Origin of the sequence: Cryobacterium sp. Y62 (genome assembly GCF_002929785.1) — a bacterium.
Classification (GTDB): domain Bacteria; phylum Actinomycetota; class Actinomycetes; order Actinomycetales; family Microbacteriaceae; genus Cryobacterium.
This window is the reverse complement of record NZ_PJJK01000114.1, coordinates 56,465-112,283: the sequence shown is the minus strand read 5'-3', so window position 1 is coordinate 112,283 and position 55,819 is coordinate 56,465. Positions and strand designations below refer to the sequence as shown.

The following is a 55,819-nucleotide window of genomic DNA, read 5'->3' as shown; positions in this document are numbered from 1 at the left end:
CACTGCTCGTGGGCGCGGTCCTGACAGGCCAGGGCGGGGTCGCGAGGTGAACGCACTACCGGGCAGCGTCCAGGCGGGCAGCGGCGAGCATCTCGGCGGCCGCGAGTGTCGTGATCTCGCTCGCGCGGGCATCCGTGAAGATCTGCGTCAGCACGTTGCCGATAGCGGCGACGCGGGCCGTGATCTGGCCGAGGTCGGCGTTCGGCTCGCTCGCCATGGCGAGGTAGACGACGCCCCCGGCGTTGACGACGAAATCCGGTGCCCAGAGGATGCCCCGCGCGTCCAACTGGGCCGCTCCGGCGGGCATGGCGAGTTGGTTGTTGGCGGCACCGCACACGCCCAGCACGTTCAACTCCGCGATAACGCCGGCTGTCAGCACGCCGCCAAGGCCGCACGGCACGAACAGGTCGGCGTGCACGCGGTGCGCGTCAGCGACCGACACCCAGCTGGCGCCGAGCTCTTCGGCCAGGGCACGCTTTTCGGGGTTGATGTCCGTGACGGTGAGCGTTGCGCCGGCCGCGGCGAGGGCTACAGCGAGGCGTCCGCCGACCTGTCCGAGTCCGGAGATGACGAGGTGGCGGCCACGTACTTCTCGGCTTCCGAACAGCGCCTCCAAGGTGGACTCGATGCTCGCGTAGACGCCGGCCGCCGTGGCATCAGCCGGTTCGCCGACGCCGCCGCTCGCAGCGGGCAGCCCGCAGACATGGTTCGTGCGTTCTGCGACGATCGCCATGAGTTCGGCGCTCGTGCCGACGTCTTCGGCGGTCATGTAGGCGCCATGCAGGCTCTCGATCGCGTCTCCGAGGTCGAGCATTGCAAGGCGCTTCTCGGCATCGGTAAGCACCGTGCCGAGCGGTAGGTAGATGACCGATTTGCCGCCGCCGAGGCCCAGACCGGCGGCCGCGTTCTTGAGGGTCATGGCGGCAGAGAGGCGCAAGGCGTCGGCCACGGCGTCGGTCCAGGTGGCGTACTGCCACAGGCGCGCACCGCCGAGGGCTTGGCCGAGCCGAGTGGAATGAACAGCCACCGTAATCAGTAGCCCGGAGCGCTCTCCCTTGGTGATCAGCACTTTCTCATGGGAAAGCGGAATCTGCGCGAGAGAATCGAGGGCGGCGGCTGGGTGCGTGAGGGTCATGGAAACTCCGTTGTGTCGGGCCTTGTGAGCCGAGTGCGGTGGCGCCGTTGTGTGGCGTCGCCTCAAATAGGATAACTGGCACGCGCTTCGGGGGGAACAGCTGCAGGGCCCGGGTACGCAAAAAGCACCCTGACTGCGAGATTCAGGGTGCTCTTCGCACGATCTAATGGAAGAAGTGGCGCTCTCCGGTGAAATACATAGAGACTCCGGCCGCGGTGGCTGCGGCGATAACTTCGGGGTCGCGCACCGATCCGCCGGGCTGCACGACAGCCTTGATTCCGGCTTCGAGCAGAACTTCGAGCCCGTCAGCGAACGGGAAGAACGCGTCAGAGGCGGCGACCGATCCCTCGGCCCGCTCGCCGGCGCGGCTCACGGCGAGGTGACAGGAGTCGACCCTGTTGACCTGGCCCATTCCCACCCCGACGGATGCCCCGGCATGCGCGAGCAGAATGGCGTTCGACTTCACGGAGCGGCAGGACTTCCACGCGAATTCCAGGTCGGTGCGAGTGGCGGCATCCACTTCGGGGCCGGCGACGAGGGTCCAGCCGGCCGAGCTGAAGTCTTCGAAGCTGTCGGTCTCCTGCACGAGCAGGCCGCCCGAGATCTGGTGCAGTTCGAGCGAGGAACGCTCGTAGTCGGCCGGCAACTCGAGAAGGCGAATGTTCTTCTTCTGGGTGAGCAGGTCGACCGCAGCCGGTTCGAATCCGGGGGCGACGAGCACCTCGGTGAAGATTCCGTTGACCGTTTCGGCCATGGCGAGCGTGACGACTCGGTTCGCAGCGATGACGCCGCCGAACGCGGAGATCGGGTCGCAGGCGTGCGCGCGCAGGTGGGCTGAGGCGATACCGTCCGGCGCGTTGGGCTTGGCGATGGCGATTCCGCACGGGTTGGCGTGCTTGACGATGGCGACGGCCGGTTCGCTGAAGTCGAAGGCGGCGCGCACAGCGGCATCCGCATCGACGTAGTTGTTGTACGACATTTCCTTGCCGTGCAGCTGTCGTGCCTGGGCAATACCACGGCCACCCTCGCCGACGTACAGAGCGGCGGCCTGGTGCGAGTTCTCGCCGTAGCGCAGAATGGCTTCGCGGGTGACCTCGATGCCAAGTCCCCCGGGGAACGGCGCCTCGTCCTCGTCCTCGTCCGCTGCAAACTCGACGTCCTGGTCGAGCGCCTCGACGTCGTCCTGCCACTGGTCGTAGACGTTTTCGGTGAACCAGGCCGACACGCTCAGGTCGTAATCGGCGGTGTGCTCAAAGGCGAGCGAGGCGAGCTTCTGGCGCAGTTTGAGCGTCGAACCGCCAGCACCGACAGCACCGACAGCACCGACAGCCTCGATGATCTCACCATAGCTGGCCGGGTCGACGACGATGGCCACGTTGGCGTGATTTTTAGCGGATGCCCGCACGAGCGCCGGTCCGCCGATGTCGATCTGCTCGATCACGTCGGCCGGTTCGGCACCGCTCAGTGCGGTTTCAACGAAGGGATACAGGTTGACGATGACGAGCTGGAAGGCCTTGATGCCGAGCTCTTCGAGCTGTGCTTCGTGTGTTTCGAGGCGCAGGTCGGCGAGGATGCCGGCGTGCACGCCGGGGTGCAGGGTCTTGACCCGGCCGTCGAGCGATTCCGGAAACCCGGTGACGGCCGACACGTCGGTCACGTCGTAGCCGGCGGCGCGAATCGTGGCCGCAGTGGATCCGGTGGAAACGATTTCGACGCCATCCGCTTTGAGGGCGGCGGCCAGTTCGAGTAGGCCGGTCTTGTCGCTCACAGAGATGAGTGCGCGCTCGATGCGGATCTTGTCCCGGTTACGGTACGTGTTGGGCGCGTTGGTGTGTCCACTCATGCTTTGGAGCTCTCCTTGAGGTTCATGTGTCCGTTTGCGATGTCGAGCACGGCCTGGATGAGCAGGCGTCGTTCGACGATCTTGATGCGATTCTGCAGAGAAGTTTCAGTGTCCCCTGGCTCGATGTCGACGCGTTCCTGCACGAGAATGGGGCCCTCGTCGACGCCGTTATCGACGACTATGATGCTCGCGCCAGTCTGTACGGCACCGGCGGCGAGGGCGTCACGCACGGCGTGTGCGCCCGGAAATTCGGGCAGGTAGGCCGGATGCGTGTTGATCAGGTTCGGCGATAGCGCGGCAACGACGCGCGGCGGCAAGAGCCGCATCATGCCGCTGAGCACGACCAGGTCGGGCTGCCACTGCTGAATCTGCGCGAGCAGTTCGTCGCCCCAGGCCGCCCGGTCTTTGAACGACGAGAAGGGAACGGAGAAGGCCGGGATTCCGAATTCGATACCGAGCTCAAGCCCGTCGGCGTCGCGGTCGGCGCCGATCGCGATTACTCGCGCCGGAAATTCGGCATCTTCGGACACCTCCAGCAAGGCTCGCAGATTGGATCCTCCGCCGGAGATCAGCACGACAATAGACAGCACGGTTCTGAGCTTACCGTTTGGCAGGGAGCCCCGACGGGACTCGCACCCGGCCGGCCAGCATGCCAAAGGCCGCAGCGACACTGATTTCGGCTGCGGCGAGCGCGCCGACCAGCAGTGGATTCGGGCCGACCTCAACGAGGCGGCCCGGGCCCATCGCGCCAGCCGACCACCAGGCGAGCAGCCCGAGCAGCACTCCGGCGATCACGCCCATGCCGAGCCCGGTGAGAATGTGTTCGAGTGTGGTGCGTTCGGGCACGCCGGGGCGATCCAACCGTTGCCGGGTCACGACTGCGAAGGCGAAGCCGATCAGCACCGGAACAAGCAGCCCGAGAAATCCGTAGGCCGGCGTGCCCTGCGGCAGCGCGCCGAAGATGGGTAGTCCGGGCAGAGTGCCCACCACTGTGCCGATCGGCGAGACACTGGTACCGACTCCCATCGCAATTCCCGGGCCGATGAACCAGGCTGCGGCCCAGACCACGAGGTTGGGAATGAGCGCGAGTTGCGCGAGCGTGATCGTGGCACCGCCGAGTACCCCGGCCTGCACCGCCTCGTACAGCCCGATGATGGTCGCGTAGTTGATGGCCACGAGCACGGTCACGGTTACGGCCGACACGATCAGCACCCCGGCAGCGGCAGCGGTTCCACCGCGCAAGGCCCCGGCAATCACGATGCGGGTGGTTTGCGGCAACCTTCGATACCACGAGCGGATGCGCCGGCTCACCGGATCCAGGCGCTCCGCCGCTTCCACGGTCTGGCGCCGCCCCAGTTCCGTCCCGATTACGACGCCGGCCGCATAGATGAGCGTCGGCAGCAGAAGCCCCTGCAGCTGGTTGGGCGTGACCGTCTTCGAGACGGCGGACAGGGTCACCAGCGCGGCGAGGATGGCGTAGGTGCCTACGGCGACGCCGACGCCGGTCCAGCGGTGCGGGGTTTCGGCGGCGCGACGGCCGGTGTGTATGCCCATGAGCACCGAGAGCATGGCGAAGCCGAGCGGCACGACGGTGATCAGAAAAGGAGTGTCGGCACCGGCCAGGCCGAGCGCGGCGGCAACGTCGGGGCCGAGCTGCACCGTGAGGTCGACACCGTTGCCGAGCAGCCAGATATCGGCCGCGGCCCGCCAGAAGACGAACCACTCGACCGACAGGCCGAAGTGGGCGGCCCAGAGTACGGTGAGCGGCACCATGGCGATGCCGATGCCGATGGCGACAACAAGTAATGCCTCAAGAGCGGCGAGCAGGGCGGTCGTTATGCGGTTCATCCGTTGCGAGCCTATATCGCCCCGGTGACAACGCGGGCCACCCACGCGCGAACTCCTGCGTCGTCTCGTGGCGTGAGCCGGGCATCCGCTCAAAATCGCCGCGGTTGTGCACGCCGACTTTGCGCCCACCGATGGCAAAAGGGGCCCGCCGGTCACCCGGCGAGCCCCCTCAAATGTCCTACTTACAGTGCGGCGAGTGCCTCGCGCAGCAGGTTCGCAGCCTCGCTCGGCGTCTTGCCGACCTTGACTCCGGCGGCCTCGAGGGCCTCCTTCTTGCCCTGGGCGGTTCCGGCTCCGTCGGAGACGATGGCACCGGCGTGGCCCATGGTCTTGCCCTCTGGAGCGGTGAAACCGGCCACGTAGCCGATGACCGGCTTCGTGACGTGCGCCTTGATGTACTCGGCGGCCTTCTCTTCAGCGTCGCCGCCGATTTCGCCGATCATGACGATGGCGAGCGTCTCCGGGTCGTTCTCGAAGGCTTCAAGCGCATCGATGTGCGTGGTGCCGATGATTGGGTCGCCACCGATACCGATCGCTGTGGAGAAGCCCAGGTCGCGCAGTTCGTACATCATCTGGTAAGTCAGGGTGCCCGACTTGGAGACGAGACCGACCGGGCCCTTGACGGTGATGTTGGCCGGCGTGATGCCGACAAGCGCCTCACCGGGCGTGATGATGCCGGGGCAGTTCGGTCCGATGATGCGGGTCTTGTTGCCCTTGGCGATGGCGTAGGCCCAGAACTCGGCCGAGTCTTGCACCGGAACGCCCTCGGTGATGATGACGAGCAGTGGAATCTCGGCGTCGATCGCTTCGATGACCGCGTCCTTGGTGAACATCGGCGGTACGAAGATGATCGACACGTCGGCGCCGGTCTTCTCGACAGCCTCTTTGACCGTGCCGAAGACGGGCAGCTCGACGCTGCCGTGCACGACGGTGGTGCCGGCCTTGCGGGCGTTGACGCCACCGACGACCTGGGTACCGGCCTTGAGCATGAGGGCAGTGTGCTTGGTGCCCTCACCCCCGGTGATGCCCTGAACGATGACCTTGGAGTCCGTGTTGAGGAAGATTGACATTGTTGTCCCTTACTTCGCTGCGTGGGCGAGTTCGGCGGCCTTGGCGGCGCCCTCGTCCATGGTGGCGGCCAGTGTTACGAGCGGGTGGTTCGCCTCGGCAAGGATGCGACGACCCTCCTCGACGTTGTTGCCGTCGAGGCGCACCACGAGCGGCTTGTTGGCGGCAGAGCCGAGCTCGGCGAGCGCGCCCACGATGCCCTTGGCGACAGCGTCACAGGCGGTGATGCCGCCGAAGACGTTGACGAATACGCTCTTGACCTGCGGGTCACCGAGAATTACGTCGAGGCCGGCAGCCATGACCTCAGCGGATGCTCCGCCCCCAATGTCGAGAAAGTTGGCCGGCTTGACGCTGCCGAAGTTCTCGCCGGCGTAGGCGACAACGTCGAGGGTTGACATGACGAGTCCAGCGCCGTTGCCGATGATGCCGACTTCACCGTCGAGCTTGACGTAGTTGAGGCCGGCGGCCTTTGCCTTGGCTTCGAGCGGGTCAGCCGCGGCAACGTCCTCGAGCAGGGCGTGCTTGGGGTGACGGAAGTCGGCGTTCTCGTCGATCGTGACCTTGCCGTCGAGGGCGATGATGTCGCCCTCTTCGGTGAGGACGAGCGGGTTGACCTCGACCAGGGTCGCGTCTTCACCCTTGAATACGTTGTAGAGCTTGACGAAGACCGGAGCGACCTTGTCGACGAGCTCTGCCGGGAACTTCGCGTCGATCGCGATCTGCTTCGCGACGGCGAGGTTGATGCCGACTGCGGGGTCGACGGCTGTGTAGGCGAGCGCTTCGGGCTTCTCGACGGCGAGAATTTCGATCTCGACGCCACCCTCGTAGCTGGCGAGCGACAGGTAGGAGCGGTTCGACCGGTCCAGCAGCACGGAGAAGTAGAACTCCGCCTTGATGCGGGCTCCGCCGGCCACCATGACGCGGTGCACAGTGTGGCCCTTGATGTCCAGGCCCAGGATGCCCCGGCCTGCGGCTTCGGCGTCATCCGGAGTCTTGGCTACCTTGACGCCGCCGGCCTTGCCGCGGCCGCCGACCTTGACCTGCGCCTTGACGACGACAACGCCGCCGAGCTTCTCAGCTGCTGCACGCACTTCGGCGGGGGTGTCCGCGATAATGCCCGGCAGAACCGGTACACCATATTCCTCAAAGAGGTCTCTCGCTTGGTATTCGTAAAGGTCCACGCTGCTCTTCCAATCCGCGTCGTGGCGATCACCTGCCGGTGCCGATAGATCGCTACATGATGGGTAAATGAGATTGTTGGTAACAGCAGTCGTTGCCGCAAAATAGCTCGACATCAAGACATACCGACCATCTAAAACTCTATCGCGTGAATCAGGCGTCGAGTCGCACCCCAAATCCGCGTCCCCCGCGCCGAGTACCCGCGCCGAGTACCCGCGCAAGGCTAGCCACACCTTGCTGGACCAAGCCGCTACACCCTGCCTATTCTTATCCATGACCAATTTGTCTCAAGCGGTGGAACCACACGCCGCCGGCCTCGCCTCACGGTTGAACTGGCTGCGCGCCGGAGTTCTCGGCGCGAATGACGGCATCGTCTCCGTTGCCGCCCTCGTCGTCGGTGTCGCCGCCGCGACCACAGACTCCCACGTCATCCTCATCGCCGGTGTCGCCAGCCTGCTCGCCGGCGCCATCTCGATGGCGCTCGGCGAGTACGTCTCAGTGAGCAGCCAGCGCGACTCCGAACGCGCCCTGATCGCCAAAGAAACCTGGGAACTTGAGAACGAACCCGACGAGGAACTCGCTGAACTCGCCGGCTTCTACCAGGCCAAGGGACTGTCGTCCCAGACTGCCCAGCAGGTGGCAATCGAACTCACCGAGCACGATGCCCTCGCTGCGCACCTCGAGGTCGAGCTGCACATCACCGAGCAGGACGTATCCAATCCGTGGCACGCAGCGTACGCATCCGCTATCGCCTTCACCGTCGGCGCCGCGCTCCCCCTGCTCGCAGTGCTGCTTCCTCCGGCCGAATGGCGCATCGGCGCCACGTTTGTCGCGGTGCTGATCGCCCTCGTCATCACCGGTTGGCTCAGCGCGCACCTCGGCAACAGCCCCAAGCCGCGCGCGATCGCCCGCATCGTCATCGGCGGAATCCTCGCCCTCGCGGTGACCTATGTGATCGGCGCACTCATCGGCGGCAGCGTCTGATCAAGCTGGGCTCACAGCCAACTCCGGGTTCCGAACCGACCGGGTGGATAGGCTAAAAATATGGCATCACTGCGTATCGGAGCTGGCCCCATATCGCGATCATCGATCATCACGGCGGGCGCTCTCGACGCGATCCTCGTGCTGGCTTTCGCTGCGATCGGCCGATTGAGCCACGGCGAGAGTCTAGCCGGACTCGGCGTGACCTATTGGCCGTTCCTCGGCGGCCTGATTATCGGCTGGCTCCTGCTGCGTGCCTGGCGACACCCGCGCCGTATCATCTGGACCGGCGTCGGCATCTGGATCGCCACCGCAGCGGGTGGCCTCCTGCTGCGCCTCGCCAGTGGCCAGGGCGTTCAACTCAGTTTTGCGATCGTCACGACCATCGTGCTCGGCCTGTTTCTCCTCGGCTGGCGTGCCCTCGCCGCGCTCCTGCGCCGCCCCGACCGCCAGCGGATGCCCACCGCGTCCTGATTTCAGGATCAGCCCGCCCTGCACGCGAGCGCGGTTGATTCGGACCCGCGGTGCCGTCGCGTCACGAGACGACCAAACGCCACGGACCAACTCACTTCTACGCAAAATCGCCTATACAGTCCGCCTCAGTCCCGGAGTCGCGAGCAACTGGCCGTCAAGCCGCACCGCGAGTACGTCGATGGCGAAACGCTCGGTCATCTCGTTCAGGGTCGTCTCTCCGCCTGCCACGATCGCCGTGGCGAGTACGTCGGCAGTGACGATATCGGCCGCGAACACACTCACCTGTCGAAACGGTGACGGGTCACCGTTCAGGGCGGTCCAAATGTGTTCGCCCCGTTCCGCGCTGCCCGAGGTTGCCACAGCCCGAAGCGGATGCCGCAACGGCACGCTCGCAATCAGCTCACCACGATCGGATGGATCGACGATCCCCACACTCCATTCGGGGTGCCCGGCATCCCCACTGACCAGGACATCACCGCCAGCGTTGATCGACCAATTAGTCGAGCCGCGCGCCGTCAGGGCTGCTCCGGCTTCGGCGATGGCGAGCGCCTTGACCACGCCCGAGAGGTCGATGACGTCGTCGGCACGATGTGGTGTGAACACACCCTGGGTGCGTTCACACCAGTGCAACGCGAGGGCGTAGCAGGCGCGTAGACTCTGACTCGCCTCAGTCAAACGGATGTCCCCGCGCGCGATGCGACTCAGTTCCGAGTCCTCCCGGTACAGGCTGAACTGCTCATCCCAGCGATGAAACACCGTCTCGACCAGGTCAACGGCATCAGCATCTTCCAAGCGCAGACTCACGACCGTCCCCATCGTTGCAAAGGTGAGCGCCGGCATCCACTCATAGTCCCCGCCCACAGTCGGCACCCTAGAATCCGGCCGTATCGAGCGCTGATTGCAGCGACCGCAGGTAGCCCTCGCTCGTGTACGTGGCACCGCTGATGTTTTGCACCTTCGCGGACTGCGCGGCGAGCACCTCGGAGCGCAGAATCGGCGCGGCCTGGTTACTGATATCGACCGATCGGCCGCCACGATTGGTCAGCTGCAGCGGGGTGACCTCGATGATCGCGCCGTTGGCGACGGTTACCGACACCTGCATGTTGCCGAATTGGGTCTGCACCACCGCGCCGGTGAAGGTGCCTGACTGCGCTGCGGCCTGGGCCGCTGATGCGGCAGCGGCCGTCGCGGCCGTTGCGGCGGCCTGGGCTGCGGCGGCGGCATTGGCCGCCGCGGTGGCGGCAGCCGCGGCATCCGTTGTGGCGGTCACGGTTGCGGCTATCGCGGTGCCGCCGCTGGACGCCGTCAGGCTCTGCGAGGCGTCAATCGCCTGGGTTCCCAACTGCCACCCGATGCCGACGATCGAAACGGAGGCCAGGGTGGCCAGGGCTACCGCGCGTGCTCTCACCAGTCAAACCTTTCGTAGTGGATCTGCTTCTTGGGTATCCCGCCGGAGCGGGCGTCGCGCACGACGGCGTCGGTCCAGGGTCGGGGGCCGCAGATATAGATGTCGGAGCTTTCGAGTTCGGGCACGATCGTGCGCAGGGAGATCCCGTCCCGGACGGCATCCGCTGGAAGCCAGGTGCTCACTCCACTTGGACGTTTACCGGCGATGATGCGCAGCTCAACGCCGCGTACCCGGCACAGGTCGGTGAGTTCGTCGACCAGGTAGGTATCGCCCAGGGAGTGCGAGCGAATCAGTACGGTGGCGTTGCCCGGCGCGAACGACACCGTTTCGAGTAGGGAGCGAATGGGCGCGACGCCGATGCCGGCGGCGATCAGCACCACCCGGGGCGAGGTTCGCGCGTTCTCGGTGAACAGTCCATAGGGGCCTTCGAAGCTGACCCGGGTGCCGCGTTTCAATTGAGGAAGCTGCTGCGAGGCATCGCCCAGGCCGCGAACGGTGATGCGCAGTCCGCGTTCACTCGGCGCTGACGACAGGGAGAAGGGATGCGCCTGCCACCAAAGTCCATCGGCCCAGAACCGCCAGACGAAGAACTGTCCGGAGGTCGCCCGGAGTTTGTCCAGTTTTCGGCCGGTCAAGGTAATTGAGACGACGCCCGGAGCGACGGCGTCCACTCGGTCCACGACCAGGCGGTGGCGCAACGACCGGGTGACCGGCAACAGGAATCGGAACACGATGATGGAGCTGGCGACCATCGCATACAGGGCTAGCCAGTAATACCGGGCGATGGCGCCCTCACTGAGCAGACCACCGACGCTCAGCTGGTGCGGGATGGCGACGAGTACCGAGAGGTAAGCGAGCAGATGCACGGCGTGCCAGGCTTCGTAGCGAAACTTGCGGCGCACCACCACGAGCGAGGTGATGACGATACCAATCATGAGCGCGAGGCCGAGAAAGGCGAGCGGCATGTCGGGCAGGGTTGTGAACATGTTCCAGGTCTCGGCCACCACATTGACGTTTTCGGCGAGCGCGTAGCCGGTGATGAGCAGTGCAGCATGGCCGAGGATGAGGTACAGGGCCGGCTTGCCGAGCGACTGGTGCACGGCCATAGCTTGATCGTGCCCGAAGGCGCGGTCGATCGGGGGGAGCCGAGCGGCCAGCACGAGCATGACGAGCAGCAGGTCGGTTCCGATCAGACCCGCGACGATTCCAAGGGACGTGAACGCGTCGGCGGTGGTGCCGAACTTGGCTGCTCCCCCATCGGCGAGAAAGATGGCAACCACGATGGCGACCGAGGCGACACAGAGAATCTGCAGACTGTCGGCGAGACGCATCCGCTTCTTATAAGCGGGGTGCGGCGAGGTCACCCGCGGGGTGTTCACGGGCGCGGTGCCGATTTGAGTGGTGCGCGTGTCGAGGCTCATGAGTAGAGCATCGGGCGGGCGTCCCTCGAACAGCTATCGAGAGCCTGTGAACAGCCTGTGTGTCACCAATGCCTCGAGCACTGCTTCGAGCGCTACCGCAACAAGCACGCTAGATCTTTTCGATCGGGGCGATCTTGATCAACAACTTTTTGGCACCCGCGGTGTCGAACTGCACGTGCGCGATGCGCTTGGTACCCTCGCCGGTGACCTGGTTGACCCGGCCTTCGCCGAAGTCGTGGTGGCGAATGCGGTCGCCCGCCGCGAGCTCGAGGGTGCCGTTGTCGCGCATCGTGCCGGTGATCTTGTTCGCCCACTCGGTCTTCGGCTTGCCCGGCGGCAGACCGGTCTGCTTCACGCTGTTGCCGTACCCGCTCCGTCCGCCGTAACCGTCGCTCGAGCCAGTGTTGGAACCGCTGTTGAGGGAGTTGCCAAAGCCACCGAAGCCGCCATCGCGGCGCGCATTGAGCGCTCGCGGCTGGGTGCCGCCGCGCGAGTTGGCCATGCCCGGCGACTGCTTCCAGTCGATCAGCTCGGCTGGGATCTCCTGCAGGTAGCGGCTCGGCATCGCCACGTTAATGTCGCCGAACTGGGCGCGGGTCATGGCGAGCGAGAGGTAAAGTCGCTTGCGCGCGCGGGTGATGCCTACGTAGAACAGGCGGCGCTCTTCGGCCGGGCCGCCAGGCTCGTTCGCCGACATCTGGTGCGGCAGTAGCCCTTCCTCGACGCCGGTGAGGAACACAGCCTCATATTCGAGGCCTTTCGCGGTGTGCAGGGTCATCAACGAGACCGTGCCCGAGGCGTCGTCGAGATCGTCGGCCGCGGCCACGAGCGACACCTGGGTGAGAAAGTCGACGAGTCCGCCGTCGGGGTTCTCCTTGTTGAAGTCTTTGGTCTGGGCGACGAGCTCCTCGATGTTCTCGGCCCGCACCTCGTCCTGCGGGTCGCGGCTGCCCCGCAGCACGGCTAGCAGCCCGCTGCCGTTCAGCAGAAACTCGAGCACCTCAGAAACGTTGGCAGCACCGACCGGCACACCGTCATCGGTGACCGACGTCGGCACGAGCATGAGCGCGGCGGCGTCGAGTAGTTCGGCGAGCTTGAGGATGGCGCCCGTCACCTTGGGTCCAAGGCCGAGCGCGGCAGAGTTGCGCATGGCCTGGCGAAAGGTGAGCTCGTTGTCGTCGGCGAAGCTCGACAGCCCGGTCTCGGTGGCCGGGCCGATGCCGCGCTTGGGGGTGTTCAGAATGCGGCGTAGCGCGAGTTCATCGACCGGGTTGGCGACGGCGATGAGGTAGGCCAGGGCATCCTTGATCTCGGCGCGCTCGTAGAACTTGGTTCCGCCGACCACCCGGTACGGCGTGGCCGAGCGCACCAAGATCTCTTCCAGCGCTCGCGTCTGCGCGTTGGTGCGATAGAACACCGCCATGTCGCGGTAGGCCATGCCAGCCCGGTGCAGAATGTCGATCTCATCGGAGACGAACTGGGCCTCATCGTGACCGGAGTACGCGGTGTAGCCGACGATCTTCTCGCCGTCACCGCCCGCGCTCCACAGCTTCTTGTCTGTACGGTCGAAGTTGTGGCCGATCACCGCGTTCGCCGCCGAGAGAATATTCTGGGTCGACCGGTAGTTCTGCTCGAGCAGGATCACCTTGGCGCCCGGGTAGTCCCGCTCGAATCCGCTGATATTGCGGGTGTCCGCACCGCGGAAGGCGTAGATCGACTGGTCGGAGTCACCGACCACGGTGAGCGAGGCGCCGGGAATGGCACCACTGCCGTCGCGCAAATTGCGCACGTGCACGCCGTCGTCTTCCATCTCCTGCGCGAGCTCGGCCGTGACCGGACGGGTGAGCTCGTGCACGAGGGCGTACTGGGCGTGGTTGGTGTCTTGGTATTCGTCGACCAGCAGGTGCCGAAACCGCCGGCGGTAGAGCGCGGCGACCTTGGGGAACGCGCGGAACAGGTAGACCGTCTCGCCGATGAGGTCGTCGAAGTCGAGGGCGCTCGCGGCGCGCAGCCGGGCGGAGTACTGCCGAAATATCTCGACGAACATGACTTCCTGCGGGTCGCTCATGTTCGCGTTGCGCGCGTAAGAATCGGCGTCGGCGAGCTCGTTCTTGAGTTTGGAAATCTTTGCCCCAGCCGACCCAGGCGTGAAGCCGTAAGTGTCGGCGTCGAGGCCCTTGATGATGCGCTTGAGCGTGACCTTGCTGTCGGCCGAGTCATAGATGCTGAACGTGCGGGAAAGGCCGATCTTCTCGGCTTCGCGGCGCAGAATGCGCACGCAAGAGGAGTGGAACGTACTGATCCACATGCCGTCCGACGCCTGGCCGAGGATGGCGTGCACCCGCTCGCGCATTTCGGCGGCGGCCTTATTGGTGAAGGTGATCGCGAGGATCTGGCTCGGCCAGGCATCGCGGGTTTCGAGCAGGCTCGCTACGCGCCGGGTGAGCACACTGGTCTTGCCCGAACCGGCGCCGGCGATGATGAGCAGCGCCTGGCCGCGGTATTCGACGGCTTCTTTCTGCTGCGGGTTGAGCCCGTCGAGTAGCGGGCTCTGCGCGCTGCTGCCGGTGCCTGCGTAGCTATTAGCCGCTTTTTCAGACGCGTCGAGAATGATCGGCGTGGCCGAGCGGCCGGCGGTTGCGGGCGCGGATTCCGCGTTAAGAGGTGTGATCATGTCAGTTTCCAGTGTAGGCGAGGCCCCTGACACACGGTCCGGTCAGCGCAGGTCGTCGCGCACGTGCACGGCCAGATCCGGGTGGTCGGCAAACACCCCGTCGATGCCGGAGGCGAGAATGACGCGGAACTCCGACTGCCAGTGTCCGAAGTCCCCCTTGCGGGTGCCGCTGCGAAAGGTTTTCGCCAGAAACTTGTTCTCCGGCCGCAGGGTCCAGCAGTAGATCTTGAGCCCGGCAGCGTGGGCATCGTCCACCAGAGCGGATGCCCCGGTCACTTCACCCGCGGCATCCGTTTCGAGGATGAGCGATTTGGGCACGCTGATGCCGTCGACGCCGATATCACTCGTAGCAGTACTGGAGCCCATGCTGCTGCGGGACCCGCCAGACGAGCGGCCGGCGGCGAGGCTCGCGAGTCCGTCGGCCGTGAGGTGGTCGGCGTAACTAAGCGCGCCGGCACCGTACTCCGCGACCTGGTCGACCGGGTGCCCTTCGTCTTCGAGCAGGAAGATGCGTTTGCTGCGCACGCCCTGAGCCCGAACCTGAGCGAGCACGCTCGGTTCGAAGCTCTCGACGGTGAGCCGATCGGTGTTCCAGCCGGCCGCAGAGACCTCGGCCGCGAAGAGTTCCGGCAACGGCAGGCCGAGCCCGGCAAAATAATTGGCGTGCTTGATCTCGGCGACGATCCCGAGCACCCGCTCGGTCTGCTCAGCAGCGGCGTCGACAAGGTCGAACAGGTCGCGCAGGCGCAGTATCGGCTGTTGGTCGTCGAAGGTCGTGTTGCGCTGCCGCAGAGCGGGCAACCGTTCCCGGGCGCGCAGGGTGCTCAGTTCGGCCCAGGTGAAATCCTCGGTGAACCAGCCGGTGACCAGCTTGCCGTCAACGAGCTTCTCGGTGCGGCGAGCGGCGAATTCGGCGCGAGTGCCCACATCTGTTGTGCCGGAGATTTCGTTTTCGTGGCGAATGACGAGCACACCGTCGCGGGTGGCGACCAGGTCGGGTTCGACGGCGTCGGCGCCGAGGGCGAAGGACAAATTAAAAGCTGAGCGCGTATGTTCGGGACGGTAACCGCTCGCTCCTCGGTGGCCAATGATGATCGGTTGCATGGTTTCAGGCTAACGGCAGCGGAAGAACGGATACTGGGGCCGGCATTCGCTTGCAGCGAAACGCTGCCTAATACCGCCCGGAATGCTGCAAATCGGCTGATCCACAGCACATTCGAAAGCGCTCTCCGATAGGTTTAATACAGTGCCGCACCAGGCGCTGCGTGTCGGTTCGCCCGCACACCCGAATACACCACCAGCTGATTGTGAGTACAGCAACCCATGGCATCCTCCAACCCCGCTTTCTCCCGCAACGAAGCGTTCGGCGCTCGTGGCGCAGTGGCGTCGTCGCAGGCCCTCTCTGACAACGATCTGCAGTCGATGTACAACCGGCCATCCGCCGGTTCACAAGACACCGAACGCATGACTTACGAAGACACCATCACCAAGACCGGCCTCGGCTTCGCGCTGCTGCTCGTGGCGGCGATGATCTCCTGGGTCGCCACCCCGGTGCTGCCGTTCCTGTTCATTCTGGGTGCCATCGCCGGGTTCGTGCTCGGCTTGGTCAACACCTTCAAGAAGGAGCCGTCGGCTCCGCTGATCCTCACCTTCGCCGGGGCCCAGGGCCTGTTCGTCGGTGGCATCTCCCGCGTCTTTGAAGACATCTACGGGGGCGTCGTACTGCAGGCGGTTCTCGCCACTCTCGTCGTCGTCGCCGTCACGCTGGCACTGTTCAAGAGCGGCAAGATTCGCGCCTCGAAGAAGGCCACCAAGATCTTCTTGATCGCCATGATCGGCTACGCCGCATTCTCGCTCATCAACGTGGGAATGATGATTTTCGGCGGCACCGACCAGGCCTTCGGTATGCGTAGTACGAGCATCAGCATTCTCGGCTTTGACATCAAGCTCGGCATCCTCATCGGACTGCTCGCGGTGCTGCTGGCCGCGTACTCGCTCGTGCTCGACTTCGATTTCATCCAGAAGGGCGTCAACAACCACCTGCCCCGCAAGTACGGCTGGACCGGAGCCTTTGGCATCATAATGACCGTTGTCTGGCTCTACGTCGAAATGCTGCGCATCTTCGTCCTCACCCGGGAGTAGCCGCAGCCGCATTCGATTAGGCGCCCTCGTTCTCTGAACGCGGGCGCTTTTTCGTACTCCGCGCACGCCGCACTGTGGTTGGCTTAAGTCATGAGTTTCACTGAACTGCACGCGTTGCTCCCGCTCGAAGCAAACGGCCTGACCGTCACGTTCGGCTACATCGGCAGCGCCATCGTGCTCCTCGGACTGGCCTACGTCGTCGTCCACGCTATCCGGCGTTATATCAAAGCCCCCAAAGACTGAGCCAGCGGATGCCCGCGCTGCGGATGTTGCTGCGACGGTGCAGAGAACCGGCCGGTTTTGGGGCCGTGGCCACGATGACGCTCCCCGCGATCTGAATCGGGACCAGGTGCTCGCCGGCGATCGTTCAGCCAAGCAGGATGGCCACGACCGGGCTCAACAGTCCCAGGAACGCAATGGTGCTGGCCGGCAGGCGTGCGATGTCGTGGAACCAGGCGACGTAGAGCACGATGCCGGACGCCATGCAGACGGTACCGCGGACCGCGGCCAGGATTCCGACAGCGTCCAGCTTCGCCTGCGATTGAAGCACGATGAGGCTCACACCGAGCGCTCAAGCCGCGCCGCTCACCAGCACGCGCCCGGTCATCCGCTCGTGGAGAACCTTGCTGGCGAGGAATACCACAACGAGCAGCTGCAGGCCACCAACGATGGCGGCCACTCCGCCGGGCAACCGGTACGCCGCGATGAAGAGCAGGGCGAAGAACGCCCCAATGTTGAGCACGCCGAGCACCCAGGACTTCCGCCACACTCGCCGCCCGGGTACTCGCTTCTAAAGGAAATCTGTTATTATCTTGGATAAGAACAAGTATTTGTTAGAACCGAGTGACCGGGGAGTTCTCATCAAGAATCCATATCGTCCCGGAGCGGCGAACACTCCTCTCTTTCTTGCTGGGCGGGAGAGTCAGGAAAGAATCTTGCGGGCGATACTCCGGGGAGCGCCCGAAATCCCGGCCAACTATCGCATCACGGGACTCCGTGGCGTGGGGAAGACCGTGTTGCTCAAGCGCTTCGAAGAAGTCACCAAGGGAGAGCTCAACTGGGCTGTCGGCCGGTTGCAGTTGGAGCCGCGGCACAATCGCGAAGAAGCCATCGTGGCAATTCTCCACGATCTGCTACTGGAGGTTCAGGCCCAGGTTTCACGGACCGAGAGCCTTCGTCAGAAGACGGAGGCCGTCATCAGTGGTGCACGAGCGTTGGCGACAATGACGTTCGAGGACGTCACCGTGTCTCTGGGCGGTTCAGCCAATTCCAAGGAATCCGATCTTGCCTCCGACCTTCTGGATACGGTTCGGATCGCCGTGAAATCCGGAAAGGGAGGACTTGTCCTGATGCTCGACGAGGCGCAAGTACTCGTCGACGACAAGGACCGTGATGGGCAGCATCCACTCTCACTGCTCATTGCCGCAATCAACTCGCTACAGGAACAACAGGTGCCAATTGCACTCGTGCTGTGCGGCCTGCCTACGCTGATTGCGAACCTGCTCCAGGCTCGCACATACAGCGAGCGCATGTTCCGCGGTGAAGAGGTAGGCCGCCTAACGCGCGCCCAGACCCGTGAAGCGTTCCTCCGTCCCCTGGATGGCACAGGCAAAGAAGCCACCGACGATCTCGTGAGCGCCGTCATGGACGACGTAGAAGGATATCCGTATTTCGTGCAGTTGTGGGGTGCCGAGCTCTGGGAGGATGCCATCGACACCTCATCGGACGTCTTGACTGTGGACCTACTGAAAGGCCTTCGCGAGGCGATTTTCAAGCGCTTGGACCACGATTTCTACGCGCCCCGGCTTGACTCGCTCACGCCTGCCGAGCAAGACCTTCTCCTGCTGACCGGAGCCTGCGAGTATCCGCCGTTGCGGACGGCCGACATACACCAGGTCACATCTCGAAAACAGGGAAACGTCAACGTCTTGATGGGCAGGCTGGCCGACCAGGGAGTGGTGTACCGGTTGCAAAAAGGCATCTACGAATACACTGCACCGAAGTTTCACGAGTTTCTGATTCGGCGACGACGAAGCACAACCTGGACGTAATCGCGACGCCGTCCGATCTGCGGAGCGACCGCAGGTAGCGCCGACGCGCAACTAGTTAAGCGACGCTAAGCAGCGGGTAGAGAGTACGCCACGGTTGCTGGAGTGCCGCCCGCGTGAGCGAGCGCAGGGTGAGACGCACCTCGTTGCCGCGACGATGCACGATGACCGCCTCACCGCGCCCGACAACGGCTGACCACTTCCGAGCATGGAAGCGTCGGTCGCTCGCCGCCCAGTCACGAAGTTCAGGTCTGGTCATGATCTCCCAACACGCCAGGTACTCGCCGTTGTGCCACGAGTCGCTCGCCGATCTCGCGGCCAGGAATGAGTGCGGGCGTCATCTGTCGAGTCAAACGCACCGCCTGACGCCGGGAGACCGAGGTTTGCCCTGAGCGCAGCGGGGCGCCTGCCCTAGACTCGGGGTCATGTCGCTCGGTCGCCCATTTCGAGCGCTCTGGGCGGCAAGTGCTTCCTCGAATCTGGCCGACGGAATCGCGTTCATCTCGATGCCGCTCCTGGCGGCATCGCTCACCGACGATCCGCGGCTCGTCGCCGGACTGGCGACCACCTACGCCCTGGTTCGGCTGCTGGTTGCGCTGCCCATCGGGGTCTGGGTCGACCGGATCGACCGGCGCACAATGCTGATCACCACCAACCTCATCCGCGGGCTCGTCGTGATCGCCCTGGCCGTCTCCGTGCACCTGGAAGTTGCAAACCTGTCGCTGCTCTCTGCCGTGTTTGCTGTGATCGGAACGCTGGAGAGCGCGGCGGACAACGCATCCGTTTCGTTGCTGCCTTCGATCGTGCCCGAAGAACAGCTCGATCGCGCTAACGGTCGCATCTCAGCCGCGCAACTGATTGCCGACGAGTTCGCAGGACCGCCGCTCGGCGGACTCCTGTTTGCCGTCGCGGCCGCGGCTCCCATGTACCTCATGGGCGGACTCTGGGCTGCCGCCGGACTTCTCGCACTGGCACTACCGATGCGCCGGATCGGTGATTCACGTTTTGAACTGACGCCGCGCCGGCCCATTTTTCGCGAGGCCATGCAGGGTGCCCGCTGGCTGGCCGGCAACCGCACCGTTGGTGGACTCGGCCTGATCGGCGCCCTCGCGAGCGTGGGCTACATGCTCCCGTTCTCGATCCTCGTTCTGTTCGCTGAGGAGCGGCTACAGCTCGACAGCCTGGGCTACGGGTTGATCCTCGCCATTTCAGCGCTCGGCGGCCTGGTCGGATCATTCACGACCGCGAGGATCCGAGCGTGGGTCGGTTTCCGACGCACAATTATCGCAAGCCTCGTCACGGGCGCTATGTCACTCTTCACGCTCTCAATCACCACGAATGGGATCATCGCCGCAGCGCTGCTCACGGTCTACATCCTCCACGCCGTGGTGTGGGGAATCTGCGCCACCTCGCTGCGACAGCGACTCGTGCCCGACGCGCTCCGCGGCCGCATCAACGCGGCATCTCATATGCTGAGCTTTCTCGGGCTGGCACTCGGCTCTGCCCTCGGCGGCCTGTTGGCCGTCGTCAGCCTGCCGCTTCCGATCGCCGTCGGCGGCGCTGTCTTCGCATGCTGTGCTCTGCTCGCAGCCGTCGTCATCCCCCACAATCCCGCCCAACAAATTGATGGCCGCCGCACCCGATATGGGTAGCCGCTACGCCGATTACCGTAGCAGGGCGCTGGCCAGGCGACGGCGCCCACGAACGGATGCCCACGCCGGGCACACAGGAAGGGCCGACTCTCCGCGAGCCGACCCTTCCTGTCACGCTACTGCCTTTGACGGTGCGGTGAGATCACTCCCACTCGATGGTTCCCGGCGGCTTCGACGTGACGTCGAGCACGACACGGTTTACCCCATCTACCTCGTTAGTGATGCGGTTCGAAATCTTGGCCAGCAGATCGTAGGGCAGGCGAGTCCAGTCAGCGGTCATGGCGTCTTCCGACGACACGGGTCGCAGCACGATGGGGTGACCATAGGTGCGGCCGTCACCCTGCACGCCCACTGACCGCACGTCGGCGAGCAGCACGACCGGGCACTGCCAGATCTCCCGGTCGAGGCCGGCGGCGGTCAGTTCGAAGCGCACGATCGCGTCCGCTTTGCGCAGCAGGTCCAGGCGTTCCTGGGTGATTGAACCGACGATGCGTATGCCCAGGCCGGGGCCGGGAAAAGGCTGGCGCTGCACGATTTCGGCTGGCAGGCCGAGCTCGGCGCCGATCGCGCGCACCTCATCTTTGAACAGGGTGCGCAGCGGTTCGACCAGTTCGAACTTGAGGTCGTCGGGCAGGCCGCCGACGTTGTGATGGCTCTTGATGTTGGCGGTACCGCTGCCGCCGCCGGATTCGACGACATCGGGGTAGAGCGTGCCCTGCACGAGGAAACGGATCGGGTCGCCGTCGATTTCCTTGGCCTCTTCGATCAGTTCGGCCTGGGCCTGCTCAAAGGTACGGATGAACTCGCGGCCGATGATTTTGCGCTTGGTCTCCGGGTCGCTCACGCCTTTCAGAGCATCGAGGAACTGCTCACGCACGTCGACAGTGACCAGGCGGATGCCGGTGGCCTTGACGTAATCCTCTTCAACCTGCCGACGCTCGTCTTCGCGCAGCAGGCCGTGGTCGACGAAAACGCAGACCAGCTGGTCACCGATGGCCTTGTGTACCAAGGCCGCGGCCACGGCGGAGTCGACTCCGCCGGACAGGCCGCAGATGACCTTGCCGGTGCCGACCTGGGCACGAATCTTGGCGACCTGCTCAGCGATGACGTTACCGCTGTTCCAGTCGGGGTTGATGCCCGCGGCGCGGTGCAGAAAGTTCTCCAACACGTGCTGGCCGTTTTCGGAGTGCTTGACCTCCGGGTGCCACTGCACGCCGTAGAGCCGCTTCTTGTCATTGGCGAACGCTGCGACCGGGGTGGAGGTCGACGAGGCCAGCACAGTGAAGCCCGCCGGCGCGGTAGCGACCGAGTCGCCGTGGCTCATCCAGACCGTTTGGCTGTTGGGCTGGTCGGCCAGCAGCACGTTGTCGGCGTTACTGACGACGACCGGGGTCGAGCCGTATTCGCGGGCTCCCGTATGGGCGACGGTACCGCCGAGGGCGGTCGCCATCACCTGAAAGCCATAGCAAATGCCAAGCACGGGCACGCCGAGCTCGAAGATCTCCGCATCGAAGGCGGGCGCGCCGTCGGCGTAGACGCTCGACGGGCCACCACTCAGCACGATTCCACGCGGATTTTTGGCGAGAACTTCGGCAGCGGTGATGGTGTGCGGCACGATCTCCGAATAGACGGATGCCTCACGCACGCGCCGTGCGATCAGCTGCGCGTACTGCGCACCGAAGTCGACCACGAGAACGGGGTGATCCAGCCCTGAGTCGGCGATTGGGACATCCGCTGAAATGGTCATGCCTGGGCCTTCGCCGCCTCGGCAACTGCCGCGGTCTTTTCGGTATTCTCGGCGAGGAAGCGCTTCACCGTGCGAGCAACGGGGACTTCCACGATGAAGGACAGGGTGGGGACGACGCCGCCGAAAGCAATGAGCACGAAGCGCCAAAACGGCCAGCGCATGAGACTCCAGAGGCGGAAGTCGGCGAACAGGTAGAGCACGTAGAACCAGCCGTGCGCGATCAGAATGCCGGTGCTGAGGTTGATCGCGGCCACCGTGTCGGTCGGAACGATCGCGAGGAACCCCTGCGAACCACCCATCTCGATCTCGTGGCCGAAGCCGTACTTGATGACCATTTCGATGCAGAGCAGCAGCAGGAAGACACCGGTGATGGTCGATGACACCTGGTACAGCCGCAGTGCACCGGGAATTCTGGAGATATCGGCGGGCTTGGGTAGACGAGGCATGTGCCTAATTCTACGCGCCAGCAGTGAGGGCTTCGGCGTCTTCAATTTCGCGCTCCAGGGCGTCGCGTACCAGACGGTACCAAAGGAACACGGCGAAGCCGGCGAAGACGACCCACTCGATGGCATAGAAGATGTTCAGCCAGTTCAGCGACTGGTCGACTTCGGGCACCGGGGAATCAATCAGGTCGAGGCCGGCGGCGGCCTCACTGTCGACGATGTAGCCAGAATAGACCGACTCGTCGCTGAAATCGGCCCACAAATTGATCAGAGCGGATGGCGCAACCTTGGTCATTTCCATCGAGTCGCCCTCCGGGTCGGGCAGCTCCGGGGCCTCGCCGGTGAGAAAGCGTCCGGTCAGCGCGACGGGAGCGTTAGCCGGTTCCTTTTCGAGTACCTCGATGACCGATTGGGCGGTGGCCTGGTCTGGAGCCCAGCCGCGCGCGACGGCGATGCTGGCGGCGGCATCCGTTTGAAAATGGCTAACCACCCAGAAGCCATCGATGCCGCCGTTGAGCCGCGTGGTGATGAGCTGCTCGTCACCGGGCACCCAGGAGCCCTTCGTCGTGACCATCTGGCCGGTCGCGATCTGGGTCACCGTGCCGTCGGGCTGCGCCACTTCGGCGAGGGGCTTCACCTGCTCGGTCGCTCGCTCCACCACGACGCCGGACTCGATGGCACGCTCGAGCTGCCAGTGTCCGAGCAGGGCGAACGCCGCGGCGATGCCGAGGGCCAGCAGCAGCGCGAGCACCCAGCGGGGGCGCAGCATCATTCTGATCACGAATAGTCACCTGTGTGGGTTTCTCGCCCGGGTTTGCGTGCCGGTCTGTCGGCGTCATCATCGGGATCTGGGGTGTGCTGGCCGAGCGCGAAATCGGCCATTGAGTCTAAGCGTTTCGCTTCTGTAACCGTATCTTCCGTCGCTTGAGAATTGACCGAGCCACGTTTGGTTGCCCGCCGGGCGTACTCGTCGGCGTCCGCGGCCTGCGCCGCCGTCGCCGCCTCGACGAGCGCGATTTCCTCGCCCCGCATCGGATTGCGCGCTGCCCCCGTAGAAACGGATACCGGCACCCGGCGGCGCAACGCCGACCCGATCTTCTCCGAATTCGCCGCGAACAGCGGGCCAAGGATGGCCATGGAAAGCACGTACAGGCCGGCGAACGGTTGCAGGCGCGGATCGAGCCCGGCCGATACCGACAGGGTCGCCAGAATCAGGGTGAATTCGCCGCGGTTGACGAAGATCGCGGCGGTGTTGAGGGCTTCGCGTGGCCCCATTTTGTGCAGCCACGCCAGCAGTGCGCCCGACAGCAGACTGAGCACAAAGGTCATCCCGATGGCGATGAGCACCACGCCGATCACCGAACCGAACTGGGCGATATCGAGGGCGAGACCAAAGTTGAGAAAGAAGAACGCGGCAAAGATATCGCGCAGGGGCACGGCGACACGTTCGATCTTGGCGCGGTAGCTGCTCGCGCCGAGCACGACGCCGATCAGGAACGCGCCGATGGCATCCGTCACGCCGATGATCTCGCCGATGCCGGCGAACAGCACGACCAGACCGAAGAACAAAATGGTGAACAGTTCGTCATCCTTGGTGCGCATGAGACGCGACACCACCCGGCCACCCCAGCGGGCAAGAGAGAACATGGCGACCAGAAAGAGGAACGCGATGGACAGCTGCAGCACGATCGGCCAGATCTCGGTCTTACCGCTGAGCACGACGGAGACGATGGAGAGGTAGATCGCGATGAAGATGTCACCCACGACGGTCACGCCGAGAATCATCGGTGTCTCTTTATTGGCTAAGCGTCGCAGCTCGATCAGGAGTTTGGTGATGATGGCGCTCGACGAGGTGCCGGTCATGCCAGCGATGACGAGGGCCTCGCGTGGTCCCCAGCCGACCAACAGGCCGAACACGAAGCCCGCTCCCATGTTGATGAGAATCCAGGATCCACCGGAGATGATCAGCGTTTTGGCGTTACCGAAGAACTCTTCCTGGTCGAACTCGAGGCCAAGGCTGAACAAAAGCAGGATCAGGCCGAACACGGCGATGAGCTCGATATCGCCGGACTGAAAGTCGAGGGGGAAGAAGTCGGTGTTGGGGCTCGCGAGCACGCCCACGATCATGTAGATGGGGATGGTGGGGAGCCCGATCACCTTGCCCAAGCGGCCAAGAACGTAGGCGACGACGAGGAGGATGCCGAGAACGAGGAGGTCTTCGCCCAAGTGCATCGCTTACCCCGCTGGTGGAGCGTCGACGGTCTTGGCCTTCACTTCACCGGTACGAAAGAAAGCGAAGGCCTTGACGACTTTTTCCGGCGAGCCGGCGACGACGAGGGTATCACCGGGGAAGACCTTGAAGTCGGCGGCGGGGGCCGGATTAGCGGATTCACCGCGCACGACGGCGACAACAGTGAGACCCGCAATGCCACGGTCGGCCGGATTGCCGAGGGCCTGGCCGGCGATGTGGTCTTCGTAGTCGACGGTGAACCAATCGATGCTGAGGCCAGGGATCTGGTCGAGGGCGCTGAGCGACTCGGTGATCTGGGTGCCGCCGAGCAACTCGGCGAGGGTGTGCGCCTCGTCTTCGTTGAGCCTCAGCGAGACCTTGCTCGCGTCGGGGCCGCCTTCATCATCGGCAAAGGTGATGAGATCGCTGTGGCCGGATCGGTGGGCGATGACGCCGACCTTGCCACCGTCATCTGTGATAAAGGTGTGCAATACACCCACGCCGGGAAGTTTGACCCGCCGAACATCAACCATTGTCATGACTCCTGAGCTATAAGGGCAGTCCCCCTATTCTACCGGAGCCGCTTTTGCTCCAGCGCGGCAGCTGCGCGCGCTAGGTAGTCACCACGATGTCGGGGGCTTCCAGGCGTACCCGGTCGGCGGACTCGTCGTCCGGTTGCTCCTGCGAAGCGCGCTCGGCGGCGACCCGGGTGAGGTAGAACCCGACCTCACGGTCGATACGCTCCTGGTCCCAGCCCAACACGCCGGCCATGAGCACTGCCGCGACCGGTGCGGCCGACACCCCGCGATCCCACGCCTCGATCGAGATGCGGGTACGCCGAGCGAGCACGTCTTCGAGGTGCAGTGCGCCTTCATGCGAGGCCGCGTAGACCACTTCGGCGCCGATGTAGTCGTCGGCGCCGGGCAACGGTTCGGCGAGCGCCGGGGTAGCGCGAATCAGGTCGAGCAGCTCGTCGGTGAGGGTGCCGTACCGGTTGAGCAGGTGTTCGACGCGCACCGTGTGCAGGCCGAACGCCTTGGCGATCTTGCCGCGCTTGTTCCAGGCGGCTTGGTACCCTTCAGCCCCCAGCAGGGGGATGTCCTGGGTCGCCGAAGCAGGAATGCGGCCATCGAGGGCCGAGACCGCAGCGTCCACTGCGTCCTTGGCCATGATGCGGTAGGTGGTCCACTTGCCACCGGCGATCACGACGAGGCCGGGAACGGAGTGTCCGACGAGATGTTCGCGGGAGAGCTTGGAGGTCTGGTCGCTCTCGCCGGCCAGCAGCGGACGGAGACCCGCGTAGACACCCTCGACGTCTTCCCGGGTGAGAGGTACCGTCAAAACCTCATTGATGTGTTCGAGGATGTAATCGATGTCGGCCGCCGTCGCGGCCGGGTGCGCCTTGTCGAGGTACCAGTCGGTGTCGGTCGTGCCGATGAGCCAGTGCCGGCCCCACGGGATAACGAACAGAACGCTCTTCTCTGTGCGCAGCAGCAGTCCCATCGCGCTCTGGAACCGGTCGCGCGGCACCACGAGGTGCACGCCCTTCGACGCCCGCACTTTGAAGGTTCCACGCTCGCCGACCATGCGCTGGGTGTCGTCAGTCCAGACCCCGGTCGCGTTCACGACCTGTTTGGCCCGCACCTCGAAGTGTTCGTCGGTCTGCAGGTCGTGGGCGCGCACGCCGACGACGCGCTCCCCCACCTTGATGAAGCCTTCGACGCGCACCCGGCTGGCCGCGTGGGCACCATAGAACGAGGCGGTGCGCACCAGAGACGAGACGTAGCGGGCGTCGTCGACCTGGGCGTCGTAGTAGGTGATGCCGCCGACCAGGGCGTCGTTAGCGAGACTCGGAATAAGCTTCTGCACCTGACTTTTCGACAGGTGGCGGTGGTGCGGCACGCCCGGCGGGCGCCCGCCGGTGTAGGAGAAGATGTCGTAGAGCAGCATGCCGGCACCGATGTAGAACCGTTCGGTGAAGCGCTTCTTGAGCGGGTACAGAAACCGCACCGGCTTTACCAAGTGCGGCGCGATGCGCTGCAGCAGCAGACCCCGCTCGGTGAGCGCCTCGCGCACCAGACGAAAGTCCAGCTGCTCCAGATAGCGGATGCCGCCATGCACGAGCTTGGACGACCGGCTCGATGTGCCAGACGCCCAGTCCCGCGCCTCCAAAATACCCACGCTCAGACCGCGCGTGACGGCATCGAGGGCGGCCCCGGCACCGACGATACCGCCGCCGACGACAAGAATGTCGAGCTCTTTGTCTTTGAGCTTGGCCAGAGCGGCGCCCCGCTCCTCAGGCCCCAATTTTGTGGAACGGGTGACCGATTTTTGGGAGGCCATTACTACTCCTGTTCAGACTCAGTGTTTAAGACGAGAGGTCAGGGAGGTGCGACGAACACCTGCGATAACAGTGTTGCGGGTAATGCTGAAAGTACGTCTGTCTTCGAAGTTAGTTCACACCGACGCTAGTTCACACCGACGCTAGTTCACACCGACGCTAGTTCACCCGGTACGGCGCGACAACCACTTCAACCCGCTGAAATTCTTTGAGATCGGAGTAACCGGTGGTCGCCATCGACCGACGCAGCGCGCCGATCAGGTTGGCGGTGCCGTCGGCGACTGGAGCCGGACCGTACAGGATCTCTTCGAGCGGGGCCACGGTGCCGACCTCGACGCGCTTGCCGCGCGGCAGCTGCGGGTGGTGCGCCTCGGCGCCCCAGTGGAATCCGCCGCCGGGGGCATCCGTTGCCCGAGCGAGCGCAGTGCCGAGCATGACGGCGTCGGCGCCGCAGGCGATCGCCTTGACAATGTCGCCCGACGTGCCGAGGCCACCGTCGGCGATGACGTGCACATAGCGCCCGCCGGACTCGTCCATGTAGTCGCGGCGCGCTCCGGCGACATCCGCTACGGCGGTGGCCATTGGGGCGTGGATGCCCAGGGTCGCGCGGGTGGTCGACGCGGCTCCCCCGCCGAAACCGACCAGAACGCCCGCGGCGCCGGTGCGCATGAGGTGCAGGGCCGCCGTGTAGGTGGCTGCGCCGCCGACAATGACGGGAACGTCGAGCTCGTAGATGAACTTCTTGAGGTTGAGCGGTTCCTGGTTCTGCGAGACGTGCTCGGCTGAAACCGTCGTACCGCGAATGACGAACAGGTCGACGCCGGCGGCGACGACGGTTTCGTATAGTTCCTGGGTGCGCTGGGGCGAAAGGGCTCCGGCCACGGTGACTCCGCCGGCGCGAACTTCGGCCAGGCGGGCGGTGACGAGCTCGGGCTGAATCGGGGCGGAGTACATCTCCTGCATGCGCGCGGTCGCCTTATCGGCGGGCAGGCTGCGAATTTCGGCGAGCAGCGGCTCGGGGTTCTCGTGCCGGGTCCACAAGCCCTCAAGGTCGAGCACGCCGACGCCGCCGAGCTGGCCCATCATGATGGCCGTGGTCGGCGAGACGACGGAGTCCATCGGGGCGGCCAACACCGGAATGGCGAACTGGTAGGCGTCGATGGTCCAGCCGACCGACACGTCTTCCGGGTCGCGGGTGCGCCGACTGGGCACCACCGCGATGTCGTCGAAGGCGTACACGCGGCGGGCGCGCTTGGAGCGGCCGATCTCGATTTCCATGGTTCCAGTTTAGAGGGAGCCACCGACATCCCCTTTTCAAGCGGATGCTCGGCCCCGGCGCAGGCAGACCGCGCTGGGGCCTTGAGGCAGGCTTACCGACGGTAGTTCGGGGCCTCGACCACGATCTGCACGTCGTGCGGGTGCGATTCCTTGAGCCCGGCGGGCGTGATGCGCACGAACTTGCCCTTTTGCTTGAGCTCGGCGATAGTGCGGGCGCCCACATAGAACATGGACTGGCGCAGGCCGCCGACCAGCTGGTAAGCCACAGCGGCGAGCGGGCCGCGGAACGGCACCTGACCCTCGATGCCCTCGGGAATGAGTTTTTCGTCGCTGGGAACGTCGTTCTGAAAGTAACGGTCTTTGGAATAGGACGTCTTTGTGCCGCGGGTCTGCAGCGCGCCGAGCGAACCCATACCGCGGTAGGTCTTGAACTGCTTGCCATTGACGAACACGAGTTCGCCGGGGCTTTCGGTGCAGCCCGCCAGGAGCGAACCGAGCATAACGGTGTCCGCGCCGGCCACGAGGGCCTTGGCGATGTCACCAGAATACTGCAGCCCACCGTCCGCGATGACCGGAACACCGGTCTCCCGTGCAGCCAACGAGGCCTGATACACGGCGGTGATCTGGGGAACGCCGACACCGGCCACGATGCGGGTAGTGCAAATCGAGCCGGGGCCCACGCCGACCTTGATTGCGTCGGCACCCGCGTCGATGAGCGCCTGGGCGCCCGAGCGGGTGGCGACGTTTCCACCGATCACGTCGACCTCGGCGAAGGCTTTGTCCGATTTCAGACGACGAATGATGTCGAGCACGCCGGCACTGTCGCCGTTGGCGGTGTCGACCACGAGCACGTCCACCCCGGATTCGAGCAGGGCGGTCGCGCGCTGCCAGGCATCACCGAAGAACCCGATGGCCGCGCCGACGCGCAGGCGCCCGCCGTCGTCCTTGGTGGCGAGGGGGTATTCCTCGCTCTTGTCGAAGTCTTTCACGGTAATCAGGCCGGTGAGCTTGCCGTTGGCGTCGATCAGGGGCAGCTTTTCGATCTTGTGCTTGGCGAAGATCGCGAGGGCGTCTTCGGGAGCCATCCCGACCTTGCCGGTGATCAGCGGGGAGGTTGTCATGACCTCGCGCACCCGGGTGAGCGCCTTCTTGGCGTGCGGAACGAAGCGCATGTCGCGGTTGGTGATGATTCCTACCAGGATGCCGTCACTGTCAACGACCGGCAGCCCGCTCACGCGGAACTGGCCGCACAGGGCGTCAACCTCGGCCACTGTGGCGTTGGGCGAAGTGGTGACCGGGTTGGTGATCATGCCGGATTCGCTGCGCTTGACCAGATCCACCTGTTCGGCCTGATCATTGATCGACAGGTTGCGGTGCAGAATTCCGAGCCCCCCCTCACGGGCCATGGCGATCGCCATGCGGGTCTCGGTCACGGTGTCCATAGCGCTGGAGAGCAGCGGCAGCGACACATCAATGCGCCGGGTCAACCGGGATTTGGTGACCGCCTCGCTCGGAATGACGTCGGTGTGCCCCGGCAGGAGCAGCACGTCGTCGTAGGTGAGCCCGGTGAATCCGAACGGATCTGGCTGATCCATGAAACCCCTTTACCTGTAGCTGAAAAACTCAAAATTGTCCGGAAAATCGCGTAATTTAACCGGTTCTTCAATGTTAAGCGTGTTTGGGCTCATCACATTCCGCACACCAATGTCGGCTCGGTGCGGAAATTCGAAACATATAGGACATAATCGGCAAATACTCTCAACAGAGAAGTTGGCAGTAGTCACCCGGCGCCCGCCCGGTTACCCATCGGTCGGCACCAACATGGAGGTCCCGTGCAGCCCACACCTACGGCTCAGAGATACGTTCCCAGGATGCTCGTGATCCTGTTTGTGACCCTTCTCGCAGCTCTCACCATGGCCACCTTCTCGGGGGGCAGCGCGCACGCCGACGAGGTCGGCACCGAGTTCGATTTCACGATCTCCGGCAACGTGCAGTTCAACGGGGAAGCCCAGGACGGCGTCGCGATCTCCGTGTCCGGCAATGGTTACGAGGCCGACACAGTGACGGATGCCGATGGCCGGTGGGCCATCGGAGTTCCCGAAAAAAGTACCTACGAGGTAACCCTCGACGAAGACACCCTTCCGAAGGGTGTCGTCGTCACTAAGGGCGGCAATGTGCTCGAAGCTGACTTCGGGTTGACCGACCGTCGCTCGGTCAACTTCTTCCTGGGTGAAGGCGTCCGCAACACGGTAAGTTTCTTCGACCAGTTCGTCAACCGGTTCGTCAACGGCCTGAACTTTGGCCTGTTACTCGCCCTCGCGGCAATTGGCGTGTCGCTGATTTTCGGCACCACGGGTTTGAGCAACTTCGCCCACGCCGAGATGATCACGTTCGGCGCACTGATGACCCTGGTGTTCTCGGTCTCCTTCGGCCTGCCGATCTGGCTCGCCATTCTGATCACCATCGTGTTGAGCGGATGCCTCGGCTACGGCCTCGATGCGGTCATCTGGAAACCACTGCGCCGCAAGGGCGTCGCAGTGATCCCCCTCATGATCGTGAGCATCGGCCTGTCGCTCGCGCTGCGCTACCTCTACCAGTACTTCTTCGGCGGCAGCACGAGCCAGCTTCCCGGAGCGGGAATGACCGACCTCAAGTTCGGTCCGATCTCGTTGTCACCGATCGACATGGCCAGCATGGGCATCAGCATCGTGGTTCTGCTCGGCGTGGCCTATTTCCTGCTGCGCACTCGTATTGGCAAGGCCACCCGCGCCGTTTCGGACAATCCCAGCCTCGCCTCGGCGAGCGGGATTGACGTCGATGGAGTGATCCGCATCGTCTGGGTGGTCGGAGCGGCCCTCGCCGGACTCAGCGGGGTGCTCTGGGCGTACTTCCGCCCGGGGGTCAGCTGGGATATGGGATTCCAGATGCTGCTGCTGGTTTTTGCCGCCGTCACACTGGGTGGCCTCGGAACCGCCTTCGGAGCCCTCATCGGATCAATTGTTGTCGGCCTCTTCGTCGAGCTGTCGACGTTGTGGATTCCGTCCGACATGAAGTATGTCGGCGCACTTGTCGTTCTGATCCTGGTCTTGCTGTTTCGCCCGCAAGGCATTCTGGGTCGTAAAGAGAGAATTGGTTAGGGGTTCACATGGACTGGGGAGCAATCTTTGGCAACGCAGCCGTCGAGCTGATTAGCCCGACCACTGCCGCTTACGCACTCGCCGCCCTCGGGCTCGCTGTGCACTTCGGCTACACCGGCCTGCTGAACTTCGGCCAAGCCGGCTTCATGGCCCTCGGCGCCTATGGCTACGCCATTTCCATCCTGACCTTCGGTTTTCCAGTCTGGGGTGCCTTTTTGGTGGGGGTGGGAGCATCCGTTATTTTCGCCTTGATTTTGGGTATTCCCACGCTGCGATTACGCGCTGACTACCTCGCGATTGTCACGATTGCCGCTGCCGAGATTGTGCGGCTGCTGTTCACGACGAACACCTTCGCCTCTGTGACCGGTTCGGCCAACGGCCTGAGCGGTTACAAGAACGAGTTCGCGGCGCTGAACCCGCTCGCCGAGGGAAGCTACGGGTTCGGTCCGTTTGAGAACAACGCCTACGACACCTGGCTGCGCATCGTCGCCTGGTCGATCGTGATTCTCGCGGCGCTGTTCGTCTGGCAGATCATGCGCAGCCCGTGGGGCCGAGTGATCAAGGGCATCCGCGAAGACGAAGACGCCGTGCGTGCGCTCGGCAAGAATGTCTACGCCTACAAAATGCAGTCGCTCATTTTCGGTGGCGTGCTCGGCACCATCGCCGGCATGATCTTCGCCCTGCCGCGAGCGGTCGTGCCGTCGAACTATCAGACAACGCTGACCTTTTTCATCTACGCCATTCTGCTGCTCGGCGGTGCTGCAACGGTGCTCGGCCCGATCATCGGTTCAATGATCTTCTGGGTGCTGCTATCGTTCTTCTCCGGCTTCATCGCCCGGGCCGTTGAGGCTGGCTGGCTGCCGTTCATGACATCGATTCAGGGCGGGCAGCTGCGCTTCATCCTGGTGGGAGTGGCGATTATGTTGATCGTGATCTTTAGACCGCAAGGCATCTTCGGCAATAAGAAGGAGTTGGCTTTTGTCCGATAACGCTGTGTCGGCTGCTCCGCTCGAGCCGCCCGTTCCGACCCAGAAGCCGATCAAGACGACCGGCCTGCACATCGGCGAGGCCGAACCGGGTTGCCGCAAGGTCGACCCGATTCTCATCGCCGACGGCGTGCGTCGCACCTTCGGCGGCTTGACCGCGGTCGATGTCGACCACGTCGAAGTTCCGCGCGGCGCCATTACCGCTCTGATCGGCCCCAACGGTGCCGGCAAGACCACCCTGTTCAACCTGCTGACCGGTTTCGACAAGCCCGACGCCGGCAAGTGGACCTTTGACGGCCGTTCCCTCGCCGGAGTTCCCGCCTACCGGGTCGCCCGCATGGGCCAGATTCGCACATTCCAGCTCACCAAGGCCCTAGGGCTGCTGACCGTCATGGACAACATGCTGCTCGGTGCCAAGGGCCAGACCGGCGAGAACATGTTCCGCGCCCTGATGCCGTTTCTCTGGCGAAACCAGGAAGAAGAGAACCGGGCCAAAGCACTCGACCTGCTCACCCGGTTCAAGCTCGATACCAAGAAGGACGACTACGCGGCGAGTCTCTCCGGCGGGCAGCGCAAGCTGCTCGAAATGGCGCGGGCACTGATGAGCGACCCGACCCTGGTGATGCTCGATGAGCCGATGGCCGGGGTCAACCCGGCGCTGACGCAATCGCTGCTAGACCATATTTTGAACCTCAAGTCCGAGGGCATGACCGTTCTGTTCGTGGAACACGATATGCACATGGTGCGGCACATAGCCGACTGGGTCATCGTGATGGCCGAGGGCCACGTGGTCGCCGAGGGCGACCCGCACGAGGTCATGAGAAACCCAGCCGTGATTGACGCCTATCTCGGACAGCACCACGACGAGGACCTCGGCGAAGACCAGAGCGCCGAAGCCGAGAACGTGTCAGCCATAAAGGAGTTGCTCGATGACGAACGCTAATCCGCTGGCCCCGCCGGCACTGGCCGAGACCCGGGAAGCGGTCGTCGAAGTCAAGAATGTCACGGCCGGGTATGTGACCGGAGTGAACATTCTCAACTCCTGCTCGCTCACCGCCTACGACGGCGAACTGATCGGCATCATCGGCCCGAACGGTGCCGGCAAGTCCACGCTACTCAAGTCGATCTTTGGCCTGGTCAAGGTGCGCGAGGGCGAAATTATGCTCCGCGGCAACAACATCACCAACCTCAAGGCCAACAAGCTGGTCGCGCAAGGTGTCGGTTTTGTACCGCAAAACAACAATGTTTTTCCTACGCTGACCATTCGTGAAAACCTCGAGATGGGTATTTTTCTGAAGCCCAAGGGACTGGTCGAGCGGCTCGAATTCGTCACCGAGATCTTTCCCGAGCTCGGTAAGCGGATGTCTCAACGCGCTGGGTCGCTCTCGGGCGGCGAACGGCAAATGGTCGCTATGAGCCGCGCTCTTATGATGGGACCGCACGTGCTGCTCCTGGACGAGCCGAGCGCCGGGCTTTCCCCTGTACGCCAGGACGAAGCCTTTCTGCGAGTGAAGGAGATCAATAAGGCCGGAGTGACCACGATCATGGTCGAGCAGAACGCCCGCCGCTGCCTACAGATCTGCGACCGCGGCTATGTGCTCGACCAGGGCCGCGATGCCTACACCGGCACCGGACGTGAGCTTTTGAACGACCCCAAGGTGATCGGTTTGTACCTCGGCACCCTCGGGCAGGATTAGCAGCGAAACTCCCCACACCAGCCAGCAGCGGCGTTCGAGACAGTCTCGGGCGCCGCTTCGGTGTGCGGGCTACGGATGTTCGTAGCCCGCACACCGAGAACCCCCGCCGGTCGAGGAGTGGGCACGCTTTTTGCCCGCGGCTCGAGACCCGCGCGCCAGGGCTCGAGCCGCTCACCCAGCTCGCTCCCGCCGAATTGAGCCTGTCGAAATTTCGACCAGCGCACTAAACGGACACGCAAAAGGGCTCCGGCCGTAGCCGGAACCCTTTTGAAAGAACTGGTGTGACTAGTTGATACGGGAGTAGGTGTTGTCGGAGTTGTATTCGTACAGTCCGATGGTTGCCTCGGTCGGATCGCCATTCTCGTCGAACGTGATGGGACCGGAGAAACCGTCGAAGTCGATCTGCTCCCCCGCGGCCAACGCCTCGGCCGCCGCGGCGAAGTCGGTGACGGTGGTGCCGTCGCCGGTTCCGCCTGAGATCTGTCGCAGGTAGCTGGCAATCGACTCGCCCGCGACGTCGTTACCCGCGTACGCGGCGAGCGCGATGAGCATGACGGCGTCGTAGGACTCGGCCGCATAGCTGTAGTCGGTCAGCGACGAGTCGACCTCGAGCAGGCGCTCAGTGAAATCACCAAGGGTAGCTGTGTCCAGGCCAGGCAGGGTGCCCTTGGAACCGGTGATGAGATCGGCTGGGAAGTCGGCGCTATAGTCCTTCAGATTGCCGTCAACGAAGTAGAGCTTGTCACCAGCGAAACCACCGGCGACGAGGTCGGGCACGATGACCTTGGACTGGTCGAAGGTGATCAGAGCGATGGCGTCGGGCGCCTCAGCGGTGACCTCGGCAATCTGCGAGGCGAAGTTGGACTCGCCCTCGTTGAAGAGCGACTCGGCAACGATTTCTCCCCCGGCGGCTTCAAACGACTCACGAACGGCCTTCGCCAGGCCGGTACCGTAGGCATCGTTGAGCACGATGAGTCCGAGGGTGGCGTTGCCGTCATCGGCGATCTGGGTACCGAGCACGTCACCCTGCAGCAGGTCAGAAGGCGCGGTGCGCCAGTACAAACCGTTGTCGGCGTAGGTCGAGAAGTCCGGCGAGGTGTTGGCCGGTGAGAACTGTACGACGCCGGCGCCGGTGATCTGGTCGATCACGGTTTTGGAGACGCCAGAGGAAGCCGCACCGACGATGGCCGTGACGTCCTGCGAGAGGAGGTCGGTCACCGATACGGTAGCGGTGTCGGTCGTAGTGTCGCCCGAGTCGCGGAAGATTGCTTCAACGTTGATGCCAAGGTCGGCTTCGTTGATGTCGTTCACGGCGAGCTGAACTCCGGCTTCTTCAGGCGGGCCGAGGAACGCCAGTCCACCACTCTGCGGAAGGACCGTACCGATCTTCAAGGTCAGGTCGCGGTCACCAGCCTCAACAGTATTGAAGTCTGCGGCATCCGCCGACGGCGCAGCAGAATTATTGGACTCAGTGGCAGCGCCATTGCTGCAGCCGGTGAGCAGAAGTGCGCTCACGCCAACGAGCGCGACACCGGTAACGAGGGTACGAACGGAGCGGGAGGCTGAGGCCTTCGCGAATACGCTCATGTTGCTCCTTGATAGGTATAAAAGAGGTGAATCTGGTCAGCCGATTGACTGCCGTGGTGACAGATTAGGCAATCAAGCGCACGGAAACCTACCCGTGCGTGTCACAACCGGGTAAAGCGACCAAATCGTTACGAACGGCGACCGGTCACACCCTGATAATCAATGATTTGCTCCTGACCCAGCGCGTACACGCATTCGCCCCAGGAGAGGCAGACGGCCGTTCCCGAAATCACCTGCGGCCAGCCGGCATCGAGTGATGCGCCGCCGTCGTCCCCGGTGATCACAGCGGCCAGGGCAGCCGTGATCAGGCCGTCGTAGGCCTCCGCAGCGCCAGCGGTAGAGTTCAGTCCAGGGTCGGCGGTCTTCAGCCGCGCGGTGAACGCCTCATCAGCAGCGAGCGGGGTTCCCCCGTTGGCGAAGTCGCTCAGGGCGACGAGAATGGCGCTGCCAACGGATGCTGCGGCATCCGCTGGCAGCGCCGTCGTCGCGTCCCACAAGACCAGGTCAACGCCGCGGGCGGCGAGGTCGGCGTAGGCGGCGGCGAGGTCACCGGCCGAGTTGCGATGCACGAGTTGGATCGGCTGCGTCGGCGTCGCCTGCTCGGCCAGGATGTCACGCAGGGCAAGCTCGGTGCCGGCCACCTGAGCTGCACCGCTCGCGGCACTGTCGCCGGTGGTGGGGAAAAGGGTGCCGATGCTCAGCGTTCCGTCACCGCTCGGAGCAGCCGTGACGACCGGGGTCGGGGTGGTGCTCGGCGTGGCTGGCGGTGTGCTGGTGCAGCCGGTGAGGGCCAGAGCGCCGAGCAGAACGACGACGGTGAGCGTGCGACGGGGCATCTACAATCCTTTGGTACGAGCTGGGTGACGTATCGGTTCAGCGTATCGGCTGGCCGAACGGGTGTGCGGGCGCTAGGCCGGCTCAAGCGAGCTGCGGCGCGGCGCGAGGCCGGAGGTGACCATATCGATCATCAGGATGATCAAGGCGACCCAGACCAGGGCAAATCCGGCCCAGCGTTCGAGCGGCATCGCCTCGTTCAGAATGACCACACCGACGAGAAATTGAATGACCGGCGCGACGAATTGAATGAGCCCGAGCACCGTCAGCGGCAAGCGCCGGGCGGCTGCGGCGAAGAGCAGCAGGGGAACAGCGGTGATGACCCCGGCCGCGAGCAGTCCCACCGTGTGCCAAGGTGACACGGTTCCAAAGGTGAGGCCGGACATGCTGGAGACGACCAGAAGCTGGATGATGGCGACCGGGGCCAGCCAGGCCGTTTCGAGGGTGAGGCCGGTGACGGCATCGACGTTGGGGCCGACCCGCTTCTTGATCAGCCCGTAGAACCCGAAGGAGAACGCGAGAATGAGCGAGATCCAAGGCAGTGAGCCGTAGCCGACCGCGAGCACGATCACGGCGAGAAAACTGATGCCGATGGCCACCCATTGCAAGCGGCGCAACCGTTCGCGCAGCACGAAGACGCCCAGCAGCACGGTGACGATCGGGTTGATGAAGTAACCAAGGGCCGCTTCAACGACGTGCCCAGTGGTCGCGGCGATCACGTAGGTCTGCCAGTTGATGAAGATGAACGCACCGGCCAGGCCCATGGTCCAGACCAGGCGCGGCTGCCGCAGGGCATGCCCGAGTACGGTCCAGGTTCGGGTGACGGTAATGATCAGGGCGCAGAAAACGAGAGAAAACAGAACTCGCCAGGCTACGATTTCGAAGGCGCCGGAGGGGATAAGCAGCAGAAAATAGAGGGGCAGCAGGCCCCAGAGGCCGTATGCGAGGCCGCCGAAGATGAGACCGGTGCGGTGGGTCGCGCGAGCCGTCGAGTCGGCCCGTGCAGCGGCATCCTTCATAAATATTCTCCCTGGAGGCACAAAAACTCCCGAATGGCGAAGCCATCCGGGAGTTTCAGTCTAAAACCTAGGTAGTGAAGAAACCTACTTAGCGAACGACCACAGCGAGCACGTCGCGAGCGGAGAGAACCAGAAGGTCATCGCCACCGAACTTGACCTCGGTTCCGCCGTACTTGGAGTAGATGACCTTGTCGCCGACGGCGATGTCGAGGGGAACGCGGTTGCCGTTGTCGTCAATGCGGCCGGGGCCGACTGCAACAACTTCGCCCTCCTGGGGCTTTTCCTTTGCGGTGTCAGGAATGACCAGACCTGATGCGGTGGTCTGCTCTGCGTCGACCTGCTTGATGACGATGCGATCCTCGAGCGGCTTGATGGAGACCGACACGGTTGACCTCTTTCTAAGACTTGGGTTAGCAGACTCACAGCGAGAGTGCCAAGTGAAGTTTAGAGGGGATGCTGGCACTCGCGCAACGTGAGTGCCAGATCAGGCCGTTTGATACCGTTGCAGAATGGATCGAACCGAGCTCGTTGAGCTGCTTTCCCCCGCGAGTTTACGGCTGCTGGATTCCCTGTCGCCCTACGATGCAAACGGTGATGTGTTGAAGCTCGTGAGCGAGCTGCGCAAGGCCGGGCATGCCCCCGGGCTCGTGTCGGCCGTGTTGAGCCAGTCGCGACTGCGGGCGAAGGCCGTAACCAAGTTCGGAGAATTTGCCGAGCGGATGCTGTTCACCGAGGCCGGTCTTGAGCAGGCGACCCGGTTACGGGTCGCAGCACTGCACGCCGGGCGATTCGCCGGACTGTCGGCAGCGCTCGGCCGCGCACCGAGGGTCGCGGACCTCGGCTGTGGCATCGGCGGCGACGCGATGGCCCTCGCCGCGATGGACCTGCCGGTCGTGGCCGTCGACGCCGACGAGGTCACGGCGACGGTCGCGAGCTTCAACCTGGCACCGTTCCCCAATGCTTCCGCGTTACAGGCCGATGCGGAGAACGTTGACCTGGCCGATTTCGACGCGGTCTGGCTCGACCCGGCCCGGCGCACGAGCGGGCACAGCAACACCAAGCGGCTGACCCGTTCCGAGGACTACTCCCCCTCGCTCGACTTCGCCTACCTGCTGGCGACGACGAAACCGCTCGGTATGAAGCTCGGTCCCGGCCATGATCGCGACCAGATTCCGGTCGATGCGGAGGCCCAGTGGGTGTCGGTGGACGGCCAGCTGGTGGAGATGGGACTGTGGTTCGGCGCTCTCGCGCGCCCGGGCATCCGTCGTTCGGCGCTGCTTTTGACCCGGGATGGCGTACAGGAACTGACCGCTGGCGCCGACAGTGAAGACGTACCGGTGGGCGAGCTCGGCCACTACGTCTACGAACCCGACGGCGCGGTCATTCGGGCGCGACTGATCGGCGACCTGGCCCGCTCGATGGAGGCCAGCATGCTGAGCGAGGGAATCGCCTACCTGACCAGCGACCTTTTGGTGCCGACGCCGTTCGCGAGCGCCTTTCGGGTGCTCGAGACGCTGTCGTTCGACGAGAAGAAGCTGCGACTGGCACTGCTTGAGCGGCGCATCGGAACGCTCGAGATCAAGAAGCGCGGTGTCGACGTTGATCCCGCGACGCTGCGCACTCGGTTGAAGCTCAAGGGGCCGGAAGTCGCGACGCTGATCTTGACCCGGGTGGCCGGGCATCGCGTCGCGCTGCTCGTGGAGCGTGTGCGCTAGCGATTGGGCTATAGCAGGGGCAGTACCGTGTGGCTAATGTAGACGAGCCAGCCGACCGCGAGCAGAACCCCGACAATGCCGCTCGCGAGGCCGCTGCCCCAGAGGGCTCGCGCCCGATGCTCGGTAGTGCGCGCGATCAGGGCGAGAACAAGCGCGATGAGCGCGATCGGCAGGCCGAGCACGCCGAGCACGCCGAGCGCGAGCCCGACGAGACCGCAGACGACGGAGGCGACGGAGAGGCGGCGACGGCCAGTGATGCGCGCCACCTCTGCTTCGGTGTAGGTGTACGGCACGAACTCGGTGGGGGCAGTGACGGTCGATTCCCAGCTGAGCTGGCTACCCGGGGGCGCGGGGGCACGGGTGTAGTCCCGATGCGTGTCGGAATCCTGGTGCGGTGTACTCATTGCTGTCCTCGTGCTGCGAACCGGCCAGCGACCGTTTCGCGGGGTGAGTCTGTTAGGGCTGGCTCACACCGACGTTGGCGGCAGCGATGAGCAGTGCGATCGAGCCGATGAGGATGAAGATCCCCACGACGAAGCCGAGGTAGCCGACAATCAGACCACCGAGGGCGAGGCCGTGGCCCTTTTCGCCGGTCTTCTTAATCTGGCTCAGGGCGATGTGGCCAGTGATGATGCCCACGATCGAGATCGCGAGGATCGACGTAACGAGGGAGATAATCGACAGAACGTTGTACTTGTCCTGCGGGTTCTGCTGACCGTAGGGATTCTGGCCGTAAGCGGGAGCCTGGCCGTAGGCGGGAGCTTGGCCGTAGGCGGGAGGCTGTATGCCCGGCGCCGGATAACTCGAATCGGCGGGCGCGGTTGGGGGCGCACTCGCATCGGCCGGGTTTGAGTTCGTCGGGCCATTGTTCGTCGGTTCGACGGGAGGCTGGGTGGGATCAGACATCTGCGGTCTCCTTCATAATTTCGTTCGGTGGTCGCCCTGCCAGATTATCCCGTTAGCGGGTGCCCGGCGACTGTGGCGCTACTCAAACCTGAATCTGACCGACCGGCAGGGTGGAATCGGCGCCGAATTCAAGGGTCGAGGGCTCATGCCCGGCCATGATGAGTTGCGCGCCGAGGGCGGCGATCATGGCGCCATTGTCGGTGCAGAGCGAGAGCGGCGGGATGCGCAGGACGACGCCGGCAGCATCCGTTCTCTCGGTGGCAACCTGGCGCAGTCGAGCGTTGGCGATGACGCCGCCGCCGAGCAGCAGCCGCGGCACGTCGTGGTCGGCGCACGCGGCGAGAGCCTTGGTGAGCAAAATGTCGACCACCGCCTCCCGAAAACTCGCCGCGACATCGGCCGTCGGCACGGGCTCGCCGGCGTCCTGACGCTGTTCGACGAAGCGGGCGACCGAAGTCTTGAGGCCGGAAAAGGAGAAGTCGTAGCGGTGCGCGGCCATGTCCTTGGGCTGACTGAGTCCGCGCGGAAAGCGGATGGCCTTCGGGTTGCCGTCGAAAGCGACCCGGTCGATCTGCGGCCCGCCGGGGTAGGGCAGGCCGAGCAACCGGGCGACCTTGTCGAAAGCTTCCCCGGCGGCGTCGTCGATGGTCTCACCGAGGAGCTCGACGTCGCTGACCAGGTCGCGCACGAGCAGCAACGAGGTGTGCCCGCCCGAGACGAGCAGCGCGATCGTCGGGTACTCGAGCGGCTCGGTGTCGTTGGTGCTGGTAGGGCCGCGCAGTAGGTCGGCACCGACGTGGCCGACGAGGTGGTTGACCGCATAAATCGGTTTGTCGAGGGCGACGGCGAGCGCCTTGGCGGCGCCGACCCCGACCATGAGGGCTCCGGAGAGCCCTGGGCCGCAGGTGACGGCGATGGCATCGAGATCGCTCAAGCGGATGCCAGCCTCGGCGACAGCCGCGTCGATGGCCGGTACGAGCTCATCGAGGTGGGCTCGAGCGGCAATTTCGGGCACGACACCGCCGTAGCGGGCGTGTTCGTCCATCGAGCTCGCGATGGTGTTGGAAAGCAGGCTGGTTCCGCGCACGATGCCGATGCCGGTCTCGTCACAGGAGGTCTCGATGCCGAGCACGAGCGGTTCGGTGCGGTTCATGGTCGTCACGGATTCTTCGCGGATGCGGGTACGGTACTGGCAGGCACGGCTGGTTCTGGGGCGGTGAGCATAGATTCCAATTCTGGAATATTCAGGCGCATGACGATGGCGTCGACGTTGTCGGGCTGGTAGTAGCCGCGGCGCACGCCGACCTCCACGAACCCGAGCCGATCGTAGAGGCGCTGGGCGCCGGGGTTGTCGGCGCGCACTTCGAGAAACACCAGACGTGCACCGCGTTTGCGGGCCTCGGAGATGAGGGCCTGCATCAGGGTGCGTCCGAGGCCGTGACCGCGGGCCGAGTCGGTGACGGCCATGGTCTGGATGTCGCCCTCGGTAGCTCCCGGTGGGGCGAGCAGCCCGGCGTAGGCCTCAATGCTGCTCGGGTCGTCCGGCGAAAAGGCGACCAGGTAGTAGCAGGCCGGGTCGCCGAGATCTTGGGCCATCATCGGTGGCGACCAGGCATCGTTCTCGAAAATGCTGGTCTCGAGGTGCATGATCGCCGCAAGGTCGGCCTTGTGCGCACGGCGCAGCTGCCAGGTCATCGGCTGACCCGCTTGGGTCCGGCGGAGAGCGTGACGTCGGGTGAGCGCAGGTAGAGCGGTTCATTGGCGGCAAGCGGGCGCCGATGGGCGTAGCTGAGTTCGGCGACCAGGCCGAGTTCCCCGGCCGGCACCGTGGCGGCGTCGAGGCGCGGCCAACCCGCGTGCTGCCAGTTCGGCGCGTCGAGCTCGGCCGGTTTGGCGAGTCCTGGTGGGCCGACGCGCACAGGTAGGCCGACGGCATCCGCTTCGCTGTAGGCACTCCAGTAGATTTCGCGGCGGCGAGCGTCGGTGACGACGACGAGCGGGCCGGTGTGGCCGCGGCGGTAATGGCCGTAGGCGATGGCGTCGTGGCTGATCACGGGCACGAGCGGCTTGCCGGCGCCGAGGGCGAACACGCGCGCCGAGGCGATGCCGACGCGCAGGCCGGTGAACGGGCCCGGGCCCATGCCGCCGACCACACCGGAGAGATCAGCCGAGGTGACCTTCGCCTCGCGGAGGCAGTCGAGAATGAACGGGCCGACGATTTCAGCGTGGCGCATGGTGTCTGGCTCGCCGCGCTCGGCGATGATCCCGCGCTCGAGGTCGACCACGGCGACGCTCGTGCCGGCAGAGGTATCGATGGCGAGTAGCACCCGTTCAGCCTAGCTTTGATGCGGCAAGCACTTCGCGCGCGAGTCGCTGCGCGGGCGCAACCCGGTCATAAAGCGCACGACGGCTGAACGAAACTTTCACGCCGCAAAGTCGGTCGCATCTGCCCAGCGTGGCCCGTGACCGATCAACCGGACCGTGCGTGGTTCGTCAAGATCGTGATCCAGATCGAGAACGGATGCCACGGCATCCGCTTCGCTGATGGCCTCGGATCGGCCCTGCGGTCGCTCGATTTCAATGTCGAGCCAGGACTCGGTGATGCCGTCGAGCAGGCCGCGACCCCATTCGACGACCACGATGGAGTGGGCGAAGTCGATGTCGAGGTCGTCGAGCTCCATGGCGCTGTTCAGACGGTAGGCGTCGACGTGCACGAACGGTGGCCCGCCGACGAGGCTCGGATGCGTGCGCGCGAGCACAAAGGTCGGGCTGGTGACGGCGCCGCGCACCTGCAATCCCTCGCCGAGGCCGCGAGTGAGGGTGGTCTTGCCCGCGCCTAGTGGCCCGGTGAGCACGATCAGGTCGCCGGCCCGCAGCGTATCCGCAAGGCCGATGCCGAAGCGGTGCATGGCGGCGGCATCGGGGATGGTGCGCGTGCGCTCAGCCATGGATGTGCCGCCGGGGTACCCGGTGTCCGATGCGGGTGACGATCTCGTAGTTGATCGTGCCGGCGGCGTCGGCCCAGTCGGTCGCGCTCGGCGCTCCGGTGCTCGGGTCGCCGAACAGCACGACCGTGTCGCCGACGGCCACGCCCGGGTTGCCAGCTCCGAGATTGACCACGAACTGGTCCATCGCCACCCGCCCGACCAGCGGGTAGGTCGTGCCCTGAATCTGCACGAGCGCATTGCCGGAGGCCTGCCGCGGAATTCCGTCGGCGTAACCGAGCGGCACGAGCACGAGCGTGGAGTCCTCCGGCGCCCGCCAGAGATAGTCGTAAGAGACACCGGCACCCGCGCTCACCCGGCGCACCAGGGCCACCCGGCCGCGCAGGGTCATGGCCGGCACGAGCCCGAGGTCGGCCGAGGTCGCATCCTCAAACGGCGACAACCCGTACAGGGTGATACCCAGGCGAACCATCGAGAAACGCGCGGCTGGCAGCCGCAGCGCGGCCTCGGAGGAGGCGAGGTGCACGAGCGTCGGGGTCAACCCGGCGGCGCGAGCGGCGGCGACACCACGCTCGAAACACTCCAGCGCCTGCTGGTCATCGATAGCTGAGGCGTTGGCGAGGTGGCTCATCACGCCGTCGACGCGCAGCAGCCCGACCTGCTCAAGGGCCACGGCCAGCGCGAACACCTCGGCCCAGTCGCTTTCGTGCACACCGTTGCGGCTGAGCCCGGTCTCGAGTTTGAGATGAACGGATGCGCTCTGGCCGAGTTCCTTGGCTGCATCCGCTGCCCGTTGCAGTTGGAGCGCTGATGAGAGGCCGAGGGTGACGTCATCGTCGATGGCGGCGCTGAAATCGGCGTCTGGATCGTGCAGCCAGGCCAGGATCGGCGCGTCGATTCCGGCGTCACGCAGTTGCAGGGCTTCGTCGATGTCGGCCACGCCGAGCCAGTCGGCACCACCGGCGAGGGCGGCACGGGCAACCGGGACGGCGCCGTGGCCGTAGGCGTTGGCCTTCACCACGGCCATGGCGTGCGGGGTGCCGACCAGCTCGCGTAGGTGCGTCATATTGCTGCGGATCGCGGCGAGATCGATCACGGCCTCGCGAAACCCGCTCATCACTCCCCCTCGGCGACGACGAAAGCGCAAGCCACGCCGGCGTCGTGCGTCATGGTGACGTGCACCCGGCTGATTCCGCGATCTGTCAGGGCTTGGCGGGCGGCCCCGCTGAGCTTGAATTCGGGGTTGCCGTGCGGGTCGTTCACGATTTCCATCTCTTGCCAGGTGGCCCCAGCGCTGTCGCCGAGGGCCTTGATCAGGGCTTCCTTGGCGGCGAAACGCGCGGCGAGCGAATGCGCCGGCAGTCTGCGTTCGCTCTCAGCGAACAAGCGCGGTACCAGGCCCGGCGTGCGCTCGACCTGGCGGGTGAACCGCGCCAGATCGACCACGTCGACCCCGATGCCCTTGATCACTGCGGGCTATTCGACCGTGACAGATTTCGCGAGGTTTCGCGGCTGGTCGACGTCGAGGCCCTTGGCAGTGGCGAGTTCCATGGCGAACATTTGCAGCGGCACCACGGCCAGCAGCGGCTCGAACAGCGGCGCCGCGAGTGGAATGCGAATGACGGTGTCGGCGAACGGCAGAACGGCGGCGTCGCCGACCTCGGCGATGGCGATGATGCGGGCACCGCGGGCGCGGATCTCCTGAATGTTGGAGACGACCTTGGGGTGCAGGTGCGCGGAGCCGCGCGGGCTCGGTACCACGACGAACACCGGCTGGCCGGGCTCGATCAACGCGATCGGACCATGCTTGAGCTCACCGGCGGCGAAGCCTTCGGCGTGAATGTAGGCGAGCTCCTTGAGCTTGAGCGCACCCTCGAGCGCGATCGGAAAACCGACGTGGCGCCCGAGGAACAGCACAGCACGAGTGTCGCTCATCCAACGAGCCAACTGGCGTACCTCGTCTTCAACCTTCAGAACGGTCTCGATTTTCGCCGGAATCGCCTGCAGCTCGGCAACCTGCACGGCCTGCTCGGCCTCGGTGAGACTGCCGCGCACTCGGGCCAGGTGGAGCGCGAACAGGTAGAGCGCGGTGATCTGCGCGACGAAGGCCTTGGTCGAGGCCACGGCAACCTCAGGGCCGGCGTGGGTGTAAATAACGGCGTCGCTCTCGCGCGGGATGGTCGCGCCCTGGGTGTTGCAGATCGAGATCGCCTTGGCACCGAGCGACATGGCGTACTTGACGGCCATGAGCGTGTCCATGGTCTCACCGGACTGGCTGATCGAAACCACCAGGGTGTCGTCGCTGAGCACCGGGTCGCGATAGCGGAACTCGTGGCTGAGCTCGACGTCAACGGGAACCTGCGCCCACTTTTCGATGGCGTACTTTGCGACCTGGCCGGCGTAGGCGGCGGTTCCGCAGGCGATGATGACGATCCGACGAATGCCGGCGAGCACGTCATCGCCGAATGCCGTCAGTTCGGGAACGGCAACGTGCCCGTCGATGATGCGACCGCGCAGGGTGTTGGCGACGGCATCCGGCTGCTCAGAAACTTCCTTGGCCATGAAACTCGACCAGCCGCCCTTCTCCGACGCCGAGGCGTCCCAGGCCACGTCGAACTCCTCGGTTTCGACCGGGTGACCGTCGAAATCGGTGACGGTGACGGCATCCGCTGTGATGGTGACGATCTGGTCCTGGCCAATTGCGACGGCGCGGCGGGTGTATTCGACGAACGCGGCCACATCGGAGCCGAGAAAGTTTTCACCGTCGCCGAGGCCGATGACGAGCGGGGAGTTGCGACGGGCGCCGACTACAACGCCGGGCTGGTCCTGGTGCACGGCCAGCAGCGTGAACGCGCCGTCGAGGCGGGCGACGACGGTGCGAAAAGCCTCGGCCAGGTCGCCGACGCGCCGGTATTCGCGGCCGAGCAGCACAGCGGCCACCTCGGTGTCAGTTTCACTCAAAAAGGTGAAGCCCTCAGCGAGCAGTTCGCCCCGCAGCTCGGCAAAGTTCTCGATGATGCCGTTGTGGATGAGGGCGAGCTTGTTGTTGTCGCCGAGGTGCGGGTGCGCGTTTTCGTCGTTGGGGCCACCGTGGGTAGCCCAGCGGGTGTGACCGATGCCGGTCCTGCCGTCGTTGATCGGGTGGGCTTTGAGCTCGTTGGTGAGGGCTACGAGCTTGCCGGCTTTCTTGGCCGTGTTGAGTACCCCGAACTCGTCAATCACTGCGATACCCGCGGAGTCATAGCCGCGATACTCGAGTCGTCCAAGCCCTCCCATGAGTACGTCTACGGTCTTGTTGCTTCCGACATAACCTACGATTCCGCACATGGAAGTCGATTTTAGCCGGACTAAGCTTGGTGGAATGTCCGATCCGGTGCTGGCCCCTGTAATGAACGGCCACGGTACCCCCTTCGTGGAGCTTGACCGAGCCGACTGGGCGGCTCTCGCGCCGACCACGCTGCTGCCGCTCAAGGAGACCGAGATTGTGCAGTTGCGAGGCCTCGGCGAGCCGCTCGATATCAACGAGGTGTCGGATGTCTACCTTCCGCTAAGTAGGCTGCTCAATCTCTACGCGGCGAACGCGCGCAAACTGCATCGGGCAACGAGCGGGTTCCTCAGTCAGCACGCCCGCCCTACTCCGTTTGTGATCGGTGTAGCCGGTTCGGTCGCGGTCGGCAAGTCGACCACCGCGCGTTTGCTGCGGGAGATGCTGGCCCGCTGGGACGACACCCCCCGGGTCGAGCTCGTCACGACCGACGGTTTTCTGTTTCCTAACGCCGAGCTTTCTCGCCGTGGGCTGATGGAACGCAAGGGATTTCCCGAGTCTTACGATCGACGGGCCCTGCTGCGCTTCGTGAGCGCGGTCAAGAGCGGTGCCCCCGAGGTGCGGTCGCCGTTTTATTCGCACCTGAGCTACGACATCGTGCCCGACGCGCAGATCGTTGTGCGCCAGCCGGACATTCTCATCGTAGAGGGCCTCAACGTGTTGCAGCCGCCCGGGCCGGGCCACGGCCTCGCAGTGAGCGACCTGTTCGACTTCACGGTCTATGTGGATGCCCGCACCCAGGACATCGCCCGCTGGTATGAGGAACGCTTTCTCAAGCTGCAACGCGGCGCGTTCGCGAACCCGAACTCGTTCTTTCACCGTTACGCCGCTCTAACGGAGGACGAGGCCCGCGCCAAGGCGCGCAGCATCTGGACCAGCATCAACGAGCCCAACCTGCTGCAGAACATTCGCCCAACCCGGTCGCGGGCGACACTCGTGCTGCGAAAGGACCCCACGCACGCCGTCTCGAAGGTGCTCCTGCGCAAGGTCTGACCCTACAAATCTCCGGTCCGCTGCGACCGGAGAGCGGGCCTGGAAACGGTGCCCCCGATAGAGCATGGGCTTGGTTTCGGGGTCCGGACCCGGTGCACCGAAACTACAGGGCCAGACGGTCGCGCACTACGTCGGCGAGGGAGTGCGCCAGACGGTCGGCGGTCGGCTGATCAGCAGCCTCCACCATGACGCGCACCATGGGCTCGGTGCCAGAAGGGCGCAGCAGCACCCGACCGGTGTCGCCGAGTTCGGTCTCCGCGGCCACGACAGCGTCAGCAATAATCTGATCATCAGCGAGACCCCTGAGGTTCACTCCACGCACGTTCACCAGAATCTGCGGATAGACCGTCATAACGGATGCGAGTTCCGCGAGCGTTTTACCGGTGCGCGCCATTTCGGCCACGAGGTGCAGCCCGGTGAGAATGCCGTCGCCGGTCGTCGCGAACTTGGTCATGATGACGTGGCCGCTCTGCTCACCGCCGAGCGAATACCCGTGGGCGTTAAGCTCCTCGAGCACGTACCGGTCGCCGACCTTGGTCTGCACCATGGCGATGTCGTTGGCTGCCATCGCTTTGCGCAAGCCGAGGTTGCTCATGACTGTGGCCACGAGCGTACGGTCTTTGAGCACACCGCGCTCGGCCATCGACACGGCGAGGATGGCCATGATCTGGTCGCCGTCGACGATATTGCCCTCGCGGTCCACCGCGAGGCAGCGGTCGGCGTCGCCGTCGTGAGCGATTCCGATGTCGGCACCGTGCTCGAGCACGGCACGCGCCAGGTTGTCGAGGTGGGTCGACCCCACGCCATCGTTGATGTTGAGTCCGTCAGGGTTGGCGCCGATCACGGTGAGGCGAGCGCCGGCATCCGTGAAGACCTGCGGCGAAACTCCGGCAGCAGCGCCGTGGGCGCAATCGAGCACGACGTGAATGCCGTCGAGGCGGTGCGGCAGTGTGCCGAGCAGATGCACGACGTAGCGGTCTTCGGCGTCGGCGAAACGACGAATGCGTCCAACGTCGCCGGCGATCGGCATCAGGGTGTCGCGTCCAATGTAGGACTCGATGCGGTCCTCGACGTCGTCGGGAAGTTTGGTTCCGCCAAAGGCAAAGATCTTGATGCCGTTGTCGGGCGCCGCGTTGTGTGAGGCAGAAATCATCACACCGAAGTCGGCACCGATGTCGTTGATCAAGAAGGCAGCAGCGGGCGTCGGGATGACTCCGGCATCGAGCACGTCGACACCGCTGGAGGCCAGGCCGGCCGAGACGGCAGCCGTCAAGAATTCACCGGAAATTCGCGGGTCGCGGGCGACCACAGCAACGGGCCTTCGACCCTGTTCGAGGCGTGCTTGAGCACGACGACCCTTGGTCAGCACTGCGGCGCTGGCCTGGGCAAGGCTCAGGGCCAGGCCAGCCGTGAGATCACGGTTGGCCAAGCCCCGAACGCCGTCCGTGCCGAACAGACGAGTCATATCGTCGTCGGCAATCGGGTTAGCGCTTGCTGAACTGAGGTGCCTTACGGGCCTTCTTGAGTCCGGCCTTCTTACGCTCCTTGACTCGAGCATCACGGCTGAGGAAGCCGTTCTTCTTGAGGATGGCGCGGTTATTCTCTTCGTCGATCAGGTTGAGGCAGCGCGCGATGCCGAGGCGAAGCGCGCCGGCCTGGCCGGACGGGCCACCACCGGTGATGCGGGCGATGACGTCGTACGAGCCGAGAAGGTCAAGAACCTTGAACGGGTCGTTGATCAGCTGCTGGTGCAGCTTGTTCGGAAAATAGTCGGCGAACTCGCGGCCGTTGACAACGATCGTGCCGGAGCCGGGGACGATGCGCACGCGGGCGATGGCCTGCTTGCGACGGCCAACGGCTGCGCCGGGAACGTTGAGGACGGCGCGGGGCGCCTTGGTTACGGTTTCGGCCGGAGTCTCGGTGGAGTAGCTCTCCGGAGCCTGGTCAATCTGGTCTGCGATCTTCGCCACGATGATGGGAATCCTTTTTATCTAAGAGTCGAGAAGTCTGGTTGCCGGCGCTACTGCGCGACCTGGCTGAGGGTGTACGGCGTGGGCTGCTGAGCGGAGTGCGGGTGCTCGGAACCGGCGTAAACCTTCAGGTGGGTGAGCTGGGTGCGACCGAGCGAGTTCTTCGGCAGCATGCCGCGAATCGCTTTCTCAACCGCACGGGTCGGGTGCTTCTCGAGCATCTCGGAGTAGTTCGTCGCCGTGAGTCCGCCCGGGTAACCGGAGTGGCGGTAAGCGATCTTCAAGTCGAGCTTCTTGCCGGTAAGGGCAACCTTCTCGGCGTTGATGATGATGACGAAGTCGCCACCGTCCATGTGCGGTGAGAAGGTGGCCTTGTGCTTGCCGCGCAGCAGGATTGCCGCGTGGCTGGCCAGACGTCCGAGGACGATATCGGTGGCATCGATGACTACCCAGTCGTGCTGGAGTTCGCTTGCCTTGGGGCTGTAAGTGCGCGTCACTAGTGTGCTGCTTTCTGCTTTTTCGAACGGAGGTGTTCGTGAATCCCGCTCCGGGCGTGTTCTCGTGAGGAGAACGCTGTCGATGGAGGGCTCACGTTCGGGTGCCGTGCTGCAACGCACAGACACCAAGGATAAACACTAGTCTCAGAGTGTTGCGGGCGCAACTTTGGCAGCGACCGGCAGCGACCGCCGGTTGCGGGTGGCGACGGCGCGCAGCGCGAGTTCGGCGTCTTCCGGGTAGCCGACGTCGATCAGCGTCAGGCCGTGCGCTTGCATCACCTTGAACTCGCTGATGCGGTGTTTGTCGAAGTGCAGGTGCGCGAGGGTGCTGCCGTCGAGTCGCCCCTCTCCCACGGCAACGCAGGCGCCGACCATGGCGCGCACCATGCTGTGGCAGAAGGCATCCGCTTTGATGGTCGCGATAAGGAGCCCGTCGTCATCGCGCCGCCAGCGAAAGTCCTGCACGGTGCGGATGGTCGTGGCACCGGGTCGGGGCTTGCAGTAGGCGGCGAAGTCGTGCAGGCCGACCAGGGTCGCCGCCGCTGCGTCCATCGCAGCCAAATCGAGTTTAAACGGATGCCACGTGGTGCGCAGTCGCTGCTGCGGGTCGTGCAGCGCGAGGGGGTCGGCGAGGCGGTACTCGTAGCGGCGCCACATAGCCGAGAATCGGGCGTCGAAACCGCCGGGCACGACCGTGGCGCGGCGCAGCACGATGTCGGGCTTGGTCACCAGGATGCCGCCGAGGCGGCGCAGCACTGCGGTGCCAAGGTCGACCGGCGGGCGATTTCCGGTACCGCGCTGGATGCGCACGAGGGAGTGTGCCTGCTCGGCGGTGAGGTCGAAATGGGCGACCTGCCCGCGGGCGTGCACCCCGGCATCCGTTCTACCGGCGACGATCAGAGTGGGGTGCGGGGGAAAGCTTTGCAGAATTCCGGCGAGCCCGTTTTCGATGTCGGCCTGCACGGTGCGAAAGCCTGGCTGGCGGGCCCAGCCGGTGAAATCCGTGCCGTCGTAGGCGAGGTCAAGTCTGATGCGCGTGGACCCTGGCGCGGCATGACCGGCGCGGGGTACAAAATGATTCACAAGGGTAAGCCTAGGCGGCGCGTGCGGGTTATCGTTGAATCCGCCCCCGCCATGACCCCCGTGCGCGTGGCACGTGAATGTTCACCTTGCCCATGACCCGCCCTGTCGCACCGTCTCCCATTACCGGGAGGACTCCGTCGTCGACCGGCGCCGCCGTGCTCGAAGAACCCGTGATCGGGCCGGACAACAATCCGGCCCTGGCTGCCACAACACCGGCCGCGCGCAGCGGCCGTCTAGCCGGTCTCGATGGGTTGCGTGCCCTCGCTGTGATCGCCGTCGTGCTCTACCATTTCTTTCCGGTACTGCTACCCGGAGGCTTCATCGGCGTCGACGTCTTCTTTGTGATCAGCGGTTTTCTCATCACGGGCCTGCTCGTCTCCGAGCACACCCGCACCGGGCGCATCTCGCTGCGACGGTTTTGGCAGCGGCGCGCCCGGCGTCTGGTGCCGCCGCTCGTACCGGTCATTCTGATCAGCTGCACCGTGGCATTTTTGATCGGCGGTGATGTTCTCGTCGGCCTCGGCGCCCAGCTGCTCGGCGCCACGACATTCGGTTATAACTGGGTGTCGATCGCGACGGACAACAGCTATTTCAGCGTGAACGAGCCCGAGCTGCTGCGCAATCTCTGGTCGCTCGCCGTCGAGGAGCAGTTCTACCTGGTCTGGCCGTTGATGCTGCTAGCCGTGCTGCTCCTTCGCCGCCCGCGCCTGCGGCTCGCCATCGTCACCGCACTATTCGTCGCCTCCGCAATCTGGATGAGCGTGCTGTATCAGCCGGGGACCGACCCGACCCGGGTTTACTACGGCTCGGACACGCACAGTTTCGGACTGTTCGCCGGCGCCGCCCTCGCCCTGCTGCTGCGCCGTCCCAGTGGGCAACGCAACGAGCTGCCCCGACTGCGGCCCTGGCTCGGCGCCGCTGCGATCGGGGCGATCATCGCGTTCGCCATCTGGCTGCCCGAAGACGGCGGCATCACCTACCGCGGCGGGCTCGTCGCTGTGAGCCTGGCCACAGCACTAGCCATCTGGGCCGGAGTGCGTGGCGGCCGATTCGGCCAGCTGCTCGACGCGACGCCGCTGCGCTACCTCGGCGAACGTTCCTACGGAATCTACCTGTGGCACTGGCCGCTGCTCGTTTTGGTGCAGCTACTGTGGCCGACCGGCGGCCTGCTGCCGATCGGGCTGCTCGCCACAGCGATCACCCTGGTCTGCGCGGGCTTGTCTTACCGCTGGCTGGAGCAGCCGATCCGGCGAATCGGCCTGCGCGGCAGCATCCGTTGGATCGGTGCGCTCGTGACCGGCCCCGCGCATCGACGCCGGTTGGTCGCGGCCGCCGCGACTTTCTCGTTGCTGCTGGTCGGCGGCACCACGGCCGCTGTCGTGGCCGCCCCCGCCCAGACCACGGTGCAACTGCGCATCGAACGCGGCCAACGGGCAGTGGATGCTGCGGCGCGCGCCGCCGCGCAGGCTGCGGCCGCCGAGGCGGCCCGCCAGGCCACGGCAACTCCGGCCCCGGCCGAGAGGCTGATCACCGCTGTCGGCGACTCGGTCATGCTCGCCTCGGCTCCCGAATTGCAGTCCACCCTCACGGGCATCACGATCGATGCTTCGGTGTCGCGCGGAATGTATTCCGCTGACGACATATTGCTGGCGCTCAAGGCCGCTGGTCAGTTGCATTCGGTGGTCGTGATCGGGCTCGGCACCAACGGCCCGATCACGGCGAGTGAGCTGGTCGACATTCTGCGCATTCTCGGCCCGGACCGGCAGCTCGTGCTCGTGAACGCTTACGCCGAACGCGATTGGACCGACGGGGTCAACGCGACCCTGGCCGAATTCGCTTCGGGCAACAGGCGGGTCGAGCTCGCCAACTGGCACGACACGATCGCCGGGCACCTCGATCTGCTCGCCGGCGATCACGTTCATCCGGGCCCGCGCGGCGGTCAGCTCTACGCCGACGAGGTGCGTGCGGCGCTGGAGCGTCTGGCCGCACTACCGCCGCTGCCCGACATGAGCTGGCTGCTGCGCGACGCCGACGCGCCCACGGTCCCGCCGTACCGCTGAGAGCCAAGACCAAGCGACGACGTACCGCCCAGCAGCCGTACACGCGTGAATGTGGGCGGCTCCGCCCGGCTGAGAATCAGAACTCTTGCGTGTAAGCCATCTTGCGATGCGTGGGCACGAAACCCATGCCGGTGTAGAGGCCGAGGGCTCCGGTGGGGCTCGCGGAGTCGACCGCCAGAGTCACCCGCTCGTGGCCTAAAACACGGCCTGCCCCAAGCTGGGCAGCCAGGAGAGATTGCGCGATATGGCGACCGCGCCATGCGCTTAAAACGCCGACCAGGTCAATATAGCTGCCGGTGAAACCCTGACTGGCCCAGACGTTCTCGTTCGCGGTCGACAGTACGAAGCCGACGACTTTCTCCACACCCTCGGCATCTGTCGCGTGGGCGACGAACGACAGGTCGGGGCGAAACCATTTTCCGCCGACGAAGGCGTTCCAGTTTTCGTCGCTCATCGGCTGGCTGGCCCAGTGGTCCATGAAGGCATCGTCGCGGCAGCGATGCACCGCCGCCGACAGATCGGAGGTATATGCCGAAATTTGAATACCTTCGGCGGGCTCGATGACGCGCACCGGGGTATTTAAAGCACGTTCGAGGGTGAGAAAGTAGCGAGCCAGAGTCAGGCCCGCGTGCTCGAACAGGTGTGAATTCTGCGGCGAGCGTTCGTCGGCGTAGGTCAGGATCCAGCCAGGGAGGGTCTTCGGCGACGAGGCGAGCTGCTGCTTCGCCCGCGCCAGTTGCCAGGCCAACAGCTGGCGACCGATTCCCCGACCGCGAAGTGACGGGTGCACCCCGCCGATCGGCATCGAGCGCACCAGGCTCACTTGGCGCGGCGGAAACATGACCATGGCGACAGCAACGATACGGCCGGCCGCGTCGATTCCGACGAGCGAGTCGAGCTCAGCGTGAAAGTGAGAGTAACCGAAGTCGGCGGCGATCGCACCGCGGGCAGTGAGGTAGTTGGGGTGGTCAACCTCGCCCATGGCCTGGCGCAGCTGCCAGATACCGTCGATGTCATCACCGGTGGCGGCACGCCACGAGGAGACATCGGGATGCACAGGAAGAACGGGAGCCCCAACAATCCCCACGCGTTCGGCCAGTGAAGTCGTATAGTCGCCCATATCTAAACCCTATCTTCACGCGAGAGCGGGTGAAAGGATGCCTCACGCTAGCTGAAGCAACCGCTTACCCACTTTCGCGAAAAAGGGGTGCAAAAAAGGGGGGCCAACTTTCGTCGGCCCCCCCTTCGATGGTGGTGCTACTTCTTGTCGGCCTCGACGGCAGCGTCTTCAACGGCTACGTCTTCAACAGCTGCGTCTTCAGCCACGACGTCTTCAGCAACGACGTCTTCGACAACGACGTTCTCGGACCCGATGGGGGTCGCGGCAACGGTCGCGGTCTTGGAGGGCTTGACCTTGGGGGTCAGAGGCTCGAGAACGAGCTCCATCTGCACCATGGAGGCGTTGTCACCCTTGCGAAAACCGAGCTTCGTGATGCGGGTGTAGCCGCCCTGACGCTCGTTGACCTGCGGGGCGATAACCGTGAACAGCTCGTGCACGACGGTCTTGTCGGTGATCGTCGCGAGAACGCGACGACGGGCGTGCAGGTCGCCGCGCTTGGCGAACTGCACCATGCGCTCGGTGAGCGGACGCAGGCGCTTGGCACGGGTCTCGGTCGTCTTGATCGACTTGTGGGTGAACAGGGCCGCGGCCAGGTTCGCAAGCATGAGGCGCTCGTGCGCCGGGCCGCCACCGAGACGGGGGCCCTTTGTGGGCTTAGGCATTGGTAATCTCCAGTATCAAAAAATCGAAAGGCAGCGGGAAGCGCGAGCCTTAGTTGGTCTCTTCTTCGTAGCCGCTGTAGAAGTGCGCACCGTCGAATCCGGGAACCGAATCCTTCAGTGACAGGCCGAGCTCAACGAGCTTGTCCTTCACTTCGTCAACCGACTTCTGCCCGAAGTTGCGGATGTTCATCAGCTGCGTCTCCGACAGGGCGACCAGTTCGCTGACGTTGTTGATGCCTTCGCGCTTGAGGCAGTTGTACGAGCGCACCGACAGGTCGAGGTCTTCGATCGGAATCGAAAGCTCGGTCGAGAGCACAGCGTCAACCGGCGCTGGGCCAATCTCGATGCCCTCGGCGGCGGTGTTGAGCTCGCGGGCCAGACCGAACAGCTCGGTCAGGGTGCGACCAGAAGATGCGATAGCGTCGCGCGGCGAAATGGCCGACTTGGTCTCCACGTCAACGACGAGGCGATCGAAGTCAGTGCGTTCACCGGCACGAGTTGCCTCGACACGATAGGTCACCTTGAGTACGGGCGAGTAGATCGAGTCGACCGGAATCTGGCCGGCTTCGGAGAACTCGTTGCGGTTCTGGGTGCTGGAGACGTAACCACGGCCACGCTCAATGGTCAGTTCGAGTTCGAACTTCGCCTTGTCATTGAGGGTTGCGATGACCAGTTCCGGGTTGTGCACCTCGACGCCGGCCGGAGCCGAAATGTCAGCGGCTGTAACCTGGCCGGCACCCTGCTTGCGCAGGTACGCGGTGATGGGCTCGTCGTGCTCGCTCGAGACGACGAGGCCCTTGATGTTCAGGATGATCTCGGTGACATCTTCCTTCACACCGGGAACGGTGCTGAACTCGTGCAGCACGCCATCGATACGGATGCTGGTTACAGCAGCGCCCGGAATCGAGGAGAGCAGAGTACGGCGAAGCGAGTTGCCGAGGGTGTAGCCGAAGCCAGGTTCGAGCGGCTCGATGATGAACCGTGAACGGAACTCCGAGATGTTCTCTTCGGTGAGCGTTGGACGCTGTGCAATAAGCACTGTTGATTCCTTTCGGCTAAGTGTCCGCTATATGACACTTGCAATGACGAGGGTGTGAAAAGTTGAAAGAAAAGAGTCCCGACGGGGCTCGGCAACAATCAAGTGCCGGGCCCGTCGAGATGACAGCGAGTACTTTAGACGCGGCGGCGCTTGGGCGGACGGCATCCGTTGTGAGCCTGGGGCGTCACGTCGTTGATCGATCCGACCTCGAGGCCAGCGGCCTGCAGCGAACGGATCGCGGTCTCACGGCCTGAGCCGGGTCCCTTGACGAAGACGTCTACCTTCTTCATGCCGTGTTCCTGCGCCTGACGGGCGGCCGATTCGGCGGCCAG

56 protein-coding genes (1 of these 56 only partly in view) are annotated in these 55,819 nt (G+C 64.6%); 13 read left to right on the top strand and 43 right to left on the bottom strand.

Features of this window, described 5'->3' with window-relative positions; all coding sequences use genetic code 11:
- Positions 1–55: 55 nt before the first annotated feature.
- From CXY71_RS14105 to sucC, 6 genes are all read right to left on the bottom strand, one after another.
- The gene (locus CXY71_RS14105; protein ID WP_104136504.1) at positions 56–1,135 is read right to left on the bottom strand and encodes a Glu/Leu/Phe/Val dehydrogenase dimerization domain-containing protein; all 1,080 of its coding nucleotides are present in this window, start codon (positions 1,133–1,135) and stop codon (positions 56–58) included.
- A gap of 163 nt (positions 1,136–1,298) precedes the next feature.
- A complete protein-coding gene (gene purH, locus CXY71_RS14100) occupies positions 1,299–2,978 on the bottom strand; it encodes a bifunctional phosphoribosylaminoimidazolecarboxamide formyltransferase/IMP cyclohydrolase (protein ID WP_104136502.1) in 1,680 nt (559 codons plus the stop codon).
- On the bottom strand, positions 2,975–3,568 hold the full coding sequence (gene purN / locus CXY71_RS14095; protein WP_104136500.1) for a phosphoribosylglycinamide formyltransferase: 594 nt from the start codon (positions 3,566–3,568) through the stop codon (positions 2,975–2,977). Before purN ends, purH begins: the two co-directional genes overlap by 4 nt.
- Before the next feature lie 10 nt (positions 3,569–3,578).
- Positions 3,579–4,826 carry a DUF6350 family protein gene (locus tag CXY71_RS14090; RefSeq protein ID WP_104136498.1) on the bottom strand — a complete coding sequence of 416 codons (1,248 nt, stop codon included), beginning with the start codon at positions 4,824–4,826 and terminating at the stop codon, positions 3,579–3,581.
- 182 nt (positions 4,827–5,008) lie between these two features.
- Complete coding sequence (gene sucD, locus CXY71_RS14085) at positions 5,009–5,896, bottom strand: succinate--CoA ligase subunit alpha (RefSeq protein WP_104136495.1); 888 nt, start codon at positions 5,894–5,896, stop codon at positions 5,009–5,011.
- 9 nt (positions 5,897–5,905) lie between these two features.
- The gene (gene sucC / locus CXY71_RS14080; RefSeq protein ID WP_104136492.1) at positions 5,906–7,075 is read right to left on the bottom strand and encodes an ADP-forming succinate--CoA ligase subunit beta; all 1,170 of its coding nucleotides are present in this window, start codon (positions 7,073–7,075) and stop codon (positions 5,906–5,908) included.
- A 271-nt stretch (positions 7,076–7,346) separates the two neighbouring features.
- Between sucC and CXY71_RS14075 the strand changes: the two genes are divergently transcribed.
- Both CXY71_RS14075 and CXY71_RS14070 read left to right on the top strand, forming a co-directional pair.
- On the top strand, positions 7,347–8,057 hold the full coding sequence (locus CXY71_RS14075; protein ID WP_104136490.1) for a VIT family protein: 711 nt from the start codon (positions 7,347–7,349) through the stop codon (positions 8,055–8,057).
- A 60-nt stretch (positions 8,058–8,117) separates the two neighbouring features.
- The gene (locus CXY71_RS14070; protein ID WP_104136487.1) at positions 8,118–8,528 is read left to right on the top strand and encodes a DUF3054 domain-containing protein; all 411 of its coding nucleotides are present in this window, start codon (positions 8,118–8,120) and stop codon (positions 8,526–8,528) included.
- A gap of 111 nt (positions 8,529–8,639) precedes the next feature.
- Here the strand turns inward: CXY71_RS14070 and CXY71_RS14065 are convergent, their stop codons facing one another.
- From CXY71_RS14065 to CXY71_RS14045, 5 genes are all read right to left on the bottom strand, one after another.
- Positions 8,640–9,389, bottom strand: a complete 750-nt coding sequence (locus tag CXY71_RS14065) for an FAD:protein FMN transferase (protein ID WP_233204647.1) — start codon at positions 9,387–9,389, stop codon at positions 8,640–8,642.
- Positions 9,390–9,399: 10 nt separating this feature from the next.
- On the bottom strand, positions 9,400–9,936 hold the full coding sequence (locus tag CXY71_RS21500; RefSeq protein WP_233204646.1) for an FMN-binding protein: 537 nt from the start codon (positions 9,934–9,936) through the stop codon (positions 9,400–9,402).
- Positions 9,933–11,357 carry a ferric reductase-like transmembrane domain-containing protein gene (locus CXY71_RS14055; protein WP_233204645.1) on the bottom strand — a complete coding sequence of 475 codons (1,425 nt, stop codon included), beginning with the start codon at positions 11,355–11,357 and terminating at the stop codon, positions 9,933–9,935. Before CXY71_RS14055 ends, CXY71_RS21500 begins: the two co-directional genes overlap by 4 nt.
- Before the next feature lie 109 nt (positions 11,358–11,466).
- Entirely contained in the window at positions 11,467–14,031 is a 2,565-nt protein-coding gene (locus CXY71_RS14050) for an ATP-dependent helicase (RefSeq protein ID WP_104136485.1), read from the bottom strand.
- A 42-nt stretch (positions 14,032–14,073) separates the two neighbouring features.
- The gene (locus CXY71_RS14045; RefSeq protein ID WP_104136483.1) at positions 14,074–15,135 is read right to left on the bottom strand and encodes a glycerophosphodiester phosphodiesterase family protein; all 1,062 of its coding nucleotides are present in this window, start codon (positions 15,133–15,135) and stop codon (positions 14,074–14,076) included.
- Positions 15,136–15,354: 219 nt separating this feature from the next.
- On the opposite strand from CXY71_RS14045, the gene CXY71_RS14040 reads away from it, so the two are divergent.
- Together CXY71_RS14040 and CXY71_RS21150 are read left to right on the top strand one after the other, a co-directional pair.
- Positions 15,355–16,173 carry a Bax inhibitor-1/YccA family protein gene (locus tag CXY71_RS14040; protein ID WP_104136480.1) on the top strand — a complete coding sequence of 273 codons (819 nt, stop codon included), beginning with the start codon at positions 15,355–15,357 and terminating at the stop codon, positions 16,171–16,173.
- Between the two features lie 90 nt (positions 16,174–16,263).
- Positions 16,264–16,416 (top strand): hypothetical protein, encoded by a 153-nt coding sequence (locus tag CXY71_RS21150; protein ID WP_158253099.1) that lies wholly within the window; start codon positions 16,264–16,266, stop codon positions 16,414–16,416.
- Between the two features lie 124 nt (positions 16,417–16,540).
- On the opposite strand, the gene CXY71_RS14035 is transcribed toward CXY71_RS21150, so the two are convergent.
- Positions 16,541–16,723, bottom strand: a complete 183-nt coding sequence (locus CXY71_RS14035; protein WP_233204644.1) for a hypothetical protein — start codon at positions 16,721–16,723, stop codon at positions 16,541–16,543.
- Between the two features lie 21 nt (positions 16,724–16,744).
- Positions 16,745–16,942 (bottom strand): EamA family transporter, encoded by a 198-nt coding sequence (locus CXY71_RS14030; protein WP_104136474.1) that lies wholly within the window; start codon positions 16,940–16,942, stop codon positions 16,745–16,747.
- 43 nt (positions 16,943–16,985) lie between these two features.
- Here CXY71_RS14030 and CXY71_RS14025 point away from each other — a divergent pair, with 43 nt between their 5' ends.
- The gene (locus tag CXY71_RS14025) at positions 16,986–18,224 is read left to right on the top strand and encodes an AAA family ATPase (RefSeq protein ID WP_158253098.1); all 1,239 of its coding nucleotides are present in this window, start codon (positions 16,986–16,988) and stop codon (positions 18,222–18,224) included.
- Between the two features lie 55 nt (positions 18,225–18,279).
- Here CXY71_RS14025 and CXY71_RS21495 read toward each other — a convergent pair whose 3' ends face one another.
- The gene (locus CXY71_RS21495) at positions 18,280–18,480 is read right to left on the bottom strand and encodes a hypothetical protein (protein WP_199184312.1); all 201 of its coding nucleotides are present in this window, start codon (positions 18,478–18,480) and stop codon (positions 18,280–18,282) included.
- A gap of 166 nt (positions 18,481–18,646) precedes the next feature.
- On the opposite strand from CXY71_RS21495, the gene CXY71_RS14015 reads away from it, so the two are divergent.
- The gene (locus CXY71_RS14015; RefSeq protein WP_104136470.1) at positions 18,647–19,873 is read left to right on the top strand and encodes an MFS transporter; all 1,227 of its coding nucleotides are present in this window, start codon (positions 18,647–18,649) and stop codon (positions 19,871–19,873) included.
- A 142-nt stretch (positions 19,874–20,015) separates the two neighbouring features.
- On the opposite strand, the gene guaA is transcribed toward CXY71_RS14015, so the two are convergent.
- The 8 genes from guaA to guaB all read right to left on the bottom strand — a co-directional run bounded on the left by guaA (position 20,016) and on the right by guaB (position 29,507).
- The gene (guaA, locus tag CXY71_RS14010; protein WP_104136467.1) at positions 20,016–21,620 is read right to left on the bottom strand and encodes a glutamine-hydrolyzing GMP synthase; all 1,605 of its coding nucleotides are present in this window, start codon (positions 21,618–21,620) and stop codon (positions 20,016–20,018) included.
- A complete protein-coding gene (locus CXY71_RS14005) occupies positions 21,617–22,066 on the bottom strand; it encodes a DUF3817 domain-containing protein (protein ID WP_104136464.1) in 450 nt (149 codons plus the stop codon). Before CXY71_RS14005 ends, guaA begins: the two co-directional genes overlap by 4 nt.
- 10 nt (positions 22,067–22,076) lie before the next feature.
- Positions 22,077–22,835, bottom strand: a complete 759-nt coding sequence (locus CXY71_RS14000) for an SURF1 family protein (protein WP_233204649.1) — start codon at positions 22,833–22,835, stop codon at positions 22,077–22,079.
- Between the two features lie 5 nt (positions 22,836–22,840).
- Positions 22,841–24,295: a cation:proton antiporter gene (locus tag CXY71_RS13995; RefSeq protein WP_104136460.1), complete on the bottom strand. Its 1,455-nt coding sequence runs from the start codon at positions 24,293–24,295 to the stop codon at positions 22,841–22,843.
- Between the two features lie 3 nt (positions 24,296–24,298).
- Complete coding sequence (locus tag CXY71_RS13990; RefSeq protein WP_233198287.1) at positions 24,299–24,832, bottom strand: cation:proton antiporter regulatory subunit; 534 nt, start codon at positions 24,830–24,832, stop codon at positions 24,299–24,301.
- Positions 24,833–24,905: 73 nt separating this feature from the next.
- Positions 24,906–26,636, bottom strand: a complete 1,731-nt coding sequence (locus CXY71_RS13985) for a glycerol-3-phosphate dehydrogenase/oxidase (protein WP_104136455.1) — start codon at positions 26,634–26,636, stop codon at positions 24,906–24,908.
- A 157-nt stretch (positions 26,637–26,793) separates the two neighbouring features.
- On the bottom strand, positions 26,794–27,912 hold the full coding sequence (locus CXY71_RS13980; protein ID WP_104136452.1) for a GuaB3 family IMP dehydrogenase-related protein: 1,119 nt from the start codon (positions 27,910–27,912) through the stop codon (positions 26,794–26,796).
- A 92-nt stretch (positions 27,913–28,004) separates the two neighbouring features.
- On the bottom strand, positions 28,005–29,507 hold the full coding sequence (gene guaB, locus CXY71_RS13975) for an IMP dehydrogenase (RefSeq protein WP_104136450.1): 1,503 nt from the start codon (positions 29,505–29,507) through the stop codon (positions 28,005–28,007).
- 276 nt (positions 29,508–29,783) lie between these two features.
- Here guaB and CXY71_RS13970 point away from each other — a divergent pair, with 276 nt between their 5' ends.
- Genes CXY71_RS13970 through CXY71_RS13955 form a run of 4 tightly spaced genes read left to right on the top strand, consistent with a single transcriptional unit; the run spans position 29,784 to position 33,732 of the window.
- On the top strand, positions 29,784–31,049 hold the full coding sequence (locus tag CXY71_RS13970) for a branched-chain amino acid ABC transporter permease (RefSeq protein WP_104136447.1): 1,266 nt from the start codon (positions 29,784–29,786) through the stop codon (positions 31,047–31,049).
- 8 nt (positions 31,050–31,057) lie between these two features.
- Complete coding sequence (locus CXY71_RS13965; RefSeq protein ID WP_104136444.1) at positions 31,058–32,038, top strand: branched-chain amino acid ABC transporter permease; 981 nt, start codon at positions 31,058–31,060, stop codon at positions 32,036–32,038.
- A 49-nt stretch (positions 32,039–32,087) separates the two neighbouring features.
- Complete coding sequence (locus tag CXY71_RS13960; RefSeq protein ID WP_233198296.1) at positions 32,088–32,978, top strand: ABC transporter ATP-binding protein; 891 nt, start codon at positions 32,088–32,090, stop codon at positions 32,976–32,978.
- Positions 32,965–33,732 (top strand): ABC transporter ATP-binding protein, encoded by a 768-nt coding sequence (locus CXY71_RS13955; RefSeq protein WP_104136439.1) that lies wholly within the window; start codon positions 32,965–32,967, stop codon positions 33,730–33,732. The genes CXY71_RS13960 and CXY71_RS13955 overlap by 14 nt, the downstream gene beginning before the upstream one ends.
- A gap of 285 nt (positions 33,733–34,017) precedes the next feature.
- On the opposite strand, the gene CXY71_RS13950 is transcribed toward CXY71_RS13955, so the two are convergent.
- From CXY71_RS13950 to groES, 4 genes are all read right to left on the bottom strand, one after another.
- Entirely contained in the window at positions 34,018–35,319 is a 1,302-nt protein-coding gene (locus tag CXY71_RS13950) for an ABC transporter substrate-binding protein (protein WP_104136437.1), read from the bottom strand.
- 128 nt (positions 35,320–35,447) lie between these two features.
- Complete coding sequence (locus CXY71_RS13945) at positions 35,448–36,155, bottom strand: hypothetical protein (RefSeq protein WP_104136435.1); 708 nt, start codon at positions 36,153–36,155, stop codon at positions 35,448–35,450.
- 72 nt (positions 36,156–36,227) lie between these two features.
- Positions 36,228–37,172, bottom strand: coding sequence for an EamA family transporter RarD (rarD, locus tag CXY71_RS13940; protein WP_104136432.1), 945 nt, complete (start codon positions 37,170–37,172; stop codon positions 36,228–36,230).
- 88 nt (positions 37,173–37,260) lie between these two features.
- A complete protein-coding gene (groES, locus tag CXY71_RS13935) occupies positions 37,261–37,557 on the bottom strand; it encodes a co-chaperone GroES (RefSeq protein WP_092107311.1) in 297 nt (98 codons plus the stop codon).
- 124 nt (positions 37,558–37,681) lie between these two features.
- On the opposite strand from groES, the gene CXY71_RS13930 reads away from it, so the two are divergent.
- A complete protein-coding gene (locus CXY71_RS13930) occupies positions 37,682–38,887 on the top strand; it encodes a class I SAM-dependent methyltransferase (RefSeq protein WP_104136430.1) in 1,206 nt (401 codons plus the stop codon).
- Positions 38,888–38,895: 8 nt separating this feature from the next.
- On the opposite strand, the gene CXY71_RS13925 is transcribed toward CXY71_RS13930, so the two are convergent.
- The 9 genes from CXY71_RS13925 to glmS all read right to left on the bottom strand — a co-directional run bounded on the left by CXY71_RS13925 (position 38,896) and on the right by glmS (position 46,065).
- A complete protein-coding gene (locus CXY71_RS13925) occupies positions 38,896–39,291 on the bottom strand; it encodes a hypothetical protein (protein ID WP_104136427.1) in 396 nt (131 codons plus the stop codon).
- A 52-nt stretch (positions 39,292–39,343) separates the two neighbouring features.
- Positions 39,344–39,793, bottom strand: coding sequence for a DUF4190 domain-containing protein (locus CXY71_RS13920; protein ID WP_104136425.1), 450 nt, complete (start codon positions 39,791–39,793; stop codon positions 39,344–39,346).
- A gap of 82 nt (positions 39,794–39,875) precedes the next feature.
- Positions 39,876–40,946 carry a tRNA (adenosine(37)-N6)-threonylcarbamoyltransferase complex transferase subunit TsaD gene (tsaD, locus tag CXY71_RS13915; RefSeq protein WP_104136556.1) on the bottom strand — a complete coding sequence of 357 codons (1,071 nt, stop codon included), beginning with the start codon at positions 40,944–40,946 and terminating at the stop codon, positions 39,876–39,878.
- Between the two features lie 5 nt (positions 40,947–40,951).
- Positions 40,952–41,488, bottom strand: coding sequence for a ribosomal protein S18-alanine N-acetyltransferase (rimI, locus tag CXY71_RS13910; protein ID WP_104136423.1), 537 nt, complete (start codon positions 41,486–41,488; stop codon positions 40,952–40,954).
- Positions 41,485–42,120 carry a tRNA (adenosine(37)-N6)-threonylcarbamoyltransferase complex dimerization subunit type 1 TsaB gene (gene tsaB / locus CXY71_RS13905; RefSeq protein WP_104136420.1) on the bottom strand — a complete coding sequence of 212 codons (636 nt, stop codon included), beginning with the start codon at positions 42,118–42,120 and terminating at the stop codon, positions 41,485–41,487. The genes rimI and tsaB overlap by 4 nt, the downstream gene beginning before the upstream one ends.
- Before the next feature lie 96 nt (positions 42,121–42,216).
- On the bottom strand, positions 42,217–42,741 hold the full coding sequence (tsaE, locus tag CXY71_RS13900) for a tRNA (adenosine(37)-N6)-threonylcarbamoyltransferase complex ATPase subunit type 1 TsaE (protein WP_104136411.1): 525 nt from the start codon (positions 42,739–42,741) through the stop codon (positions 42,217–42,219).
- Positions 42,734–43,855 carry an alanine racemase gene (gene alr / locus CXY71_RS13895; RefSeq protein WP_104136408.1) on the bottom strand — a complete coding sequence of 374 codons (1,122 nt, stop codon included), beginning with the start codon at positions 43,853–43,855 and terminating at the stop codon, positions 42,734–42,736. The genes tsaE and alr overlap by 8 nt, the downstream gene beginning before the upstream one ends.
- Positions 43,855–44,208, bottom strand: coding sequence for a holo-ACP synthase (locus CXY71_RS13890; RefSeq protein ID WP_104136406.1), 354 nt, complete (start codon positions 44,206–44,208; stop codon positions 43,855–43,857). The genes alr and CXY71_RS13890 overlap by 1 nt, the downstream gene beginning before the upstream one ends.
- Before the next feature lie 6 nt (positions 44,209–44,214).
- Positions 44,215–46,065: a glutamine--fructose-6-phosphate transaminase (isomerizing) gene (gene glmS / locus CXY71_RS13885; protein WP_104136403.1), complete on the bottom strand. Its 1,851-nt coding sequence runs from the start codon at positions 46,063–46,065 to the stop codon at positions 44,215–44,217.
- 34 nt (positions 46,066–46,099) lie between these two features.
- Here glmS and coaA point away from each other — a divergent pair, with 34 nt between their 5' ends.
- A complete protein-coding gene (coaA, locus tag CXY71_RS13880) occupies positions 46,100–47,056 on the top strand; it encodes a type I pantothenate kinase (RefSeq protein ID WP_199184311.1) in 957 nt (318 codons plus the stop codon).
- A gap of 103 nt (positions 47,057–47,159) precedes the next feature.
- Here the strand turns inward: coaA and glmM are convergent, their stop codons facing one another.
- The 4 genes from glmM to truA all read right to left on the bottom strand — a co-directional run bounded on the left by glmM (position 47,160) and on the right by truA (position 50,606).
- A complete protein-coding gene (gene glmM / locus CXY71_RS13875; protein WP_104136400.1) occupies positions 47,160–48,521 on the bottom strand; it encodes a phosphoglucosamine mutase in 1,362 nt (453 codons plus the stop codon).
- A 19-nt stretch (positions 48,522–48,540) separates the two neighbouring features.
- Entirely contained in the window at positions 48,541–49,026 is a 486-nt protein-coding gene (rpsI, locus tag CXY71_RS13870) for a 30S ribosomal protein S9 (protein WP_092107287.1), read from the bottom strand.
- A gap of 50 nt (positions 49,027–49,076) precedes the next feature.
- Positions 49,077–49,523, bottom strand: coding sequence for a 50S ribosomal protein L13 (rplM, locus tag CXY71_RS13865; protein WP_092449498.1), 447 nt, complete (start codon positions 49,521–49,523; stop codon positions 49,077–49,079).
- A gap of 144 nt (positions 49,524–49,667) precedes the next feature.
- On the bottom strand, positions 49,668–50,606 hold the full coding sequence (gene truA / locus CXY71_RS13860; protein WP_104136397.1) for a tRNA pseudouridine(38-40) synthase TruA: 939 nt from the start codon (positions 50,604–50,606) through the stop codon (positions 49,668–49,670).
- 92 nt (positions 50,607–50,698) lie between these two features.
- On the opposite strand from truA, the gene CXY71_RS13855 reads away from it, so the two are divergent.
- Positions 50,699–52,666 carry an acyltransferase family protein gene (locus CXY71_RS13855; RefSeq protein ID WP_233204643.1) on the top strand — a complete coding sequence of 656 codons (1,968 nt, stop codon included), beginning with the start codon at positions 50,699–50,701 and terminating at the stop codon, positions 52,664–52,666.
- 76 nt (positions 52,667–52,742) lie between these two features.
- Here CXY71_RS13855 and CXY71_RS13850 read toward each other — a convergent pair whose 3' ends face one another.
- The 4 genes from CXY71_RS13850 to rpsK all read right to left on the bottom strand — a co-directional run.
- The gene (locus tag CXY71_RS13850; protein WP_104136393.1) at positions 52,743–53,786 is read right to left on the bottom strand and encodes a GNAT family N-acetyltransferase; all 1,044 of its coding nucleotides are present in this window, start codon (positions 53,784–53,786) and stop codon (positions 52,743–52,745) included.
- A 137-nt stretch (positions 53,787–53,923) separates the two neighbouring features.
- Positions 53,924–54,448, bottom strand: coding sequence for a 50S ribosomal protein L17 (rplQ, locus tag CXY71_RS13845; protein ID WP_104136390.1), 525 nt, complete (start codon positions 54,446–54,448; stop codon positions 53,924–53,926).
- Positions 54,449–54,497: 49 nt separating this feature from the next.
- Positions 54,498–55,487: a DNA-directed RNA polymerase subunit alpha gene (locus CXY71_RS13840; RefSeq protein WP_092339419.1), complete on the bottom strand. Its 990-nt coding sequence runs from the start codon at positions 55,485–55,487 to the stop codon at positions 54,498–54,500.
- Between the two features lie 134 nt (positions 55,488–55,621).
- Positions 55,622–55,819: the 3' end of a 30S ribosomal protein S11 gene (rpsK, locus tag CXY71_RS13835; protein ID WP_035834641.1), read on the bottom strand. Its footprint extends 201 nt past the window's final position; 198 of the gene's 399 nt are visible here — the last part of the coding sequence; the start codon falls outside the window, past its right edge; the stop codon is at positions 55,622–55,624.

Excerpts from the sequence above, each read along its gene's own strand:
- CXY71_RS14105 (WP_104136504.1), bottom strand. The coding sequence starts at position 1,135 with ATGACCCTCACGCACCCAGCCGCCGCCCTCGATTCTCTCGCGCAGATT.
- purH (WP_104136502.1), bottom strand. The coding sequence starts at position 2,978 with ATGAGTGGACACACCAACGCGCCCAACACGTACCGTAACCGGGACAAG.
- CXY71_RS14090 (WP_104136498.1), bottom strand. The coding sequence starts at position 4,826 with ATGAACCGCATAACGACCGCCCTGCTCGCCGCTCTTGAGGCATTACTT.
- sucD (WP_104136495.1), bottom strand. The coding sequence starts at position 5,896 with ATGTCAATCTTCCTCAACACGGACTCCAAGGTCATCGTTCAGGGCATC.
- CXY71_RS14075 (WP_104136490.1), top strand. The coding sequence starts at position 7,347 with ATGACCAATTTGTCTCAAGCGGTGGAACCACACGCCGCCGGCCTCGCC.
- CXY71_RS14070 (WP_104136487.1), top strand. The coding sequence starts at position 8,118 with ATGGCATCACTGCGTATCGGAGCTGGCCCCATATCGCGATCATCGATC.
- CXY71_RS14055 (WP_233204645.1), bottom strand. The coding sequence starts at position 11,357 with ATGAGCCTCGACACGCGCACCACTCAAATCGGCACCGCGCCCGTGAAC.
- CXY71_RS14050 (WP_104136485.1), bottom strand. The coding sequence starts at position 14,031 with ATGATCACACCTCTTAACGCGGAATCCGCGCCCGCAACCGCCGGCCGC.
- CXY71_RS14045 (WP_104136483.1), bottom strand. The coding sequence starts at position 15,135 with ATGCAACCGATCATCATTGGCCACCGAGGAGCGAGCGGTTACCGTCCC.
- CXY71_RS14040 (WP_104136480.1), top strand. The coding sequence starts at position 15,355 with ATGGCATCCTCCAACCCCGCTTTCTCCCGCAACGAAGCGTTCGGCGCT.
- CXY71_RS21150 (WP_158253099.1), top strand. The coding sequence starts at position 16,264 with ATGAGTTTCACTGAACTGCACGCGTTGCTCCCGCTCGAAGCAAACGGC.
- CXY71_RS21495 (WP_199184312.1), bottom strand. The coding sequence starts at position 18,480 with ATGACCAGACCTGAACTTCGTGACTGGGCGGCGAGCGACCGACGCTTC.
- CXY71_RS14015 (WP_104136470.1), top strand. The coding sequence starts at position 18,647 with ATGTCGCTCGGTCGCCCATTTCGAGCGCTCTGGGCGGCAAGTGCTTCC.
- guaA (WP_104136467.1), bottom strand. The coding sequence starts at position 21,620 with ATGACCATTTCAGCGGATGTCCCAATCGCCGACTCAGGGCTGGATCAC.
- CXY71_RS14005 (WP_104136464.1), bottom strand. The coding sequence starts at position 22,066 with ATGCCTCGTCTACCCAAGCCCGCCGATATCTCCAGAATTCCCGGTGCA.
- CXY71_RS14000 (WP_233204649.1), bottom strand. The coding sequence starts at position 22,835 with ATGATGCTGCGCCCCCGCTGGGTGCTCGCGCTGCTGCTGGCCCTCGGC.
- CXY71_RS13995 (WP_104136460.1), bottom strand. The coding sequence starts at position 24,295 with ATGCACTTGGGCGAAGACCTCCTCGTTCTCGGCATCCTCCTCGTCGTC.
- CXY71_RS13990 (WP_233198287.1), bottom strand. The coding sequence starts at position 24,832 with ATGACAATGGTTGATGTTCGGCGGGTCAAACTTCCCGGCGTGGGTGTA.
- CXY71_RS13985 (WP_104136455.1), bottom strand. The coding sequence starts at position 26,636 with ATGGCCTCCCAAAAATCGGTCACCCGTTCCACAAAATTGGGGCCTGAG.
- CXY71_RS13980 (WP_104136452.1), bottom strand. The coding sequence starts at position 27,912 with ATGGAAATCGAGATCGGCCGCTCCAAGCGCGCCCGCCGCGTGTACGCC.
- guaB (WP_104136450.1), bottom strand. The coding sequence starts at position 29,507 with ATGGATCAGCCAGATCCGTTCGGATTCACCGGGCTCACCTACGACGAC.
- CXY71_RS13970 (WP_104136447.1), top strand. The coding sequence starts at position 29,784 with ATGCTCGTGATCCTGTTTGTGACCCTTCTCGCAGCTCTCACCATGGCC.
- CXY71_RS13965 (WP_104136444.1), top strand. The coding sequence starts at position 31,058 with ATGGACTGGGGAGCAATCTTTGGCAACGCAGCCGTCGAGCTGATTAGC.
- CXY71_RS13955 (WP_104136439.1), top strand. The coding sequence starts at position 32,965 with ATGACGAACGCTAATCCGCTGGCCCCGCCGGCACTGGCCGAGACCCGG.
- CXY71_RS13950 (WP_104136437.1), bottom strand. The coding sequence starts at position 35,319 with ATGAGCGTATTCGCGAAGGCCTCAGCCTCCCGCTCCGTTCGTACCCTC.
- CXY71_RS13945 (WP_104136435.1), bottom strand. The coding sequence starts at position 36,155 with ATGCCCCGTCGCACGCTCACCGTCGTCGTTCTGCTCGGCGCTCTGGCC.
- rarD (WP_104136432.1), bottom strand. The coding sequence starts at position 37,172 with ATGAAGGATGCCGCTGCACGGGCCGACTCGACGGCTCGCGCGACCCAC.
- CXY71_RS13930 (WP_104136430.1), top strand. The coding sequence starts at position 37,682 with ATGGATCGAACCGAGCTCGTTGAGCTGCTTTCCCCCGCGAGTTTACGG.
- CXY71_RS13925 (WP_104136427.1), bottom strand. The coding sequence starts at position 39,291 with ATGAGTACACCGCACCAGGATTCCGACACGCATCGGGACTACACCCGT.
- CXY71_RS13920 (WP_104136425.1), bottom strand. The coding sequence starts at position 39,793 with ATGTCTGATCCCACCCAGCCTCCCGTCGAACCGACGAACAATGGCCCG.
- tsaD (WP_104136556.1), bottom strand. The coding sequence starts at position 40,946 with ATGAACCGCACCGAACCGCTCGTGCTCGGCATCGAGACCTCCTGTGAC.
- rimI (WP_104136423.1), bottom strand. The coding sequence starts at position 41,488 with ATGACCTGGCAGCTGCGCCGTGCGCACAAGGCCGACCTTGCGGCGATC.
- tsaE (WP_104136411.1), bottom strand. The coding sequence starts at position 42,741 with ATGGCTGAGCGCACGCGCACCATCCCCGATGCCGCCGCCATGCACCGC.
- alr (WP_104136408.1), bottom strand. The coding sequence starts at position 43,855 with ATGAGCGGGTTTCGCGAGGCCGTGATCGATCTCGCCGCGATCCGCAGC.
- glmS (WP_104136403.1), bottom strand. The coding sequence starts at position 46,065 with ATGTGCGGAATCGTAGGTTATGTCGGAAGCAACAAGACCGTAGACGTA.
- coaA (WP_199184311.1), top strand. The coding sequence starts at position 46,100 with ATGTCCGATCCGGTGCTGGCCCCTGTAATGAACGGCCACGGTACCCCC.
- glmM (WP_104136400.1), bottom strand. The coding sequence starts at position 48,521 with ATGACTCGTCTGTTCGGCACGGACGGCGTTCGGGGCTTGGCCAACCGT.
- CXY71_RS13855 (WP_233204643.1), top strand. The coding sequence starts at position 50,699 with ATGACCCGCCCTGTCGCACCGTCTCCCATTACCGGGAGGACTCCGTCG.
- CXY71_RS13850 (WP_104136393.1), bottom strand. The coding sequence starts at position 53,786 with ATGGGCGACTATACGACTTCACTGGCCGAACGCGTGGGGATTGTTGGG.
- rplQ (WP_104136390.1), bottom strand. The coding sequence starts at position 54,448 with ATGCCTAAGCCCACAAAGGGCCCCCGTCTCGGTGGCGGCCCGGCGCAC.